The organism is Streptomyces sp. NPDC048473 (genome assembly GCF_043200155.1).
GTDB lineage: Bacteria > Actinomycetota > Actinomycetes > Streptomycetales > Streptomycetaceae > Streptomyces.
On record NZ_JBICXE010000039.1, the window covers coordinates 1 to 55,908 of the forward strand.

Annotated in this window: 54 protein-coding genes, 2 tRNA genes and 1 pseudogene (1 of these 57 only partly in view); 24 read left to right on the forward strand and 33 right to left on the reverse strand. The window is 69.9% G+C overall.

Features of this window, described 5'->3' with window-relative positions:
• The first annotated feature begins 134 nt into the window (after window positions 1-134).
• Window positions 135-836 carry a hypothetical protein gene (locus ACGFU7_RS37755; RefSeq protein ID WP_393702174.1) on the forward strand — a complete coding sequence of 234 codons (702 nt, stop codon included), beginning with the start codon at window positions 135-137 and terminating at the stop codon, window positions 834-836.
• A 65-nt stretch (window positions 837-901) separates the two neighbouring features.
• Here ACGFU7_RS37755 and ACGFU7_RS37760 read toward each other — a convergent pair whose 3' ends face one another.
• Entirely contained in the window at window positions 902-1,411 is a 510-nt protein-coding gene (locus ACGFU7_RS37760) for a hypothetical protein (protein ID WP_393702175.1), read from the reverse strand.
• 205 nt (window positions 1,412-1,616) lie between these two features.
• Between ACGFU7_RS37760 and ACGFU7_RS37765 the strand changes: the two genes are divergently transcribed.
• The gene (locus tag ACGFU7_RS37765) at window positions 1,617-2,621 is read left to right on the forward strand and encodes a hypothetical protein (protein WP_393702177.1); all 1,005 of its coding nucleotides are present in this window, start codon (window positions 1,617-1,619) and stop codon (window positions 2,619-2,621) included.
• A gap of 238 nt (window positions 2,622-2,859) precedes the next feature.
• Here the strand turns inward: ACGFU7_RS37765 and ACGFU7_RS37770 are convergent.
• The 7 genes from ACGFU7_RS37770 to galU form a co-directional block, all read right to left on the reverse strand.
• Window positions 2,860-2,933 (reverse strand) — tRNA-Ala (locus ACGFU7_RS37770).
• 97 nt (window positions 2,934-3,030) lie between these two features.
• Window positions 3,031-4,155, reverse strand: a complete 1,125-nt coding sequence (glpR, locus tag ACGFU7_RS37775) for a gephyrin-like molybdotransferase receptor GlpR (RefSeq protein ID WP_393702179.1) — start codon at window positions 4,153-4,155, stop codon at window positions 3,031-3,033.
• A 158-nt stretch (window positions 4,156-4,313) separates the two neighbouring features.
• Window positions 4,314-4,925: a GNAT family N-acetyltransferase gene (locus tag ACGFU7_RS37780; RefSeq protein ID WP_393702181.1), complete on the reverse strand. Its 612-nt coding sequence runs from the start codon at window positions 4,923-4,925 to the stop codon at window positions 4,314-4,316.
• Window positions 4,926-4,942: 17 nt separating this feature from the next.
• Window positions 4,943-5,509, reverse strand: coding sequence for a molybdenum cofactor biosynthesis protein B (locus ACGFU7_RS37785; protein ID WP_393702183.1), 567 nt, complete (start codon window positions 5,507-5,509; stop codon window positions 4,943-4,945).
• Complete coding sequence (gene moaC, locus ACGFU7_RS37790; RefSeq protein WP_393702185.1) at window positions 5,506-6,006, reverse strand: cyclic pyranopterin monophosphate synthase MoaC; 501 nt, start codon at window positions 6,004-6,006, stop codon at window positions 5,506-5,508. Before moaC ends, ACGFU7_RS37785 begins: the two co-directional genes overlap by 4 nt.
• A gap of 123 nt (window positions 6,007-6,129) precedes the next feature.
• Complete coding sequence (glp, locus tag ACGFU7_RS37795; RefSeq protein WP_393702186.1) at window positions 6,130-7,440, reverse strand: gephyrin-like molybdotransferase Glp; 1,311 nt, start codon at window positions 7,438-7,440, stop codon at window positions 6,130-6,132.
• A 4-nt stretch (window positions 7,441-7,444) separates the two neighbouring features.
• Complete coding sequence (gene galU, locus ACGFU7_RS37800; RefSeq protein WP_393702188.1) at window positions 7,445-8,347, reverse strand: UTP--glucose-1-phosphate uridylyltransferase GalU; 903 nt, start codon at window positions 8,345-8,347, stop codon at window positions 7,445-7,447.
• A gap of 105 nt (window positions 8,348-8,452) precedes the next feature.
• Here galU and ACGFU7_RS37805 point away from each other — a divergent pair, with 105 nt between their 5' ends.
• A complete protein-coding gene (locus ACGFU7_RS37805; protein ID WP_393702289.1) occupies window positions 8,453-9,040 on the forward strand; it encodes a 5-formyltetrahydrofolate cyclo-ligase in 588 nt (195 codons plus the stop codon).
• Here the strand turns inward: ACGFU7_RS37805 and ACGFU7_RS37810 are convergent.
• Window positions 9,030-11,780, reverse strand: a complete 2,751-nt coding sequence (locus ACGFU7_RS37810) for a penicillin acylase family protein (protein WP_393702190.1) — start codon at window positions 11,778-11,780, stop codon at window positions 9,030-9,032. The genes ACGFU7_RS37805 and ACGFU7_RS37810 overlap by 11 nt on opposite strands.
• A gap of 289 nt (window positions 11,781-12,069) precedes the next feature.
• Between ACGFU7_RS37810 and ACGFU7_RS37815 the strand changes: the two genes are divergently transcribed.
• The 6 genes from ACGFU7_RS37815 (at window position 12,070) to ACGFU7_RS37840 (ending at window position 18,054) form a co-directional block, all read left to right on the forward strand.
• A complete protein-coding gene (locus ACGFU7_RS37815) occupies window positions 12,070-13,608 on the forward strand; it encodes a potassium/proton antiporter (RefSeq protein WP_393702291.1) in 1,539 nt (512 codons plus the stop codon).
• Window positions 13,609-13,990: 382 nt separating this feature from the next.
• Window positions 13,991-15,274, forward strand: a complete 1,284-nt coding sequence (locus ACGFU7_RS37820; RefSeq protein WP_393702191.1) for an MFS transporter — start codon at window positions 13,991-13,993, stop codon at window positions 15,272-15,274.
• Window positions 15,275-15,340: 66 nt separating this feature from the next.
• The gene (locus ACGFU7_RS37825) at window positions 15,341-15,685 is read left to right on the forward strand and encodes an FmdB family zinc ribbon protein (protein WP_393702193.1); all 345 of its coding nucleotides are present in this window, start codon (window positions 15,341-15,343) and stop codon (window positions 15,683-15,685) included.
• 85 nt (window positions 15,686-15,770) lie between these two features.
• A complete protein-coding gene (locus ACGFU7_RS37830; RefSeq protein ID WP_393702195.1) occupies window positions 15,771-16,604 on the forward strand; it encodes an S-methyl-5'-thioadenosine phosphorylase in 834 nt (277 codons plus the stop codon).
• Window positions 16,605-16,788: 184 nt separating this feature from the next.
• A complete protein-coding gene (locus tag ACGFU7_RS37835) occupies window positions 16,789-17,418 on the forward strand; it encodes a hypothetical protein (RefSeq protein ID WP_393702197.1) in 630 nt (209 codons plus the stop codon).
• 123 nt (window positions 17,419-17,541) lie between these two features.
• Entirely contained in the window at window positions 17,542-18,054 is a 513-nt protein-coding gene (locus ACGFU7_RS37840; protein ID WP_393702199.1) for an MscL family protein, read from the forward strand.
• Between the two features lie 58 nt (window positions 18,055-18,112).
• Here the strand turns inward: ACGFU7_RS37840 and ACGFU7_RS37845 are convergent, their stop codons facing one another.
• The 3 genes and pseudogenes from ACGFU7_RS37845 to ACGFU7_RS37855 form a co-directional block, all read right to left on the reverse strand.
• On the reverse strand, window positions 18,113-18,322 hold the full coding sequence (locus ACGFU7_RS37845) for a hypothetical protein (RefSeq protein WP_393702200.1): 210 nt from the start codon (window positions 18,320-18,322) through the stop codon (window positions 18,113-18,115).
• Window positions 18,323-18,343: 21 nt separating this feature from the next.
• Complete coding sequence (locus tag ACGFU7_RS37850; RefSeq protein WP_393702202.1) at window positions 18,344-18,730, reverse strand: hypothetical protein; 387 nt, start codon at window positions 18,728-18,730, stop codon at window positions 18,344-18,346.
• Window positions 18,727-18,909: pseudogene (locus ACGFU7_RS37855) on the reverse strand ((2Fe-2S)-binding protein); the annotation flags it as partial. The pseudogene ACGFU7_RS37855 and the gene ACGFU7_RS37850, both read right to left, overlap by 4 nt.
• 160 nt (window positions 18,910-19,069) lie before the next feature.
• Between ACGFU7_RS37855 and ACGFU7_RS37860 the strand changes: the two are divergent.
• From ACGFU7_RS37860 to ACGFU7_RS37870, 3 genes are all read left to right on the forward strand, one after another.
• A complete protein-coding gene (locus tag ACGFU7_RS37860; RefSeq protein ID WP_393702203.1) occupies window positions 19,070-20,218 on the forward strand; it encodes a low temperature requirement protein A in 1,149 nt (382 codons plus the stop codon).
• 130 nt (window positions 20,219-20,348) lie between these two features.
• On the forward strand, window positions 20,349-21,482 hold the full coding sequence (locus ACGFU7_RS37865) for a P1 family peptidase (RefSeq protein ID WP_393702293.1): 1,134 nt from the start codon (window positions 20,349-20,351) through the stop codon (window positions 21,480-21,482).
• 134 nt (window positions 21,483-21,616) lie between these two features.
• Window positions 21,617-22,387 carry a DUF6227 family protein gene (locus ACGFU7_RS37870; RefSeq protein WP_393702205.1) on the forward strand — a complete coding sequence of 257 codons (771 nt, stop codon included), beginning with the start codon at window positions 21,617-21,619 and terminating at the stop codon, window positions 22,385-22,387.
• Between the two features lie 132 nt (window positions 22,388-22,519).
• On the opposite strand, the gene ACGFU7_RS37875 is transcribed toward ACGFU7_RS37870, so the two are convergent.
• Window positions 22,520-24,094, reverse strand: a complete 1,575-nt coding sequence (locus ACGFU7_RS37875) for an MFS transporter (RefSeq protein ID WP_393702206.1) — start codon at window positions 24,092-24,094, stop codon at window positions 22,520-22,522.
• Window positions 24,095-24,186: 92 nt separating this feature from the next.
• Here ACGFU7_RS37875 and ACGFU7_RS37880 point away from each other — a divergent pair, with 92 nt between their 5' ends.
• On the forward strand, window positions 24,187-25,149 hold the full coding sequence (locus ACGFU7_RS37880; protein WP_393702208.1) for a helix-turn-helix transcriptional regulator: 963 nt from the start codon (window positions 24,187-24,189) through the stop codon (window positions 25,147-25,149).
• A gap of 146 nt (window positions 25,150-25,295) precedes the next feature.
• Here ACGFU7_RS37880 and ACGFU7_RS37885 read toward each other — a convergent pair whose 3' ends face one another.
• A complete protein-coding gene (locus ACGFU7_RS37885; RefSeq protein WP_393702210.1) occupies window positions 25,296-26,294 on the reverse strand; it encodes an RNA polymerase sigma factor RpoD/SigA in 999 nt (332 codons plus the stop codon).
• A gap of 148 nt (window positions 26,295-26,442) precedes the next feature.
• Here ACGFU7_RS37885 and ACGFU7_RS37890 point away from each other — a divergent pair, with 148 nt between their 5' ends.
• Window positions 26,443-26,982 carry a GNAT family N-acetyltransferase gene (locus tag ACGFU7_RS37890; RefSeq protein WP_393702212.1) on the forward strand — a complete coding sequence of 180 codons (540 nt, stop codon included), beginning with the start codon at window positions 26,443-26,445 and terminating at the stop codon, window positions 26,980-26,982.
• Window positions 26,983-27,054: 72 nt separating this feature from the next.
• A complete protein-coding gene (locus ACGFU7_RS37895; protein WP_393702214.1) occupies window positions 27,055-28,080 on the forward strand; it encodes a questin oxidase family protein in 1,026 nt (341 codons plus the stop codon).
• 19 nt (window positions 28,081-28,099) lie between these two features.
• On the opposite strand, the gene ACGFU7_RS37900 is transcribed toward ACGFU7_RS37895, so the two are convergent.
• Entirely contained in the window at window positions 28,100-28,882 is a 783-nt protein-coding gene (locus tag ACGFU7_RS37900) for a dioxygenase (protein WP_393702216.1), read from the reverse strand.
• A gap of 152 nt (window positions 28,883-29,034) precedes the next feature.
• On the opposite strand from ACGFU7_RS37900, the gene ACGFU7_RS37905 reads away from it, so the two are divergent.
• The gene (locus tag ACGFU7_RS37905) at window positions 29,035-29,547 is read left to right on the forward strand and encodes a MarR family winged helix-turn-helix transcriptional regulator (RefSeq protein ID WP_393702218.1); all 513 of its coding nucleotides are present in this window, start codon (window positions 29,035-29,037) and stop codon (window positions 29,545-29,547) included.
• 97 nt (window positions 29,548-29,644) lie between these two features.
• On the opposite strand, the gene ACGFU7_RS37910 is transcribed toward ACGFU7_RS37905, so the two are convergent.
• Together ACGFU7_RS37910 and ACGFU7_RS37915 are read right to left on the reverse strand one after the other, a co-directional pair.
• Window positions 29,645-31,177: an MFS transporter gene (locus tag ACGFU7_RS37910; RefSeq protein WP_393702219.1), complete on the reverse strand. Its 1,533-nt coding sequence runs from the start codon at window positions 31,175-31,177 to the stop codon at window positions 29,645-29,647.
• Window positions 31,178-31,365: 188 nt separating this feature from the next.
• Window positions 31,366-32,028 carry a TetR/AcrR family transcriptional regulator gene (locus ACGFU7_RS37915; protein ID WP_393702221.1) on the reverse strand — a complete coding sequence of 221 codons (663 nt, stop codon included), beginning with the start codon at window positions 32,026-32,028 and terminating at the stop codon, window positions 31,366-31,368.
• A 311-nt stretch (window positions 32,029-32,339) separates the two neighbouring features.
• Here ACGFU7_RS37915 and ACGFU7_RS37920 point away from each other — a divergent pair, with 311 nt between their 5' ends.
• Window positions 32,340-33,617, forward strand: coding sequence for a M6 family metalloprotease domain-containing protein (locus tag ACGFU7_RS37920; protein WP_393702222.1), 1,278 nt, complete (start codon window positions 32,340-32,342; stop codon window positions 33,615-33,617).
• 28 nt (window positions 33,618-33,645) lie between these two features.
• On the opposite strand, the gene ACGFU7_RS37925 is transcribed toward ACGFU7_RS37920, so the two are convergent.
• The 4 genes from ACGFU7_RS37925 to ACGFU7_RS37940 form a co-directional block, all read right to left on the reverse strand.
• Window positions 33,646-35,460 carry a class I adenylate-forming enzyme family protein gene (locus tag ACGFU7_RS37925; protein WP_393702224.1) on the reverse strand — a complete coding sequence of 605 codons (1,815 nt, stop codon included), beginning with the start codon at window positions 35,458-35,460 and terminating at the stop codon, window positions 33,646-33,648.
• Between the two features lie 235 nt (window positions 35,461-35,695).
• Entirely contained in the window at window positions 35,696-35,887 is a 192-nt protein-coding gene (locus ACGFU7_RS37930) for a M23 family metallopeptidase (RefSeq protein WP_393702226.1), read from the reverse strand.
• Window positions 35,888-36,245: 358 nt separating this feature from the next.
• Complete coding sequence (locus ACGFU7_RS37935) at window positions 36,246-37,226, reverse strand: GDP-mannose 4,6-dehydratase (RefSeq protein ID WP_393702228.1); 981 nt, start codon at window positions 37,224-37,226, stop codon at window positions 36,246-36,248.
• Complete coding sequence (locus tag ACGFU7_RS37940; RefSeq protein WP_393702294.1) at window positions 37,223-38,335, reverse strand: glycosyltransferase; 1,113 nt, start codon at window positions 38,333-38,335, stop codon at window positions 37,223-37,225. The genes ACGFU7_RS37935 and ACGFU7_RS37940 overlap by 4 nt, the downstream gene beginning before the upstream one ends.
• A 142-nt stretch (window positions 38,336-38,477) precedes the next feature.
• Between ACGFU7_RS37940 and ACGFU7_RS37945 the strand changes: the two genes are divergently transcribed.
• The 4 genes from ACGFU7_RS37945 to ACGFU7_RS37960 all read left to right on the forward strand — a co-directional run bounded on the left by ACGFU7_RS37945 (window position 38,478) and on the right by ACGFU7_RS37960 (window position 41,732).
• Window positions 38,478-39,167: a response regulator transcription factor gene (locus ACGFU7_RS37945; protein ID WP_393702230.1), complete on the forward strand. Its 690-nt coding sequence runs from the start codon at window positions 38,478-38,480 to the stop codon at window positions 39,165-39,167.
• Window positions 39,164-40,585: a sensor histidine kinase gene (locus ACGFU7_RS37950; RefSeq protein WP_393702232.1), complete on the forward strand. Its 1,422-nt coding sequence runs from the start codon at window positions 39,164-39,166 to the stop codon at window positions 40,583-40,585. The genes ACGFU7_RS37945 and ACGFU7_RS37950 overlap by 4 nt, the downstream gene beginning before the upstream one ends.
• An 81-nt stretch (window positions 40,586-40,666) precedes the next feature.
• On the forward strand, window positions 40,667-41,116 hold the full coding sequence (locus ACGFU7_RS37955) for a hypothetical protein (protein WP_393702234.1): 450 nt from the start codon (window positions 40,667-40,669) through the stop codon (window positions 41,114-41,116).
• Between the two features lie 543 nt (window positions 41,117-41,659).
• Window positions 41,660-41,732: transfer RNA gene (locus ACGFU7_RS37960), tRNA-Arg, on the forward strand.
• 307 nt (window positions 41,733-42,039) lie between these two features.
• Here ACGFU7_RS37960 and ACGFU7_RS37965 read toward each other — a convergent pair.
• The 11 genes from ACGFU7_RS37965 to ACGFU7_RS38015 all read right to left on the reverse strand — a co-directional run bounded on the left by ACGFU7_RS37965 (window position 42,040) and on the right by ACGFU7_RS38015 (window position 52,805).
• Entirely contained in the window at window positions 42,040-42,267 is a 228-nt protein-coding gene (locus tag ACGFU7_RS37965) for a PIN domain-containing protein (protein WP_393702236.1), read from the reverse strand.
• A gap of 12 nt (window positions 42,268-42,279) precedes the next feature.
• Window positions 42,280-42,468 carry a hypothetical protein gene (locus tag ACGFU7_RS37970; RefSeq protein ID WP_393702237.1) on the reverse strand — a complete coding sequence of 63 codons (189 nt, stop codon included), beginning with the start codon at window positions 42,466-42,468 and terminating at the stop codon, window positions 42,280-42,282.
• Complete coding sequence (locus tag ACGFU7_RS37975; protein WP_393702238.1) at window positions 42,465-42,740, reverse strand: hypothetical protein; 276 nt, start codon at window positions 42,738-42,740, stop codon at window positions 42,465-42,467. Before ACGFU7_RS37975 ends, ACGFU7_RS37970 begins: the two co-directional genes overlap by 4 nt.
• 1,336 nt (window positions 42,741-44,076) lie before the next feature.
• Window positions 44,077-44,625, reverse strand: coding sequence for a GNAT family N-acetyltransferase (locus tag ACGFU7_RS37980; protein WP_393702240.1), 549 nt, complete (start codon window positions 44,623-44,625; stop codon window positions 44,077-44,079).
• A 148-nt stretch (window positions 44,626-44,773) separates the two neighbouring features.
• Window positions 44,774-45,034 (reverse strand): hypothetical protein, encoded by a 261-nt coding sequence (locus ACGFU7_RS37985; protein WP_393702242.1) that lies wholly within the window; start codon window positions 45,032-45,034, stop codon window positions 44,774-44,776.
• Window positions 45,035-45,427: 393 nt separating this feature from the next.
• The gene (locus ACGFU7_RS37990; RefSeq protein WP_393702244.1) at window positions 45,428-46,225 is read right to left on the reverse strand and encodes an isocitrate lyase/phosphoenolpyruvate mutase family protein; all 798 of its coding nucleotides are present in this window, start codon (window positions 46,223-46,225) and stop codon (window positions 45,428-45,430) included.
• Window positions 46,222-46,848: a hypothetical protein gene (locus ACGFU7_RS37995; RefSeq protein WP_393702245.1), complete on the reverse strand. Its 627-nt coding sequence runs from the start codon at window positions 46,846-46,848 to the stop codon at window positions 46,222-46,224. Before ACGFU7_RS37995 ends, ACGFU7_RS37990 begins: the two co-directional genes overlap by 4 nt.
• 62 nt (window positions 46,849-46,910) lie before the next feature.
• Entirely contained in the window at window positions 46,911-47,192 is a 282-nt protein-coding gene (locus tag ACGFU7_RS38000; protein ID WP_393702247.1) for a hypothetical protein, read from the reverse strand.
• A 102-nt stretch (window positions 47,193-47,294) separates the two neighbouring features.
• Window positions 47,295-48,221, reverse strand: a complete 927-nt coding sequence (locus ACGFU7_RS38005) for an adhesin (RefSeq protein WP_393702248.1) — start codon at window positions 48,219-48,221, stop codon at window positions 47,295-47,297.
• Between the two features lie 135 nt (window positions 48,222-48,356).
• Window positions 48,357-50,213 (reverse strand): MFS transporter, encoded by a 1,857-nt coding sequence (locus ACGFU7_RS38010; protein ID WP_393702250.1) that lies wholly within the window; start codon window positions 50,211-50,213, stop codon window positions 48,357-48,359.
• A 195-nt stretch (window positions 50,214-50,408) separates the two neighbouring features.
• Window positions 50,409-52,805, reverse strand: coding sequence for a D-alanyl-D-alanine carboxypeptidase (locus tag ACGFU7_RS38015; RefSeq protein ID WP_393702252.1), 2,397 nt, complete (start codon window positions 52,803-52,805; stop codon window positions 50,409-50,411).
• A 164-nt stretch (window positions 52,806-52,969) separates the two neighbouring features.
• On the opposite strand from ACGFU7_RS38015, the gene ACGFU7_RS38020 reads away from it, so the two are divergent.
• The 3 genes from ACGFU7_RS38020 to ACGFU7_RS38030 all read left to right on the forward strand — a co-directional run bounded on the left by ACGFU7_RS38020 (window position 52,970) and on the right by ACGFU7_RS38030 (window position 55,226).
• The gene (locus tag ACGFU7_RS38020; RefSeq protein WP_351260712.1) at window positions 52,970-53,692 is read left to right on the forward strand and encodes a GPP34 family phosphoprotein; all 723 of its coding nucleotides are present in this window, start codon (window positions 52,970-52,972) and stop codon (window positions 53,690-53,692) included.
• 233 nt (window positions 53,693-53,925) lie between these two features.
• Window positions 53,926-54,795 (forward strand): helix-turn-helix domain-containing protein, encoded by an 870-nt coding sequence (locus ACGFU7_RS38025; protein WP_393702254.1) that lies wholly within the window; start codon window positions 53,926-53,928, stop codon window positions 54,793-54,795.
• 224 nt (window positions 54,796-55,019) lie between these two features.
• On the forward strand, window positions 55,020-55,226 hold the full coding sequence (locus tag ACGFU7_RS38030) for a DUF397 domain-containing protein (RefSeq protein ID WP_393702256.1): 207 nt from the start codon (window positions 55,020-55,022) through the stop codon (window positions 55,224-55,226).
• 117 nt (window positions 55,227-55,343) lie between these two features.
• Here ACGFU7_RS38030 and ACGFU7_RS38035 read toward each other — a convergent pair whose 3' ends face one another.
• A protein-coding gene (locus ACGFU7_RS38035) for a hypothetical protein (RefSeq protein ID WP_393702258.1) crosses the window boundary here: on the reverse strand, window positions 55,344-55,908 show its 3' portion. It continues 275 nt past the right edge of the window; only the last 565 of its 840 coding nucleotides appear in the window; its start codon lies beyond the right edge, outside the window; its stop codon occupies window positions 55,344-55,346.

Here is a 55,908-nt window from a genome sequence, read left to right on the forward strand (position 1 = left end):
TGCTCTCCCAGGCCCCTTACCGCACAACGGACATGACGCCACGTCACTCACGAGACCGGCGAACCGGACCAATCCCAATCACGCAATGCCCCTGCATTGCCCGCGACCCTCTGGCATGGCTGGCGCCAGAGGTGATGACGCGATACCTGCTCGCACGGACGAAGCTCGAAGGCAGTTCCGTCCAGACGTACCGGAGCATCCTCCTGCGCATCCGCGAGGCTTTGCTGTGGTTGGAGTACGGCCAGCAGCCCACGCCCCGAATGAGCGCCAAGCGCCAACGCGCCACCCCGTACACCCCGCCGGAACTCGCCCGCTACCTGATGTGGGCCCGCACACTGCCCCCTACCTCCACCCTCGGCGGCAGCGCCCTGGCCCTGCTGGCCCTCGGCGCCGGCTGCGGACTGGCACGCCGCGAGGTACTGGCCACCCGCGGCACCGACATCACCGTGCTGCCGTCGGAGGCGGTGGTCGTCGCAGTACCGGGCAGCGATCGGCTGGTGGTCTGCCGAGCAATGTGGGAGGAGGGCATCGCCGCAAGGGCGTGTGCCGCAGGTGACGAATACCCGTTCCTGCCCCAACGCCAAGTCGCCGACCCGAAGAACGGTGTGTCCAACTGGGCCGAGCGGGCGTTGAAGGGTGCATCGGGGCTTCCCGAACTGAAGCTGGCCCGGCTGCGCAGCACCTGGATCGTTGAGCTCCTTCGCCAACGTGTCCCAGAAGATGTCATCGCCAGGGCGGCGGGCATGAAGTCGACCGCCGCCCTGGCCCCCTACCGAGCATCGGTCCCCCCGCTCACCACCGCGGCCACCGCCCGCATGCTGCGCGGCTCGGCATGAGAACGCCCGCCGATGACCCCCGCTATCAACCTGGCAACGGCCGCCCCCGCCGCCCGTACCCGCGCTCACACGAGCCGTCCGAGATGGCTGACAGCACGGTCATGAAGCTTCGGCGCACGCTCCATCAGAGCGGCGTCGTTGAGATGATCGAGGCCCAGTTTGCAGGGCTGCAGGGCCCACCCGGATACACCGTCCGTCTGGTTCTGCTCGGTCTGGTCTGCGCGAGCTACGAGAGAACCAGTGGCAACCTCGACGACGCCTTCGAGATCATGACGTTCGGCACCAGCGAGCGGCTGCGCGCCCACCTCGCCATTCCGACCTGCGACATCGAGGACCAGGACGCGGTCAACGCGCTCTACAACCGCTTCCACCGCGCCTGGACTCGCATGAACCGGCTGCTGGACGCTGCACCGCGCCAGCGCCGCAGCCGGCTTCCCAGGGCAGCAGGCCGCAAAGTGGCCGCTCAGTGGAACGGTGAACACGGACAGCCCGCTCTCCGCCGTCTGGAAGAACTCGCCAACCGGCTGGTCACCGCCCCGGTACGCATCGCCTTCGTGAAAGGTCTGATGCGTCACTGGCGCGGCGACACTGCGATCGACACCACCTGCGTGCCAACTTGCGCCCGTCCCCCACACGCGCAAGCGCTCCGCTCTGGAGGCGAGCGCAAACTGGCATTACAAGGGGGGCGGCGACCGGGAGTTCGGCTACAGCGCCACGCTCGCCATCGCGGCCCACGCCGACCCGGACCGAGCCGGCCGTTACCCACAGCTGATCCTCGGCATGGTGCTGCACACGCCGGAGAAGGACATGGGCCGCCACGCCCACTACGTCAGCGCTGTGCTGGCGCAGATCACCGAACTCCGTGGCTTCACGGCGGCCGACCGCGCCTACACCAAGCTCCTCCCCGAGAACTTCCACCGGCCGATGCGCGCCCTTGGCTACATGCCCGTGCTCGACTTCACTGAGCCCCAGGTCACCTCCGCCAGGGCGGAAGGCCATCACCAGGGCGCGATCACGAAAGTCGGCCGGCTCTTCTGCCCCCTCACGCCACGCCGCTTGCTCGACCTGTACTCGCAGATCCGCAGCGCCAAGAACGAGCGTGAACGCATCCCGCTTCGAGAGCGGCTGCAGGAGATCGAGGCGTACGCACTCACCCGTAAGGACACACTCGACGATCGCGGAACCGAGCGGTTCGCCTGTCCCATCACCAAGCTCAACTGCCCTTGGGCACAGGAGCGTGAGGGCCGCGGCGCACCATCGAAGAAGGGGCCCGTACCGGTCGCCATCAACCTCGATGCCCACAGGGAGCGCACCGCGCACCCCGCCAGCCGGCCCACCGTAGAGCCCCCAACCCTGCCGCTCGCCGAACGCCCCAAATGTTGCCGCCAGTCCTCCGTCACCGTGCAGGCGCACGTCATGCCCCGCACGCGCCAGGAGCTGCCTTGGCAGACGCCCTCCTGGGCCCTGGCCTACCAGACGCTGCGGGCTCACATCGAAGGTGGCAACGGGCGGCTGAAGTCCGTCGACTCCGCCCTGCACGCCCGCGAGAGGCGTCAGCCTCGTGGCCGTGTCGCCCAGACCCTCCTGTCCGCCATCACCGTCATGGTCCACAACATCAAGGAACTCGAGCAGTACCTGGCCGCGAGCAAGCAGAACGCGATCACAGGCCTCGACCTGGAGCCGAACGATGTCCTTCTGCCCTACCCGACGATCATCTTGACGGTCCCGCCCCGCTCCCAGGCGCTGAGCCGTAGCCCCCTGAGCGGGCACGTTCCGGGTAATTGAAGATCGACACGTCGCGAGACCGCAGGAGTCTGCCTCCACGCCTGCGGTCCCCGCGGCATGTCCGCATCCCGACCCCCGGTCCGTTCCGACGCGGGCCGCCGCGCTTCCCGGCGGCCCGGCAGGCTGACTTTCACACAAGCAGGAGCTCAAACGACGAGATCCCGGTCAGACGGTGACCGTCTGACCGGGATCTCGTGAACCGTTCCGGGATGAACCCGTGAACGACCCTGCGGTGCGGTGGACCTGTGGGGATTTGAACCCCAGACCCCCTCGATGCGAACGAGGTGCGCTACCAGACTGCGCCACAGGCCCTTGCAACGAGTGAAACTTTAGCACCCCCACGGGGGTGCTCGGAAATCCGGTCCTTGCTGGTCAGCCGAGTCGGTGCCGCAGTGGGGCCCGAAGGGGCTCACTCGTTGGCGGCACGGGGGCGTTCCCCGTCCTCGTACTGGTCGAAGAGCGGGGTCCGGCCGCGGTCGCGGGTGCGGCGGGACTGGTTGGTGCGCTGGCGCGGCGCCGGGTCGACGGGGGGTACCACGGGGTGCGAGGTGCCCGTCTGGGTGGGTTCGGCGGTGCTGGAGCGGGCCGCGCTCCAGGTCTCCGGGTTGCCGACCTCGACGCCGCCGGTGGCGCGCGGGGCGACCGGCGCGGTGACGTACGTCGGCAGGGGGACCGGGACCGGCTCCCAGCTGTCGCCCTGGCCCCGGCCTCGTTCGCGCTGCTGGTCGACCCATTCCGCATGGTCCGTCTGCTCGACCAGGGCACGGCGGCCGGCCTCCTGCGGGGAGACCGCGGGCGCGGGCTCGGGCTCGGGGCGGCGCGCTTCGGGCTCCTCGTCGGCCTCGGCGGGGGCCGCCGCGGCCGGCTGGTGCCTGCGGGGACGGTTCTCGCGCAGATGCTGCGCCGCCACCTCGGCCCGGCGCCGGTCCATGGTGAAGGCGAACCGGCGTCGCTCCTGTGCGCGCAGATGCACGATGTACGTGCTCAGCAGCACCGCCGGAACCGCGGGCGCCCAGAGGAAGCCGAGGCCGCCGACCGCCGCGACGACCGCACCGAGGGTGAAGGCGAGGAAGAGGACGACAGTGGTACGCCGACGGCGCGCGAGGACCTGGAGGCGCTGGGCACGCCGGACGCGCTCGGCGTCCGCCCCGCCGGGACGCGGGCGCGCGCGCCGCGCGGGACCGGGTTCGGGGCGCTCCCGGTCCGCGCGTACTGGCGTGCGCGCCGGGTCGTGCACTCGGGCTTCGGTATGCGCCGGGGGCGCGGCGAAGGCCCGGACGTCCACGGAATCCATTCGGTCCGTGACGACGTCCGGGTCGGCGTCGGGCCCCGCCTCCTCGGTGGTGCGCTCCCGCAGCTCCTTGGCGTACCGGCGCTCCATGGCCGCCCGTCCGGACAGCAGCCGGATGGCGGTGCTGAAGCGTTCCGTCGGACGGGCTTCATTGAGCTCGTCCTGCCTTCGGAGCCACATCGGCACCAAGTAGGCGGCCCAGGCCCCGACGATGACTGCATAGATGAGGCCGCTGCTGCTCACGTCTCACACCGTAGAGGGGTTTGCGCGGGGGCATCCGCCAATTGGCCCGGTGTGTCGCACGATCCGGCTGATATCAAGGACTTTTTTTGTGATTGTTCAGATCAGCAGTGGGTGTTTGCGCGCTCGTTTGCGGCCATACGCCGATCGATATCGAACACTTATTTTATTTCCCGTGGCGTTCCGGGTCGTGCCTGGTGCCAGCGCCGGAGCAGCCCGTCGGGTACTTCCTCCGCGGTGAGCGCGTAGATCAGATGGTCCCGCCAGGCGCCGTCGATGTGGAGATAGCGCGGACGCAGACCTTCCTCACGGAATCCCAGTTTCTCGACGACCCTTCTGCTGGGCCCGTTCTCCGGCCGAATGCACACCTCGATGCGGTGCAGTCCGACCTTGCGGAAACAGTGGTCGACGGCGAGGGCGACCGCGGTCGGCATCACACCGCGGCCCGCCACGTCCTGGTCGACCCAGTAGCCGATGTGGCCCGAGCACATCGAGCCCCAGGTGATCCCGGCGACCGTCAGCTGGCCGACCAGACGGCCCTCGTACTCGATGGCGAAGGGCAGCATCCGGCCCGCGTTGGCCTCGGAGCGCAGATGACGGACCATCTGGCGGTAGGTGGGGCGCTGGGCCATCGGGCCACCCGGGGCGGGCGGCGGCACGGTCGCCTCCCAGGGGCGCAGCCAGTCACGGTTGCGCCGGTTGACCTCGCGCCACAAGCGCTGGTCGCGCAGCTTTACCGGACGGAGGGTGATCTCGCCGTCGTTGAGGACCACCGGCCAGGTCGGGACGTTCAGCTCGGGCTCCCGGGTCGGGGGTGATCGCCGCCGCGAAGCTGGTCGACGGCGTGCACCAGGAGACGTGCGAGGACGGCGAGGCCGTCGCGCACCCCGCCGGTGGAGCCCGGCAGGTTGACGATGAGTGTGTGGCCGGCGACGCCCGCGAGGCCGCGGGAGAGCGCGGCGGTGGGCACCTTGTCGCGGCCCTCGGCGCGGATCGCCTCGGGGATGCCGGGGATCTCGTGGTCGAGGACGCGGCGGGTGGCGTCGGGGGTGCGGTCGGTGGGCGAGATGCCCGTACCGCCGGTGGTGACGATGACGTCGTACCCGGCGGCGATCCCGTCGCGCAGCGCCTGTTCGACCGGGTCGCCGTCGGGCACGACCTGCGGCCCGTCGACGGCGAAGCCGAGCTGTGTGAGCGCCTCGGAGATCAGGGGGCCGCCCTTGTCGGCGTAGACACCGGCCGAGGCGCGGTTGGAGGCGGTGACAACGAGAGCGGCGTACGGGGCGGTCGGCGCGCCACCGAGCGGAGCCCCGGGCAGTGGGTCGTCGCCGGGCTGCCCGGTTCCGGGCGCCGTCATGCGTCCGCTCCGTCCACCTCGGTGCGCCGGTAGTCGCCGGACTTGCCTCCCGACTTCGACTCGACCCGTACGTCCGTGATGACCGCCGACTTGTCGACCGCCTTGATCATGTCGATCACGGTGAGCGCGGCGACCGAGACGGCGGTCAGGGCCTCCATCTCGACGCCGGTGCGGTCCGTGGTCTTCACCGTGGCGGTGATCTCCACCGCGTCGTCGGCGACGCTCAGGCCGACCTCGACGCCGGAGACGGCGAGCGGGTGGCAGAGCGGGATCAGGTCGGGGGTGCGCTTGGCGCCCATGATCCCGGCGATTCGGGCGGTGGCGAGGGCGTCGCCCTTGGGGACTCCTTCGCCGCGGAGCAGCTCGACGACGCGCGGCGAGACGAGGACCCGGCCGGACGCGCGGGCCACCCTCGCGGTGACATCCTTCTCCGAGACGTCGACCATGCGGGCCGCGCCCGCCTCGTCGATGTGCGTCAGCCTGTTCTGCGTACTCAACTAACTCCGCCTCGCGGTAGGGCGCCGGTTGCCCGCTCGGCCCGCACCGGGGTGCGGGCCGGGGGCCCGGGGGTGTCCCCGGGAAGGCACAGCGGCAGATACCGTACCGCCACCGCCCGCGGATCAGCGGAGCAGGATCACCTCGGTGTCCGCGCCGGGCTCGGCGGAGGTGACGTCCTCGGGCAGCACGATCAGTGCGTCGGCCTGGGCGAGAGCGGCGATCAGATGCGATCCGGAGCCGCCGACGGGGGTGACGGTGCCGGCCTCCGCGTCGTACGTACCGCGCAGGAACTGGCGCCTGCCGGATGGCGAGGACAGCGCCTTGTCGGTGTTCAGCGTGGCCCGGGCGGTGGGGCGGTTCACGTCCTGAAGACCCATCAGGGCACGGATCGCGGGCCGTACGAACAGCTCGAAGGAGACATACGACGAGACGGGGTTGCCCGGGAGCGCCAGCAGCGGCGTGTGCTCGGGGCCGATCGAGCCGAAGCCCTGCGGCTTGCCCGGCTGCATGGCGAGCTTGCGGAAGTCGATGCCGCTGCCGGGCTCGTCCTCGTCGCCCACCGGTGACAGGGCTTCCTTGACGACGTCGTACGCGCCGACGCTGACGCCTCCGGTGGTGACGACGATGTCTGCGCGGATCAGCTGGTCCTCGATCGTGGCGCGGAGCGTGTCGGCGTCGTCGGTGACGGCGCCGACCCGGTAGGCGATCGCTCCGGCGTCCCGGGCGGCGGCCGTCAGCGCGAAGCTGTTCGAGTCGTAGATCCGGCCGCCGGTCAGCTCCTCGCCCGGCTGCACCAGTTCGCTGCCGGTCGAGATGACGACGACGCGCGGCCGGGGCCGTACCTTCACCGTCGAGCGGCCGATCGCGGCGAGCAGCCCGATCTGCGGCGGGCCGATCACCGATCCGGCGCTCAGGGCCAGATCGCCCGGCTTGACGTCGCTGCCGCGGGCCCTGACATGGGCGCGGGCCTCGACGGGGCGGTGGACACGGACCTCGCCGCCCGCGTCCTCGGGGGCGTCCCGGTGGGCGCGCATGGTGTCGGCGGGGCCGCCGCCCGTACCGCCGTCGGTCCACTCGACCGGGATCACGGCCTCGGCGCCGGCCGGCAGCGGGGCACCGGTCATGATGCGGGCGGCCTCGCCCGGGCCCACTCTCCGGTCGCCGGGCAGCCCGTCGCTGCCCGCCGCGACGTCACCGATGACGGTGAGCACCGCGGGGAACTCCTCGTCGGCACCCTCGACATCGGCGACGCGGACCGCGTACCCGTCCATCGAGCTGTTGTCGAAGGGCGGCAGGGCGATCTCCACGATGACGTCCTCGACGAGGACGCAGCCCTGGGCGTCGTGCAGTTGCAGCTCGATGGGTTCGAGCGGTCGCACCGCGCCGAGAATGTCTTTTAGGTGCTCGTCCACCGACCAGATCGTGCTGCTCAAAGTGCTACATCTCCTCGGTGACGTAACTGCGGAGCCAGGCCCTGAAGTCCGGGCCCAGGTCTTCACGTTCGCACGCGAGTCTGACAATGGCACGGAGGTAATCGCCGCGGTCGCCGGTGTCATAGCGGCGTCCCTTGAAGACGACGCCGTGCACGGGGCCGCCGATCTTCTCGTCCTCGGCGAGGAGCTGCAGGGCGTCGGTGAGCTGGATCTCGCCGCCGCGGCCCGGCTCGGTCTTACGCAGTATGTCGAAGACGGCCGGGTCCAGGACATAGCGGCCGATGATGGCGAGGTTGCTGGGTGCGTCGGCCGCGTCGGGCTTCTCGACCAGGCCGGTGACGCGCACCACATCGCCCTCGGCGGTGGGTTCGACGGCCGCGCAGCCATACATGTGGATCTGCTCCGGCGCGACCTCCATCAGCGCGACGACACTGCCGCCCTCGCGCTCCTGGATCTCGACCATACGGGCCAGCAGCGGGTCGCGCGGGTCGATCAGGTCGTCGCCGAGGAGGACCGCGAACGGCTGGTCGCCGACGTGCGGTGCGGCGCACAGCACGGCGTGGCCGAGGCCGCGCGGGTCGCCCTGCCGGACGTAGTGCATGGTGGCCAGGTCGCTCGACTCCTGGACCTTCTGGAGCCGTTCGGCGTCTCCCTTGCGGGTGAGCGCGGACTCCAGTTCGTAATTGCGGTCGAAGTGGTCCTCAAGGGGGCGCTTGTTGCGGCCGGTGATCATCAGGACGTCGGAGAGACCGGCGGTCACCGCTTCCTCGACGACGTACTGGATCGCGGGCTTGTCGACGACAGGCAGCATCTCCTTGGGAGTGGCTTTGGTGGCCGGCAGGAAGCGGGTACCGAGGCCTGCGGCCGGGATGACAGCCTTGCTGATCCTGGTGTGCGACTGAGTCATGCGCAGAACCATATCCGGTGCGAATGGGCGGAAGATGAGGCTCCGGTTAACTTTGTACGCGTATATACACATACAAGAGATCCAAGGTGCCCGTTGAACACCGACATGTCCCAAAAAGCGCTTCTCAGGCGTGAACTGCTGGCCGCGCGGCGCCTTCTGGCCAGGGAAGACGTGGAAAACGCCGCGACGGTTCTGTCCCGGGGCGCATTGAGCCTTCCGGAGTTGTCCGGGGCCCGCACCGTCGCCGCGTATGTCTCGGTGGGGAGCGAGCCGGGCACCCGCACCCTGCTGGACGCGCTGCGTGAGCGGGGCGTACGGGTGCTGCTGCCGGTGCTCCTCGCGGACAACGATCTGGACTGGGCGGCGTACGAAGGAGCCGGCCGTCTGGTCCGGGCCGGGCGCGGGCTGCTGGAGCCGGACGGGGAGCGGCTCGGTCCCGACGCGGTTCTGGACGCCGACGTGGTCCTGCTGCCGGGCCTCGCGGTGGACGCGCGCGGGATGCGGCTCGGTCGTGGCGGCGGCAGTTACGACCGGGTGCTGGCCCGGCTCGCCGCGGCGGGGGCGCATCCGGCGCTGGTCGTCCTGCTGTACGACGACGAGGTGGTCGCGCAGGTCCCTGAGGAACCGCACGACCACCCCGTGGACGTGGTGGTGACACCGGCCGTGATCCGCCGGTCGGACCCTACGGTTTGAGGGTCAGGGTGTCGGTCGTCGACTTGGTGACGGCGTTCCGCCCGAAGGACCAGTCGAGCAGTTCACCGTTGACCCACTTGTCGGTCTGATCGGTGTAGTGCGCGCTGAACGCGTGCCCGGAGGCGCCGGTGAGGTTGATCCAGCGGGACTTGTCCCAGTCCCCCACGTTGACGACCATCCGCATCGACGGAACCCAGACGACGTCGTAGCCGCCCGCCGCGTTCCAGCCGCTGGCGTTCACCGCGGCCTCGCCGCCGCCGAGGTTCCACGGACCGCGGTTGAGGACCCGCTGGAGCAGACCGGGGCCCTCGGTGCCGAGGGTCTGGTTCTTCAGGGTCAGCTGGTGCAGCCGGCCCCAGCTCCAGGTGGTGATGTCCTTGCCGAGCTTGGCGGTCAACTCCCAGCGGGCGTCCTCCATGGCGCGGGCGAAGAGCTCGTCCCGGTTCTCGGTCGCCTCGTCCCGGCCGCTCCTCGGCGACTTCCACCAGTCGCTGTTCGGGCGGTCCATCAGGTCGGCGACCACCTGATACCAGCGGTCACCGCCGTCCGGCTGTGCCGTGTCCGCGTCGCGCCGGCCGCACTCGCGCACCAGCTTGTCCTGCTCGTCGACCGGGCCCGAGGTGTCGGCCCGGGGCACGTTGAGGCACTCGCCCTTGACCCGCAGCTCCTTGGGCAGCTTGTTACCGAAGGACAGCTTGAGGATGTTGCGCCAGACCGCGTTGAAATACGCAGCTGCGGCCGAGTCGGACTCCTGGGTGTAGTCCCAGCCCTCCAGGAGCTTCTGTGCCTCGCGGACGCTCTTGTCCGAGATATTGATCTTCATCAGCTCGGGCACCAGCAGCGCGGCGATCGCGCTGGTGTTGTCCATCTGCATCTTCTGCATGTCTTCGGTCGAGATCTTCCCGCCGCCCTTGATCTTCGACTGGATGAGGTCGTTGATCCGCTGGCTGCGGGCGCCGTAGCCCCAGTCCTCGGTGAGCAGGTGGGGATACTTCTTCTCGTCGATGACGGGCTGGTTGGCGGTGACGATGTAGCCGCGCTTCGGGTCGTACTCGTAGGGCAGCTCGTCGAACGGGACCGGCTTGTCCTTCCAGCCGTACGCCGAGGACCAGCCGGGGCTGGGCATCGTGCCGTTGCCCTGGAGACGGACCGGGATCTTTCCGGGGGCCTGGTAGCCGATGTGACCCTTGGTGTCGGCGTAGATGAGGTTCTGCGAGGGAACCTCGAAGTCCGCGGCCGCCTTGCGGAAGGACGGGAAGTCCTTGGCCCGGTTGAGCTCGAAGACCGCGTCCATGGAGTGGCCGGCGTCCAGCGCGGTCCACTTCAGGGCGACCGCGTAACCATCGGCCCGGTCCGGGGCCGCGTTGGTGACGGGGGCCTTCTGGCCGACCTTCTCCAGTTCGCTGCTGCGGTCGGAGACCAGCGGACCGTTGTTGGTCTCGCGGACGGTGATCTCCCGGCTCTTGCCGCCCGCGACCTTGATGGTCTCCTTGCGGACGGTGAACGGCTTGACCTTGCCGTCGTACAGATAGCCCTCGCCGGAGACCTTCTCCAGGAAGAGGTCGGTGACGTCCGCGCCGAGGTTGGTGAAGCCCCAGGCGATGTCCTGGTTGTGGCCGATTATCACGCCGGGCATGCCGGAGAAGGTGTAGCCGGCAGTGTCGTACTGGCACTTCGCCGTGATCTCGCGGCAGTGCAGGCCCATCTGGTACCAGAGCGAGGGCAGCTGAGGCGCCAGGTGCGGGTCGTTGGCGAGCAGCGGCTTGCCGGTCGTCGTGTACTTGCCGGAGACCACCCAGGAGTTGGATCCGATGCCGCTGCCGTTCGGGCCGAGCAGCGCCGGGATCTGGTCGAGGGTGTCGGAGAGCGAGGAGAGCTGGGTGTTCAGGCCCTCGGTGGCGCCCGCCGCGGTGTTCGAGCCGATGCTCGTCGACGGTGTCGCGTCCGGATCGAACTTCCCGGTGACCGAGGAGATCGCGCCCTGGCTGACGATCGGCTCGTTCGTTTTGTACGGATACTCCGGGTAGAGGTCCTCGATCTGCTTCGTGTCGAGCCTGCTGGTCATCAGCGAGCGGTCGATCTCGTCCTGCATGTTGCCGCGCAGGTCCCAGGCCATGGCCTTGAGCCAGGCGACCGAGTCGACCGGGGTCCACTCGGCCGGCTTGTAGTCGTTGGTGAGGCCGAGGGCGGCGTATTCGACGGAGATGTCCTTGCCGTCGCGCCCCTTGAGGTAGGCGTTCACGCCGTCCGCGTACGCCTGGAGGTTCTTCTTGGTCTCCGGGGACAAGACCTTGTCGTACTCCTCCTGGGCGACCTTGCGCCAGCCGAGCGTGCGCAGGAAGGAGTCCGTCTCGACCTGTCCGGAACCGAACATCTCGGAGAGCCGGCCTGCCGTCATATGACGGCGGACGTCCATCTCCCAGAAGCGGTCCTGCGCCTGCACGAAGCCCTGGGCGCGGAAGAGGTCGGCATCGGAGTCCGCGTACAGCTGCGGGATTCCATAACTGTCGCGCTCGACGTCGACGTTGCCGTCGAGGCCGTCGAGCTTGATCGAGCCGGTTGTCTGCGGGTACGAGGCCCGCACGGTTGATACGGACCAGAACGCGCCGTAACCGATACCCGCGACAAGCGCCAGCACCAGAACGATCACGATCAGGCGGGCACGTCGCCCCTTCTTCCTGCCGGTCTTCCCACCGGCGGAACCGGTGGTGCCGGAAGAGGCGGTTGTGTTGGCGGGCATCGCTGTCCTTCGAGGGGCAGGTGGTCCTGGGAGTGCAGGAGCAACCATAGGCGCAGCGCCTGGGCGGCTCTGACGCGGCATCGGCATGGTTCGAATTGCACAGCGATCGTACGAATGATCGAGCGCGTCAAGAAAACGTTAAAGATTAGGTAAGGTAACGAAGTACTGGCCGTCGATGGCCGATGCCGAGGGTCGATTCGGCAGGCGTTACGCAGGGAAGGAACGGCCACTGACTGTCCACGCGCTCAACGAACTCCTGCTCGCCTGCTCACTCGTCCTGCTCGTCGCCGTGGCGGCGGTGCGCATCTCGTCCCGCAGCGGGCTCCCCAGCCTGCTCCTGTACCTCGGCATCGGGATCGCCATAGGGCAGGACGGCATCTTCGACGTCAAGTTCGACAATGCGGAACTGACCCAGGTGATCGGCTATGCCGCACTTGTCGTGATCCTCGCCGAGGGCGGCCTGGGCACGAAGTGGAAAGAGATCAAACCCGCACTGCCGGCGGCCGCGATGCTCTCGATCGTCGGCGTAGCGGTGAGCGTCGGCGTCACCGCGGCCGGGGCCCACTACCTGGTCGGCCTGGACTGGCGGCAGTCGCTGATCATCGGCGCGGTCGTCTCGTCGACGGACGCCGCCGCGGTCTTCTCCGTGCTGCGCAAGGTGCCGCTGCCCGCCCGGGTCACCGGTGTGCTGGAGGCCGAGTCCGGCTTCAACGACGCCCCCGTCGTGATCCTGGTGGTCGCCTTCTCGACCAAGGGACCGGTGGAGAGCTGGTACGTACTGGTCGGCGAGATAGCCCTGGAGCTCGCGATCGGTGCGGTCGTCGGTCTCGCCGTCGGCTGGCTCGGCTCGTTCGGACTGCGTCATGTGGCGCTGCCCGCGTCCGGTCTGTATCCGATCGCCGTGATGGCGATCGCGGTGTCCGCGTACGCGGCGGGCGCCCTGGCCCACGGCAGTGGCTTCCTCGCCGTCTATCTGGCCGCGATGATCCTCGGCAACGCCAAACTGCCGCACTGGCCCGCCACCCGCGGCTTCGCCGACGGGCTCGGCTGGCTGGCCCAGATCGGCATGTTCGTGCTGCTCGGACTCCTGGTCACCCCGCACGATCTGTACGACGACTTCTGGCCCGCGGTCATCGTGGGACTGGTGCTGACCGTGGTGGCACGCCCACTGGAGGTCTTCATCTCGCTGGCGCCGTTCCGGCTGCCCTGGCAGGAGAAAGCGTTCATGTCCTGGGCGGGGCTGCGCGGCGCCGTACCCATCATCCTGGCGACCATTCCGATGGTGTCCGGAATCGATGGCTCCGCCCGGGTCTTCAACATCGTCTTCGTGCTCGTCGTCGTCTACACCCTCATCCAGGGCCCGACCCTGCCCTGGATGGCAAAGGCCCTGAAGATCACCGACGATCCGGCCGAGGCCGCCGACCTGGGCATCGAGTCGGCGCCGCTGGAGCGGCTGCGCGGCCATCTGCTGTCCGTGGCGATCCCGGGGAAGTCGAAGATGCACGGCGTGGAGGTCGGGGAGCTGCGGCTGCCCGCCGGGGCCGCCGTCACCCTGGTCGTTCGGGACGCAAAGAGCTTCGTACCGGCGCCGTCGACCGTGCTGCGGCGCGGCGACGAACTGCTGGTGGTCGCCACCGACCCGGTACGCGACGCGGCGGAGGAACGGCTGCGCGCGGTCGGCGAGGGCGGCAAGCTCGCGGGCTGGCTGGGGACGAGTGGCAGCGGTGGCGAGAGCCTCGCCGGGCCTCATGTGGCCCATGATGTGGCGCACGCGCTGAAGGCCGTGAAGAGGCTGGGGAAGGCCGACGGGCCGAAAGCGCGCCACTGAGAGGCCCGCCGGGGCTGCGGGCTGTGTACTACGTGCTGCGTGCTGCGTGCTGCGTGCTGTCGATCCGAGGCGGGGGCGGTGGTCCTGCGCACAATCAGAGGTGCGCAAGGACATCCGCCTGTATCATGAAGGAAACCTGATCGACCCCTGCAGTGGGGTCGGCCAACCCGATCGACCAACCTGAACGACCAACTCTGCCTGATGCAGAGCTGGCGCGACCGTATGGCGGTCGTGGCGTCCTCCGCCTCTGCTGAGCGCCCGGCATCTACCGCAGTTCCGCGCGAAGAGGACAGCTCTCGGCAGCACCCGCACGAGCCCGCACCACCTGTGCCGGCCCGGACCTGCGGGGGCTCGGCCACCAGGCGGCAGAAAGGCATGGACCGTGGCGTCCACGGTCTCCGACCGCCCCGGTTACGGGCAGTTGCTGCGCACCCCCGGTGCGTGGACGTTTCTCCTGCCGGGCTTCGCCGCACGGCAGCCCTTCGCGATGCTGACGATCGGCATCGTGCTACTGGTTCAGCACACCACCGGCTCGTACGGCAGCGCGGGCTCCGTCGCCGCCGTGACCGGTGTCTCCATGGCTCTGTTCGCACCGCAGACCGGCAAACTCGCCGACCGTTTCGGCCAGCGCGCCGTGCTGCTGCCCGGTGTCCTGGTGCACACGGCGTCCGTATCGGTGCTGACGGCGCTGGCGCTGGCGGACGCGCCCCTGTGGGCCCTGTTCGCGGCGGCCGTGCCGACCGGTGCGTCCGTTCCGCAGATCGGGCCGATGGTACGGGCCCGCTGGGCGGCCGTCCTGGGCGCGGCACCGGGCCGCAAGGCCTCGCCGCTGATGTCCACCGCGGCCGCCTTCGAATCGGTGACGGACGAGTTCACCTTCGTCATCGGCCCGGTGCTCGCCACCGCACTGTGCACAGGAGTGCACCCGGCGGCCGGTCTGATCACGGAGGCCGGGCTGACCCTGGTCGGCGGGCTGCTCTTCGCCGCGCAGCGCCGCACCCAGCCCGCGGTGCGCAGCACCGCGTCCGGCACCTCCCAGCGGCATGCGTCCGCCCTGTCCATACCGGGTGTACGGGTGCTCGCGGTGGCCTTCCTGGGGATCGGCGCGGTCTTCGGCGGTATGCAGGTCTCGCTGACCGCCTTCGCCGAAGAGATCGGCCGGCCCGGGGCGAACGGTCTGCTGTACGGGGTCTTCGCGGCCGGCAACATGCTGGCCGGGATCGCCTGCGGCGCCATCGCCTGGAAGAGCGGGCCGCGGCGGCGCCTGATCGCCGGGTACGCGGCACTGACCCTGACCGCGTCCGGACTGTGGGCGGTGCACTCCGTGCCCCTGCTGGCCGGGCTCGGACTGCTGGTCGGGCTCTCCATCGCCCCGGCCCTGATCAGCGGCTACACACTGGTCGAGGCGCTGGTGCCGGGGTCCGCGCGGACCGAGGCGTTCACCTGGCTGACGGGCTCGGTCGCCCTCGGCCAGGCGGGTGCGGTGACGGTCGCCGGGCGGCTCGCGGACGCCCACGGCGCGAGCACCGGTTTTGTGGTGCCGCTGGTGGGGACCGTACTGGCGCTGGTCACCCTGCTGGCACTGCGTTCCAGGCTCGCACCGGCCGCTTCGGGACGGACCGTGGCACGTGGTGTCGGTCACCGGGAGCCGGTCACGGTGGACTGATCCAGCGGAATACGTCAGTATGGAGCGTCGTTAGCACTCATTGAGTGAGAGTGCCAGGAGGAGCAAGTGCCGACCTATCAGTACCAGTGCACCGAATGTGGCGAGGGCCTTGAGGCGGTGCAGAAGTTCACCGATGATGCCCTGACCGTGTGCCCGAGCTGCGAAGGACGCCTGAAGAAGGTGTTCTCGGCGGTCGGCATTGTCTTCAAGGGTTCCGGTTTCTACCGGAACGACAGCCGTGGCTCGTCGTCGAGCAGCACGCCGGCGTCGTCCTCGGCGAAGGCGTCCGGTTCCGATTCATCGTCGTCGTCGACGGGGTCGGACACGAAGTCGTCCGCTTCCTCCTCGTCCGCCGCGTCCTCTTCTTCGTCCTCCTCGTCGTCCTCGACGAGTGGTTCGTCGGCCGCCTGAGCCGAACCAACCGCACTTCCCCGGGGACCCCGCCGATCTGTTCGGCGGGGTCCCCGGCGTTTTCCCGCGCCGCTACTGTGATCGCATGGCGAACGCAGAGATCGGTGTCATCGGCGGCTCGGGCTTGTACTCCTTCCTGGAGGACGTCACGGAGGTGCGTGTGGACACCCCGTACGGACAGCCGAGCGACTCCCTCTTCCTGGGCGAAGTCGGCGGCCGCCGGGTCGCTTTCCTGCCCCGCCACGGACGCGGCCACCATCTGCCGCCGCACCGCATCAACTACCGGGCCAACCTGTGGGCGCTGCGCTCCGTCGGTGTACGTCAGGTGCTCGGCCCGTGCGCGGTGGGCGGCCTGCGTCCGGAGTACGGGCCGGGCACCCTGCTCGTGCCCGACCAGCTGGTGGACCGCACCAAGGCCCGGACGCAGACGTACTACGACGGGGAGACCCGGGCGGACGGGGCGGAGCCGAACGTCCTGCATCTGGGCTTCGCCGATCCGTACTGCCCCGATGGGCGCAGGGCCGCGCTGGCGGCGGCTCGCGCGAAGAGCTGGGAACCGGTGGACGGCGGGACGCTGGTGGTCGTCGAGGGGCCGCGCTTCTCGACCCGGGCGGAATCGCGCTGGCATGCGGCGATGGGCTGGTCGGTGGTCGGGATGACCGGGCACCCGGAGGCGGTCCTCGCCCGTGAACTGGGCCTCTGCTACACGACGATGACGCTGGTGACGGACCTCGACGCGGGCGCGGAGGCCGGGGAGGGCGTCTCGCACGGAGAGGTGCTGAAGGTGTTCGCGGCCAATGTGGACCGGCTGCGTGCGGTGCTCTTCGACGTGGTGGGCGCGCTGCCTGCGGAGGCGGACCGCGACTGCCCGTGCTCGCATGCGCTGGACGGGCTCGAGACGGGGATCGAGCTTCCTTAGGGATGCTTCGTCAGCGGGGTGGGCGGGTGACGGTTGCGGGGTGGGCGGGTGACGGTTGCGGCGTGGGTGGGTGACGGGGTTATCCACAACGCCGGGGCTGTCCACAGGCTTCGGCGGGAATCTCGTGGACGGTGGATCGTGAGGGGTGTTCGCCCGAAACTCCTCACGGCAGGTGGTGTTGGCCATGTTCCCGTCGTCCCAGTCGTCTCAGTCCTCCCCGTCACTCCCGTCGTTCCCGTCGTTCCCGTCGTTCCCGTCGTCCCCATGTGTGCCCGCTGAACGTTCCGCTCCGGCCATGGCTCCGGGGCCTCCGGCGTCGGCTCCCCCGCCTTGTGGTGTGCCCGCGTTCGAGCCGTTGCGGGTGCGCGGAGGTGGTGGGCACCGGCTGCGGCGGACCTTGTGGCGGCAGCGCCGCGCCCTGGCCGCCGGACTGGCCCTGACGGCGGCCGCGCTGGCCGCGACCGGGCTGGGCGGGGGCGGCGATGCGGCGCATGGGGCAGGGGGTACGGCCGGGGCGGTGCCGGAGCGGGCGCGGCGGCCGGTTCCATTGGTGTCCGCGCCGGTCCGGATCGCGGATGCCGGGACGGTGCGGTTGTTACGGCCGGGTGACCGCGTCGACGTGATCGCTGCCGAGGGGGCCGGAGCCGATGCCCGGGTGCTGGCGAAGGGCGCGCGGGTGGCAGATGTACCGCAGGCCACGGCCGAAGGCCCCGCGGAGGACGGTGCGCTGATCGTGCTGTCCGTCCCCCGGGGCACGGCCGCATCGCTGGCCGGTGCGGGTATCTCGGCCAGGCTGGCGGTGACCCTGTGCTGATTCGCACTGATGAGCTGTCAAGTCACCTGACAAAAGGCGTGAATTGGGTGGTTTCGTCGCGTACTGCCGCAAGTTGCGGAGGAGTTTGCTCCGCCTACGGCACATGCGAAGGAAGGCTCACCCTTGAGCGAGAAGAAAAAGGTCAGTCTGCTGGAAGGGTTCAAAGCCTTCCAGCTGCGCCGGAATGTGATCGACCTGGCGGTCGCCGTCGTCATCGGCGCCGCGTTCACACAGATCGTGAACGCTGTCGTCAAGGGCGTCATCAACCCGGCGGTCGGTGCGTTCGGCGCCAAGGACCTGGAGAGCTACAGCTCCTGCCTGAAGGGGCCCTGCGTCACGGACCCGAAGACGGGCGAGGCGACCGAGGGAATCCGGATCCTGTGGGGTTCGGTGCTCAGCGCCGCCCTCAGCTTTGTGATCACGGCGGCCGTTGTCTACTTCCTGATGGTGCCGCCCAGGGCGAAGTACCTCGCCAGGCGGGCGGCCATGCAGGCCGCGAAGGAGGGCGTGCGGGAGACGCTGGAGGTCAGCGAGATGGAGGTGCTGAAAGAGATCCGCGACGCCCTCGTCTCGCAGCGCGGCGGCTCAGGGGGCGAGACCCGCGGCCAGGACCCCGGCCGAGGTCACGACCAGTAGCGGGACGCGGGACAGGAGGACCGGCAGCAGCGTCGTCGGACCACCACGGAGCGGGGTCTCAGATGTGGTGGGGCGGCTTCTCGTCGAGAAAGCGCGCCAGATCGGCGGCGCTGCCGCCGGCCGGGGCCCGCTCGCCCCACCCTCGGTCCGTATCGTCCGCGGACTGCTGGTCCAGCGGATCGTCGAAGATCAGAGCCGGTCTGGGTTTCGGCTGTTCCGGCTGGGTCGGCTTCGAATCGCGCGGGCCGGGGGCGGGGGCGGTGCTCATATCTCAAGGGTACGGCCGTGGTCAGCGATCCTTCGGGTCGAGCGCCCACAGTCCGAGGACGACGAGGAACGACAGACAGAGGAAGCCGGCACCCCACCAGGCCGTGCCGGTGTTGCCCTCCATCCACGCGTCGATGCAAACGGTCAGGCCCCAGAGCTGTCCGATGACGACGGTCATCGCCAGGGCCAGCCGGGCCGTCAGTTTCGAGGAGCGCTCGGGTTCCTGGTCGGTGCCGGCCCCCGGGCCGGGACCGGTGTGGCGGACGCGGGGGTCGCCGTAGCCGCTGGTGGAGCGGATCTGCGGATAGCGCTCGTGGACGGGGCGGTTGAGCTCGGGGCGGGCGCTGCCCGGGCGGCACTCCGGGTAGCCGGAGGGCTCCTGGTCACGGGGCTGCCGGGCGTCGGTCATGTCCGCCTGCCGGGGGTCTCGGCCTCGACGGCCTGGGGCGCCTCCGCGCCTACGCCTCTGACCGCGGGGCAGCCGATGCGGGACGCGAGGTCCGGGCGGTCGGTGCTGAGCCGGCGGCACAGGCCGTGCTCGATACTCTCGCCCGAGCGGGTCGTGCCGACCCCCCAGATGCTGCCGTCGGACCCGGTCCGGCACAATGCCGCTGCCCTGTGGTTTCTCCGAGAACTTTGGACCCCCGTTCACTTGTGAATGCATTCGCAAGATTTTCCTGGCCCACGTCCGGGGCGCGTTCCCCGAGCGCTGCCGACCCCGTCTGGTGTGCTGATCCCCATGCCTGGAATGACTGCCCGCAGCCGCGCCGAGAGACATCGCGCGTCGACCCCGCTGGAACTCTTCTTCGACCTCTGCTTCGTCGTCGCCGTGGCGCAGGCGGGCGGGCGGCTGCTGCATGCCGTCGCCGAGGGCCACGCCGCCACCGGAATCGTCAGCTACGCGGCTGTCTTCTTCGCGATCTGGTGGGCCTGGGTCAACTTCACCTGGTTCGCCTCGGCGTACGACACCGACGACCCGCTGTACCGCGTGGTCACATTCGTCCAGATCACCGGTGTGCTCATCTTCGCCGCCGGGGTGCCGCGCGCCTTCGACGCGGGCGACTGGACGGTCGGCATCGTCGGCTATGTCGTGATGCGGCTCGCCCTGACCAGCCAGTGGCTGCGCGCCACGTACCGCGCCCAGGGCGCCGAGCGACGCGTCGCGCTGCGGTACGCCGTCGGGATCACCGTGGTGCAGCTGGGCTGGATCGGCATGCTGCTGCTGACCGACAACACGGGCCCGGCGCGTACCGTCGTCTTCGTCGTGCTCGCGCTCGCGGAGATGTCCGTTCCGGCGATCGCCGAGCGCGACCGCGCGACGAGCTGGCATCCGCACCATATCGGTGAGCGGTACGGCCTGTTCACGATCATCGTGCTGGGCGAGACCATCGCGGCGGCCACGGTCGCGGTCCAGGAAGCGGTGGACGAGCACGAAGCGTTCGGTGAGCTGCTGCCGATCATCGCGGGCGGGCTGCTGATCGTCTTCTCCGCCTGGTGGATCTATTTCGCCGCGCCGATCCAGGACTACCTCCGTGGCAGCAGGGAAGCGTTCATCTGGGGATACGGACACTTTCTGATCTTCGGCTCCGCGGCCGCGATCGGCTCGGGCATCGAGGTCGCGGTGGAGGAGGCCGTGGGCAAGGCCCATGTCTCGGACACGGTGGCCGCCGCCGCGGTAACCGTGCCCTCCGCACTCTTCCTGCTGTCGGTATGGGCGCTGCACGCTCGCCACTTCAAACGCGATCTCGCGGAGCAACTGCCGCTCCCCGTGGCCGCGCTGGCCATCCTGGCCTGTACGTTCGCCGGGGGGTGGGCGGTGTTCGCGGCCGGCCTGGTGGCGGCCGCGACCGTGGCCGTGGGGGTGGCGCTGTCCCGACGGCCCGCTGTGGCGGGGTGAGCACGCGGATGTGGCGGGTGAGCGGACGGACGGCGAGCCGTGAGTCGGGAGTGGTGAATCCAGTGAGGAGCACGCAGTGACGGAAGAACCGCAGAAGCCGACGGCCCCCTCCGCGCAGCGCACATCGCCCATATCGTCCGGGCCGCTCGACGCGCCGGCCGATGCCGCCGGGCCGCTGGACGCGCTGACCGATGTCGCCGGGCTGCGCGTCGGTCATGCGCAGGTCGCGGGCGCGGGCGCGCTGAGCGGCACCACCGTGGTCCTCGCTCCCGAGGGCGGCGCGATCGCGGCCGTCGACGTACGCGGCGGCGGCCCCGGCACCCGGGAGACGGACGCGCTCGATCCGCGCAATCTGGTGCAGCGCATCGATGCCGTCGTCCTGACGGGCGGCAGCGCGTACGGCCTGGATGCGGCGTCCGGCGTGATGGCCTGGCTGGAGGAACAGGGGCGCGGGGTGCAGGTCGGCCCCGATCCGGCGCAAGTGGTGCCGGTGGTCCCGGCCGCGTGCATCTTCGACCTGGGGCGGGGCGGTGACTGGCGGGCCCGTCCAGACGCCTCGACGGGCCGCGCGGCGGTGGAGGACGCGGCGGGTACGGCGCCGGGAGCGCCGGTCGTCGAGGGGAGTGTCGGCGCCGGCACGGGCGCGGTCGCCGGACAGCTCAAGGGCGGGGTGGGCACGGCGAGCGTGCGGCTGACGTCCGGGATCACGGTGGGCGCGCTCGTCGTGGTGAACGCGGCAGGTTCGGTCGTCGATCCGCGTACCGGAGTGCTGTACGGGGAGTACGGCGCCGCCGAACCGCCGGTGCACCCCGCGCCCGAGGTCCACCGGGCGGCGCAGCAGCGCCTGGCCGAGGCACGGGAGGCGAACGCGCGGCCTCCGCTCAACACCACGCTCGCCGTCGTCGCCACGGACGCCGATCTCACCCGGGCCCAGGCGCAGAAGCTCGCGGGTACGGCGCACGACGGGCTGGCGCGCGCCGTCCGCCCCGTACATCTGCTGACCGACGGGGACACCGTTTTCGCGCTGGCCACCGGCGCCCGGCCACTGGATCCGCAGAACCCGATCGCGCTCAACGACCTGCTGACGGCCGGCGCGGACGTCCTGACCCGGGCCATCGTGAAGGCCGTCCGGGCAGCTCAGAACGTCAATGGCCGCACCGGCGGCGGCAGCTGCCCCGCGTACAGCGATCTCTACGGCGCACGCCTGCCCCCCTCACGGCCGTCGCCGCACCGCCCCCCGGACCCCGACTCGCCTGCCGGGTAAGGAAGTTCGGACGAACCGCCAGGAACCATCTGCGTGTGTCATACGTTTTCCTGAACCCCGGTCACGATGTCAGACCCAGGGACTACGTTAAGCACGCACCAAGTAACACGCGGCGACGGCCTGGAGACAGCACCTTGAGCGATCCGTACGAGACAACCGAGCAGCACCTCGAGCGACTCCTGCGACGGGCACTCAACTCTTTCGACCTGCCCGACAGCACGGTCGAGAGACTCGGTACCGCACTCGCCCACAGCAGTTCCCTGCACTCCTCGCACCACAGTTCCGTACTCCACCGCGAGACCTACCGGCACACGTATCTGCTGTCCGACGGCACCCCCTTCACCCTGTGGGAGCTGGTGCACGGCGGTCCGCGGAGCGCAACAAACCCGCGGTCCCGGACGGATCCCGACCTCCGCCACCACGAGCTGTACGACGACGAGGCCGATGTCCATATCGCCGCTGCCCGGCTGACCGGCGGCTTCGGCGAGGTCCCGGTGTTCGGGGACGACGGGCCGCAGGCCGACCTGGAGATACTCACGGTCCTGATGACCGCTCCCCCGGCCCCGCTGCCCCGGATGTACGCCCCGGACAATTCCGCCGACCACGCCCGCCGCGTCCTGCGCCGCGCGGAGAACAGCGACGGCCCCGGCGAGGAGACCGCCCTGCTGCTGCGCGCCGCCTTCGCCCACCACATCACCCAGGTCTTCGGCCGGCAGTGCCAGGTGGACGGGCGGGACGCCGGATTCACTCTGTACGAGCACGCCTTCCTGCTGCTCGACGGCAGCGAGACGAGCCTGTGGGAGGTCGAGCACACGGCCACGCCGGACGGCCGCCACATGTGCGAGGTGTACGGCGACGAGGACGCCGCACGCGGAGCCATGGAGAGCCGTACGCACATCTGCTGACCCGGGGGCCGAGGGTCGGGGGCGCGGGGCCGGGGAGGGCTCACGCCCGCGCCCACGCCCGCGTTCGCGCCCACACACGCAGGTGCCCGCACCACGGAAGGGGTGCGGGCACATGCGTCACGCGTCAGAGCATCACGGCGTCAGCGCGGGCTCCTTGCCGAGCTCGGCCTCGGGCCCGCCCACGGAGTCCACGGGCTCGTCCACGGTGTTCACGCCCTCGTCGTCGCCCTCCACGTGCTGCCGCGGCCGCGCAGGCAGCGCGAACATCACCAGGAAGATCACCGCGAGCACCCCGGCCACCCACCACAGCGAGTGCTGGAACGCCTCCGCGAACGCCGGGCCCACCTGCTGCGGCGTCAGCCGGTCCCCGATCGAGCCGAAGAAGACGACCGAGACCAGTCCGAGCCCGAGCGCATTGCCCATCTGCTGCACGGTGTTGATCAGCCCGGAGGCCGAACCCGAGTGCTCCTTCGGCACCTCGGACAGCACCGCGTCCGTCAGCGGGGCCACGATCAGGCCCATGCCGGTGCCCATGACCACCAGCGGCAGCACCATCTGCCAGGACGTGATGCCCATGCCGTACCGGTCGGACTCCCAGATGTAGAGCAGCAGGCCGACGACCATCAGCAGCGCGCCCGACTGGAGAACCTTGCGGCCGAAGCGGGGCACCAGCTTCTGTACGGAGATCCCGGCGGCGAACGAGACGGCGACCGAGAACGGGATACCGGTCGTGCCGGCCCGCAGCGTGCTCCAGCCGAGGCCCATCTGCATGTAGAGCGTCCAGACCAGGAAGAAGATGCCGAGGCCGATACCGAAGGTCAGCTGCACGGCGATGCCCGCCGCGAAGCTCTTGACCCGGAACAACGACAGCTCGACCAGCGGCGAACCGTCCTTGCGTGCCTTCTCCCGCTCGAACACCACCAGGACCAGGAACACCAGGAGACTGCCGGCCATCGAGACATAGCCCCAGACCGGCCAGCCCAGCTCGCGCCCACGGGTGAGCGGGTAGATCAGCATCAGCAGCCCCAGCGTCACCAGGGCGACACCGATCAGGTCGAGCCGGAGCGCCTTGGGGGCCTTGGACTCGGTGATGAACTTCCGGCCCAGGATCAGGCCCGCAATGCCGACCGGCAGGTTGATCAGGAAGATCGGCCGCCATTCGAGACCGGCGATGTTCCACTCGGTGAGCAGCGCGCCCAGCAGCGGTCCCGAGACGGCACCGAGGCCGACTATCGCGCCGAAGAGGCCGAAGACCTTGCCGCGCTCATGGGCCGGGAAGGTGGCGTGCACGATCGACAGCACCTGCGGAACCATCAGCGCGGCGGTGCCGCCCTGGAGGACGCGGGAGGCGACCAGCATCTCCGGGTTCGCGGCGAAGCCGCAGAGAGCGGAGGCCAGCGTGAAGCCACCGATACCGATGAGGAAGAGCCGCTTGCGGCCGTAGATGTCGCCGAGCCGGCCGCCCGTGATCAGACCGGCCGCGAAGGCCAGGGCGTATCCGGCGGTGATCCACTGGATAGAGCTGAACGAGGCACCGGTGTCGCGCTTGATGCTCGGTATGGCGATGTTGACGATCGTGACGTCGACCAGGTCCATGAAGGCCGCGGTCATCACGATGGCGAGCGCGAACCAGCGTCGCCGGTCCGACGGGTCCGAGGACACCGTGGGCCCGGATGCCGTGGACGGCAGAGATGCGGAAGAAGTCATACGAAGAAGCTAAGCGGCCATTAGGTCAGCTCATGACCCAATGGATGGGCATCCTGGTGAGATGACCGACACCCCGGCACGAGGCTGAGCCCATGACCGACACCCCGGCACGACTGCTGAATCTGCTGTCGCTCCTCCAGACGCCCCGCGAGTGGCCGGGCAGCGAGCTCGCCGAGCGGCTCTACGTCAGCCCGCGCACCATCCGACGCGACATCGACCGGCTCCGTGAGCTCGGCTATCCGGTCGAGGCCTCGCGCGGATCGGTCGGCGGCTACCGCCTCGTCGCGGGCACCGCCATGCCGCCGCTGCTCCTCGACGACGAGGAGGCGGTGGCCATCGCGGTGGGCCTGCGGGCGGGTGCCGGGCATGCCATCGAGGGGGTCGACGAGGCGTCCGTACGGGCCCTGGCGAAGCTGGAGCAGGTGCTGCCGTCGCGGTTGCGGCACCGGGTCTCGACCCTGCAGAACGCGACGATGCCGCTGACCCGCGGCGACGGTTCGACGATCGATCCGCACACGCTGACGGTGATGGCGGCGGCGATCACCGGGCGGGAGCGGCTGCGGTTCGCCTACCGCGCGGGCGACGGCGCCGAGACGAGGCGGCAGGCCGAACCGTACCGGCTGGTGAGCACGGGGTGGCGCTGGTATCTCGTCGCATACGACCTGGGGCGCGAGGACTGGCGTACGTTCCGGGTCGACCGGGTCAGCGAGCCGTTCGCGACCGGAGCCCGGTTCACACCGCGCGAGCTGCCCTCGGGTGATGCGGCGGAGCTTCTCGGCAGTTCCATCGCCCGGCGGCAGCCGGAGCTGGCGGTCGATGTGAGCTTCGCGGCCCCGGCGGACTTCGTGTCCGCGCGACTGCCGGCCTCGATCGGCCCGCTGGAGCGGACCGGTGAGAACAGCTGCCGACTGCGGGCGGTCCTGTCGGACTCGCTGGAGTGGGTGGCGCTGCGACTGGCACTGGTGGACTGCGAGTTCACCGCGCACGAGCCGCCGCAGCTGGTGGACTACCTGAGCGACCTGGGCGCCCGGCTGACCCGCGCGGCAGCACGCTGACGAGTGGCCGCCCGGGAGAAGGCCGGGGGCGGCCGGCCCGCAAAAAGCAAAAAGAATGAGCCCCGGCGCCAGGGGGGGGTGGGCGCCGGGACTCAGCTCAGGGGGTCACACGAAGCGACCTATTTCGGAGGTTACTGGACGAGGGCTCATGCCGCAGCGTCAAAACCCGTGTCGTGGGCCATTCGCTTCAGTTCGAGCAGCGCGTGCTTCTCGATCTGGCGGATCCGCTCACGGGTCAGCCCGTGCTGCTTGCCCACCTCGGTGAGGGTCCGCTCACGGCCGTCCTCGATGCCGTACCGCATACGGATGATCGATGCGGTGCGGTTGTCGAGCTTGCCGATCAGGTCCTCCAGCTCCTCGCTGCGCAGCAGCGTCATCACCGACTGCTCGGGCGACACCGCGGAGGTGTCCTCCAGCAGATCGCCGAACTGCGTATCGCCGTCGTCGTCCACGGACATGTTGAGGCTGACCGGGTCACGGGCCCAGTCCAGGACGTCGCCCACGCGCCCCGGCGTGGAGTCCAGCTCGGCGGCTATCTCCGTGTGGTCCGGCTCGCGCCCGTGCTCACGGTTGAACTCGCGCTGCACCCGGCGGATCCGGCCGAGCTCCTCCACCAGGTGGACGGGGAGCCGGATCGTACGGGACTGGTCGGCTATGGAACGGGTGATGGCCTGACGGATCCACCACGTCGCATACGTGGAGAACTTGAAGCCCTTGGCGTAGTCGAACTTCTCGACCGCGCGCACCAAGCCGGCGTTGCCCTCCTGGATCAGGTCGAGCAGGGGCAGCCCGGCCCGCGGATAGCGGCGGGCGACGGCGACGACCAGCCGGAGGTTGGAACGGATGAATATGTCCTTGGCGCGCTCGCCCTCGGCGACCAGCGCCTCCAGCTCCTCGCGCGTGGCTCCACCGGCTTCGCTCTCCACCGCACCGTCGAGAACCTGCCTCGCGAAAACACCCGCCTCCACGGTCTGCGACAGCTCGACCTCCTTTGCGGCATCGAGCAGCGGCGTACGCGCGATCTCGTCCAGGTACATGCCGACCAGGTCGCGATCGGCGATCTCTCCGCCCGAGGCGCGAACACTGCCTGCCCGGCTGGTCCCGCCGGTGGCGGACGAACGTCGGGCGACGGCACGGGTTGCCATGCGTGCTCCCTTGCTGAGTAGGTCGCGACACCCTCTCGGGTGCCCTGCATCCGATGGAAACAACGACTGGAATCCGGACAGAATTCCCATGCCTGGCATTCATTTTCGCGATCATGCAGTACCCTGTGCCGCCGCGAAGGGAGTGCGCATGCCGAGCATCCAGACAGAAGTGCAGGTCAGGCCGGGCACCGAAGGCGATTTGGTGGCGCTCACGGACATCTACAACCATTACGTACGCGAGACCGCGCTCACCTTCGATACGGCCCCCTTCACACCCGAACAGCGGCTGCCGTGGCTTCGTTCCCACCCTGAAGACGGCCCGCACCGTCTTCTGGTTGCTCAGGATGTCCGCATTGTCGGCCCCGCTTCGGTCCTGGGATACGCCACCAGCAGCGCTTTCCGTCCCAAGGCGGCGTACGCGACCTCGGTCGAGGTGAGCGTGTACTGCGCCCCGTGGGCCACCGGCCGCGGCATCGGCACGCTTCTCTACACGTCCCTGTTCGAGGCACTCACCGGCGAGGACCTGCATCGCGCGTACGCGGGCATCACCCAGCCCAACGACGCCTCGGCCCGGCTGCACGAGCGCTTCGGTTTCCGCCATGTCGGTACGTACGCCGAGGTGGGCCGGAAGTTCGGCACGTACTGGGACGTGGCCTGGTACGAGAAGCAGCTGGGGCCACAGCCCTAGGGCCCGGCCCGGTCGCGGCCTAGGTCCACGGCCCGTTACGCACCACGGGCGCCGCGCCTAGCGTGCTTCCGTATGAATGACACCACAGGCACCCTCGACGGCATCCTCGACGAGGCGCTGGAACGCCTCCACACGGCGGGCCCCGAGCGGAACGGCTGGCTGAGCAATCACGGCCCGATGGCTGTCGAGGCGCTGGTCCGGCACGGTCAGGCACCGGCCGTCCACCGATGGCTCGACCACTACAGCCACAAGCTGGAGGACATGCCGGACACCCTGTCCCGGGTGACCGCGGAGAACTGGCGCGAGGCCCTGGGCGACCCGCGCCGGATCGCGGACTGGACGCTGCACTTCGAGCGGGAGACGGCCGAGCGCCCCTGGCGGGACGTCCTGACCGAGTGGTGGCCGCGGCTGCTGCCCGGCATCGCGGCGGGCGCCACCCACCCCGTGATCCGGGTCGGCCACTCCGTACGCACCCTGCTCACCGGTGAGGCGACCGCGCCCCGGATCACCGAGCTCGCCCACGGCCTCGGCTACTGGGCCGCCCGCCACCAGCCGCTGCCCACGCTGACGCCGCTGGCGCCCGCGCCGAGCGCCGCGGCCGCGCTGGACGCCGTACCGCCGGTGCCCGAGCAGAGCGGCGGCATCCGGGACCGGCTGGCGCAGCTCACCGCGTTCCCGGTGTGGCCGCAGCGGTTCACCGATGCCCCGGACGAGGCGCAGGCCCGGCTGGAGGAGCTGGTGCGGGCCGCGACCCACCGCTATGCCACACACGGGCACGGCGAACCGATCATGCTGGTGCATGCCGCGACCGCGCCCAATGCCGTGCTGCGCACGCTGCCCGCGCTCCCCCGCGCCCTCTGGGTGCCGAGCCTGGAAGCCGCCTGGGCGGCGAGCGCCGCGGTCACCGCCGCGTACGGCCCGGCCGAGCCGGCCCCGTACACACCGGCGACCGCGTCCGCCGAGGAGCTCTTCGCGCGGGCGGCGGCGCACGGCGACGATCACACGATCAAGTTCACGGACACCGCACTGGACATCGGCGATGCGACGGCCCTCGCCGCCGCACTCCGCTCGATCGAACTGAACCCGCCGGCCCTGTGACAGGGGCCTTGGGCAGAGCTCAGCCGAACTGCACCGACCGCTTCGCGAGCCCCATCCAGAACCCGTCGATGACGCTGCGGCCCCGGTCCAGCTCGCCCTCCGAGGCGCCGAGCGTCACGAAGAGCGGCGCGAAGTGCTCGGTGCGCGGGTGGGCCAGCCGGCCGGCCGGGGACTTGTGCTCGAAGTCCAGCAGCGCGTCGATGTCCTGCGCCCGGAGCGCCCGGTTCCCCCAGTCGTCGAACTCCGCCGACCAGCCCGGGGTGCCGCCGCCCGCATGCCGCAGAGCGGCCAGGTTGTGGGTGAAGAAGCCGCTGCCGACGATCAGGACGCCCTCGTCGCGCAGCGGCGCGAGCCTGCGCCCGATGTCCATCAGCTTCTGCGGGTCCAGCGTCGGCATGGAGATCTGGAGTACGGGGATGTCGGCGCCGGGGAACATCTCCACCAGCGGGACGTACGCCCCGTGGTCGAGCCCGCGGTCCGGGATGTCCTGGACCGGCGTACCGGCTGCGCGCAGCAGTTTGCGTACGTTCTCGGCCAGCGCCGGGGCGCCCGGGGCGGCGTACCGCACCTGGTAGTAGTGCTCGGGAAAACCCCAGAAGTCGTGGACGAGCGGGACGGTCTCCGTCGCGCCGAGGGCGAGCGGGGCCTCCTCCCAGTGCGCGGAGACCATCAGGATCGCGCGCGGGCGGGGCAACTCGGCGGACCAGGCGGCGAGCTGGCCGGGCCAGACCGGGTCGTCGGCCAGCGGCGGTGCGCCGTGGGAGAGATAGAGGGCGGGCATGCGCTCCGCGGTGACAGTCATGGCACTCCCCATCCGCTGCTGATCGAGGTAAGTCTTCTACTGGGTCTCTTTGAGAAGGAAGGGTTCTTTAATGAAGGGTTCTTTAATCTTCAAGCTCCTACCTTCCGAGACCTTAGCTCTATCTAGTTAAACTTTCAAGAAAAGGTCGTACAGTGGAGTACATGACCACGGCATCCCCCGGCGAGCCCCGCTGGCTCTCCGACGAAGAGCAGAGCGTCTGGCGTGCGTACCTCCACGCCACCACGCTCATGGAGGACCACCTCGACCGCCAGCTGCAGCGCGATGCCGGCATGCCGCACATCTATTACGGACTGCTCGTCCAGCTCTCCCAGGCACCCCGCCGCCGGAAGCGGATGACCGAGCTCGCCAAGGACGCCAAGATCACCCGCTCCCGGCTCTCGCATGCCGTCGCGCGGCTGGAGAAGAGCGGTTGGGTGCGCCGCGAGGACTGCCCGTCCGACAAGCGCGGCCAGAACGCGGTCCTCACCGACGAGGGCTACGAGATGCTCCGCCGGTCCGCGCCGGGCCATGTCAGCGCCGTACGCCAGGCGATGTTCGACCGCCTCACACCCGAGCAGGTGCGCTCGCTCGGCGAGATCATGCAGGTCGTCGCCACCGGACTGCAGCCGGAAGGCACGGACGCCGACCTGCCCTGGCTGCGCTGAGCCGCTCACCGAACACAGCTCTGCCCCGGTCCCGTCGAGCGGAACCGGGGCAGAGCCGCGTTCACATCACTTCACGTCGCGCGTCACGCAAGCCACGTCAGTGGGCGACGACCGGGACCTTGAACTCGTCCTCGACACCGTCGAAGTCACCCGAACCGGAGGTTCCGGTCACCGCGGTCATCGAGGGACGCCCGGCGTTGATGAAGGTCACCGCGATCGCGGAGGCCACCACCAGGATGCCGACGGCCCACCAGATCGCACCGGTGAAGCCGTGCACCATCGACTGGAGCTTCAGCAGCTCCGGGTCGGTGGCGCCGAGTGCGGCGTGCGAGGTGGCGTACGCCGTCGCCGCCGAAGCGGCGATGGTGTTCAGCAGCGCCGTACCGATCGCGCCGCCCACCTGCTGCGAGGTGTTGACCATCGCGGAGGCGACACCCGAGTCCCTCGGCTCGACACCGTGCGTGGCCAGCGACATGGCCGGCATGAACGCCGTACCCATACCCAGCCCCAGCAGGAGCTGCGCGGGCAGGATGAGCGTGGTGTAGGAGGAGCCGATCTCCAGCTGCGTCAGCAGCAGCATGCCGACGGCGGCGGTCAGGAAGCCCGGACCCATGAGCTTGCGCGCCGGAACCCGGGTCATCAGCCGGGCACCGATCTGCGTCGATCCGGTGATCATGCCCGCGATCATCGGGAGGAAGGCGAAGCCCGTCCTGATCGGCGAGTAGCCCTTCACGACCTGCAGGTAGTACGTCAGGAAGAGGAACAGCCCGAACATCGCGATGATGGCCAGACCCAGCGAGAGGTAGACACCGCCGCGGTTGCGGTCCAGCACGACGCGCAGCGGCAGCAGCGGCGACTTGACCCGGGCCTCGGTCAGGACGAACGACAGGAGCAGCACACCGGACGCGACGAACATGCCGATCGTCAGCGCGTCCGACCAGCCGGCGGACTCGGCGCGGGTGAATCCGTACACCAGAGAGACCAGACCCAGCGCGGACAGGACGACGCCGGGGATGTCGAGCGACGAGCGGTTACGGCTGCCGGCCGGCTCACGGATCACGAAGTACGCGCCCGCAGCCGCGAGGACGGCGAACGGGATATTGACGAAGAACGTCCAGCGCCAGTTCAGCGTCTGGGTGAGGAAGCCACCGAGGATCAGGCCGACGGCGCCACCGCCACCGGCGATCGCACCGTAGATACCGAACGCCTTGGCGCGCTCCTTGGCATCGGTGAACATCACGGCGAGCAGCGACAGGGCCGCCGGGGCGAGCAGCGCACCGAAGACACCCTGAAGTGCGCGGGAGCCGAAGAGCATGCCCTGGTTCTGCGCCGCGCCACCGAGCGCGGAGGCCAGCGCGAAGCCGATCAGGCCGACGACAAAGGTCCGCTTACGGCCCCAGAGGTCGGCGATCCGGCCTCCGAAGAGCAGCAGTCCGCCGAAGGCGAGGGCATAGGCCGTGATGACCCACTGCTTGTTGGCATCGGAGATGTGCAGGGCCGTCTGGGCGTGCGGCAGCGCGATGTTCACGATCGTGGCATCGAGCACGACCATCAGCTGCGCAAGGGCGATGAACGCCAGCGCTTTCCAGCGGCTGGGGTCCGGGAGTCGGATATCAGCTGTTTTTGACATGGAGGTATCCACCTAAGGACGCGCGTGGGCGCGTGAAGTCGTGAACCGAGAGGTCGGTGAACGGGCAGTCGGTCGAGGACGGTCGGCGGGACGACCGTCGGCGAGAGGGAACGCGGTGAAAGGGAAGGGTTGGTCAAAGCGTGGCGGGCGCGCCACCGGGCACCTGGCTCAGGGGCCCGGTGCGGGCGTCATGGCCGGCGCCGCAGGTCCTCCAAGGTCGCCGCCGTTCCGGGCAGTTCGGACCGGGCCGGAGCCTCCAGTCCGTCCAGGAACAGCTGTAGGTGACGGTGGGTGAACCGGTCGATGTCCAGGCATCCGGTGCCGGGCAGTGGCCGGGTGAGCTGGGAGAGGGCGACCAGTACGTCACCGACGGCGATGTCGGTACGCAGACGCCCCGCGGACATGGCGCGCGCCACGAGCCCTTCGACGGCCTCTTCGAGGCGTCGACGCTCGGCGAGCAATTCGGGATGGTCCTTGTCGAAGCCGCCGGACAGCATCGGGCACAGCGCCCCGATCCGTTCGTCGGCCGCCTCGTGCACGAAGCGGCTGAGCGCGGCGAAGGGATCGGCCTCTTCGGCCGTCGCCTCCTCCGCTCGGTCAGTGGTGCGGGAGGTGACCGAGAGCACGACCTCGTGCGTCAGCGCGGCCCGGTCGGGGAAATTCCGGTAGAGCGTGGCATTGCCGACGCCGGCGCGGCGGGCGACCTCGTCGAGCGGCACATCCGGCCCGAACTCGACGAACATCTCGCGCGCGGCCGTCACGATCCGCTCCCGGTTGCGCAGCGCGTCGGCCCGCGGACGGGTCGTCCGGGGCTGCGCTGCTCCCGTGGCGGTGCGGGTGACGGTATCCACGACGGCTGTCCCTACCTTCCGGCTCTTCCGGTCCTCGTCACGACGCTCTTGGTCAGGGCGACGCTCTTCGTCCATCACGGCGACCCCTTCCCGTAACCGGGGACCGCCTCCCCGCTTTCACGGGGACACAGGTTCAAACGGGGAAAGGATCCCCGGTTATTTCCCAGCACACTGTGACCTGAACCACACCCCCGGAACGGGAAAACCAACCGATCGGCGCACCCAACGAGCGGCGCCGCACCACCCGTCACAGGCTGATCCGCAGAGCGCAGTCCGGGCCGGCCGACTGCCGCGGACCCCGAGGCGCCTATATGCAGAAGCCCCGCCACCGGATACGCAGGCGCCGCCACCCGATCGCGCTCGGCTCGGCAACAGTCCTGGTCATCGCCGTAATGGCCACGGCCAGCAGCAATCTCCCGATACCCAGCCGGACCTCGGCGGGCCCGACGGCCGAGGCCCGTGCGGCGGGGATCGCCCCGTGCCGGATACCGGCGACCATGGGCGTACAGATGTCGGAAGGCATGCCGACTCCGACGGGCTACGCCCGCTCCACGGGCAAGGTTCACGCCCTCAACCTGATGATCGACTTCCCGGACGCGCCGGGCCCCGAGCCGGCGATGGACCGGTACGCCGAATTCTTCCCGCAGACCACGATATGGTTCCGGACCGCTTCGTACGGGCGACTCACCTACGTCCCCGACGCCCCCGTGAAGTCCTGGCTGCGGATGCCACTGCCGTACTCGGAGTACGGGGTGGACCGCGGATCACCGTACGAACCGGGCTACCGCCACCTCGTCCAGGACATCGTCGCCGCAGCCGATCCGAAGGTCGACTTCAGTACGTACGACCTGGTCAACATCCTGGTCACACCGAACGCCGGGCCCTCCGCCCTGGACACCGTCCTGTCCGTGACGTTCTCCGGCAACGACGAAGCCCTGCACGCGGACGGTGTCCCGCTCTCCAACATGTCCTTCATCTACAGCCGCCAGGACGACGGCTCGGGGTCGTTCACACAGACCGGATACCGCGTCCTGCCGCACGAGAACGGCCATGTCTTCGGCCTTCCCGACCTCTACACCACGGAGGGCGGCGGCTCGGTCGGGCACTGGGACATCATGTCCGAGGACTGGGGAGTCAATAACGACCTGCTGGGCTGGCACAAGTGGAAGCTCGGCTGGCTGGACAACAAGCAGATCAGCTGCGCCGCCAAGCCCGGCACCAGCGACCACGTCCTGAAACCGCTGGCCACCCGGGGCGGCACGAAGCTGGCGTTCATACCGCTGAGCAGCGAGTCCGGCTACGCGGTGGAGGTGCGGACCCGGGCGGGCAACGACCAGGGGGTCTGCCGGCCCGGCGTGCTGATCTACAAGGTGAGCACGGACGTCGACACCGGTCAGGAACCGGTGTCCGTGGCGGACAGCACCAAGGACAGCAGCGGCTGCACCCGGCTGCCCAATGTGCACGCCGAGCTCTCCGACGCCCCCTACCAGAAGGGCGGGACCTTCACCGACCGGGCCCATGGGATACGCATATCCGTGCTCGACAAGGACGACAAGGGAAACTACCGCGTCCGGATCACTCGCCCCTGACCACCGGCTACCACCCCGCCCACCGTGATCACTCGCCTCCGACCGCCCGCCGCACCTCCGCCTCGACCGGCCCGCGCAGCTCCCGCTTGAGGATCTTCCCGGTCGGATTACGGGGCAGCGGTTCCTCGCGTACGAGCACATGGGCCGGGACCTTGAACGCGGCCAGACTCCGCCCGACGTGCGCCCGCAGCTCCTCGACCGTGACCGTGGCACCGGTCCGCAGCCGGACGACGGCGGCGACCTCCTCGCCCAGGACCGGGTGCGCCACCCCCAGTACCGCCGCGTCCTCGACGTCCGGGTGGTCGTGCAGCACCGCCTCGACCTCCACGCAGTACACGTTCTCCCCGCCGCGGATCACCATGTCCTTGATCCGGTCGACGACGCTGACCCGCCCGTCGTGCACCACCGCGAGATCACCGGTCCGCAGCCAGCCGTCGGTGAACGCCTGAGCGGTCGCCGCCTCGTCGCGCCAGTAGCCGCGGACCAGGGACTGGCCGCGCAGCCACAGCTCGCCGACCTCGCCCTCCGGCAGCGCCTCGCCCGCAGGACCGGCGATCCGCACCTCGGTGGTGGGCGTCGGACGGCCGACACTGCCGGGGTGGAGCCGGTATTCGGCGCCGAAATTCGCCAGGACACCACCACTGGTCTCGGTCAGGCCGTAGCCGTTGCGGGGCTCGATCCGGTCGCCGTGGCCTGCGGTCAGCTGCGCGACGAGGTCGGGCGGGGCGGCGGCCCCGCCGGTGTTCAGCATCTGGAGGCTCTCCAGGCCGTCGCCCGCGTGCTCGGCCGCGGCGAGCAGCTGGAGCGCGGTCGCCGGGACACCGGCGTAGTGCGTGACGCGGTGCTCACGGATCAGCCGGAGCGCCTCCTCGGCGTCCCACTTCCGCATCAGGACGAGGGTGCCGCCCGCCGCCATCGCCGCGTAGAAGCCGGTGAAGGCGGCGACATGGAAGAACGGGAACGTCAGCAGCGACACCGGGGCGGGCCCCTGCCCCGGGATGATCCCGCGCCCGAGCAGGGAGGCGGCCGCGTGGTAGCGCGGGTTGAGTACGGCCCCCACCTGGGCGAGATGGGTGGCGACCGCGCCCTTGGGCCTGCCCGTGGTGCCGGAGGTGTAGATGATCGTCGCGTCGTCCTCCGGCCGGATCTCGACCTCGGGGGGCGCGGCGAGCGGATCGGGCGCGGGCAGGTCCTCGTACCGCTCGACGTCGTCCGGGACCGCCCCCTCCTCGTGGAAGACGACCACGCGCGCCCCGTTCTTCGCCGCCCATCCGGCGACCCTGGGCAGCCGCTCGCCGTCCACCAGGAGCACCCGCGGCCCGGAGTCGTCCAGCGCGTACGTGAACTCGTCCTCGGTCCACCAGGCATTGAGCGGTACGGCGACCAGACCGGCCAGCTGCGCGGCCCAGAAGGCGATCTGCCACTCCGGGTGGTTACGCATCGCGACGACGGCCCGGTCACCCCGGCGGAGCCCGTACTCCCCGGTCATCCGGCACGCCAGCGCGGACGCGGCGGCGAAGAACTCTGTGTACGAGTAGCTGCGCTCCCCCGCGATCAGGAACGGCCGGTCCCCGAAGGCCCAGGTGGCCTCCACGAACTCACGGAGCGTCCTGGGCCCGTCCGCGTACACGAGCGACCCCGCATGCGTCCCGTCCTCCACCCGCACCACGGCGAACGGGGCTCCCGGACCGGTGAGCGCGGCTTCGATACGGGCGACGGCCTCCGCGGCGGCAGCCTCTGCGGCGTCTGTGGCAGCGGCATCCGTGGCAGCGGCATCCGTGGCAGCGGCCGAAGCCCGGGCGTCCGGGTCGGGGGTGGCGGGGGTCGGGTCGGTGTGCGGCACGAACGACCTCTCTAAGCGCTTGCTCAGTACATTCGCGACGCTATGCCCGCACCCGCCCCTCGTCAAGACACCGTCGCGCCCTGCTTCACCACCCCACGGGCAGGTTGCGCGGGGCCCGCGCCTGGCGGACCCAGGACTGCATCCGAACGACATGGGTGGAGTCCTCGGGCACTCCGGTCCGACTCCATCCCGTGGTCGTCGCGGTAGTGCCGTTCGAACGGCAGGCCGTGCGCGGTCATGACATCGGGCCGTCCATGAGCTGAAAGTGCAGGTGCGGCTCGGAGGAGTTGCCGGAATTTCCGCACTCGGCGATCTCCTGACCGGCCGTCACCCGCTTGCCCACGGAGACCTGCAGGGAGCCGCGCCGCAGATGGGCGCAGCCCGCGTACACGCCGTTGCCGAGATCCAAAAGGATGTAGTTCCCCAAGAGGTGGCAGGCCACCCCGGACTGCGAATGAATCCCTCCACGATGAGGTGGGCGAAGCCGGGCAGGGACGGCCGGGACAGATGGTCGCGCTGCCTGCTCGCGGCCGCCACAACCACTCCATCGGCCGGGGCCGGCATCGGCCTGCCGAAGGCGGGATGGAGCCGAGGACGCCGCCCGAACGGCCGGAGCAGACGGAACGGCGGCGCCGCCGGAGACCGGCAGGAAGCCGGCACCGGCCGAAAGGGCGGCGGTCACGCCCGTGAGTGCGGCGGTCGGCTGCCAGAGGGCCGGATCGGCAACCCGCCGGACCCGCCGGATGCAGCGGGCACACCCGGCACACCAAGCGCGGTGGACCGGCTCAGACCTGGTAGCGGTGGGCGGCGAAGAGATGCGGATGATCGGCCACCCACTCCGATGTACGCTTCAGCCCCTCCTCCAGCGGCACCTCGGGCTCCCAGCCCGCCCACTCCCGCGCCCGCCGGTTGTCGGAGAGCAGCCGCTCCACCTCGCTGCCGGAAGGCCGCAGCCGCGCCGGGTCGACGACGATGTCGGCGCTGCGGCCGGAAGCGGCGATGAGCTTTCGGGCCAGTTCCCCGACGGAGATCTCCTGTCCCGTGCCGAGGTTGACGACCTGTCCGAGTGCCTGGTCGCAGTCGGCCATCGCCAGGAATCCGCGGGCGGTGTCCGTGACATAGGTGAAGTCCCGGGTCGGGGTGAGCGAGCCGAGCCTGATCTCCTGTGTGCCCGCGTGCAGCTGGGCGAGGATCGTGGGGATCACGGCCCGTGCGGACTGCCTCGGACCATAGGTGTTGAAGGGCCGGACCACCGTGACCGGCAGTTCGAAGGCATGCCAGTGCGAGAGCGCCATCATGTCCGCGCCGATCTTCGAGGCGGAGTACGGGGACTGCGGCTGGAGGGGGTGGTCCTCCGATATCGGGGCGGTACGGGCCGTGCCGTAGACCTCACTGGTGGACGTGTGCACCAGACGGCGGACCCCGTGCCTGCGGCAGGCTTCCGCGATGTTCTCCGTACCGTTCACATTCGTCTGCACATAGGCGCCGGGGGAGTCGTAGCTGTAGGGGATGCCGATCAGCGCGGCGAGATGGAAGACCGTGTCGCAGCCCGCGACGGCGTCCATGACCCGGCCCTGGTCGCGCACATCGCCGGCGATCATCTCCACCTCCCCCATGTGGTGGGCCAGATACCCCTTCTCCGCGTACGGCTTGTAGTGCACGAACGCGCGGACGCGGGCCCCGCGCTCCACGAGCAGATCGACGAGGGTGGAGCCGATGAAGCCTTCGGCGCCGGTGACGAGGACGGTGCGGTTGTGCCAGTTCATGCGGAGTGCTCCTTGGTGGTCGAGGCGATGTCGAGAACACGGGCGGCCAGCAGGTCGGCGGCGTGGGCGTGCGGTCCCGGGGCTGCGGCCGCGCTCATCGCGGCCAGCCGTGCCGGGTCCGCCAGCAGCGGCCCTGCGAGGGCGGCGAGCCGGTCCGCGGTGGTTTCCGCGTCCGGGAGAAGCAGTCCCGCCCCGGCATCGGTCAGAACCCGGGCGTTGTGTGTCTGGTGGTCGCCGGGTGCATGGGGATAGGGGACGAGGACGGCGGGCACCGCGGTGGTGGCGAGCTCGGCGACGGTCGCCGAACCGGCCCGGCAGACGACGAGGTCGGCAGCGGCATAAGCGAGGTCCATCCGGTCGAGATACGGCACGGCCCGGGCGACGGAACAGTCGCCGAGCCGGCGTGCGGTCTCCTCGAACGCGGCGGGTCCGGTCTTGATCAGCAGATGGACGTCGGTGCGGTCGCGCCACCGGTGCGCGAGCCCGATCGCGGCCTCGGTGAGCCGTGCGGCGCCGAGGCTTCCGCCGTTGACCAGCAGCAGCCGCGCTCCGTCCGGGACGCGAAAGGTGCGGCGCGCTTGTTCGCGCAGTGCGCAGCGGTCCAGCCCGGCGATCGGCGCGGCGATGGGCATGCCGGTGGTCAGGGCGTTCTCGCCGCCCGCGAGGTGCGCGCGGCTGCGGTCGAAGGCGACGGCGAGATGCGGGGTGAGCCGGGCCGCGAACTGGTTGGCCCGCCCGGGTACGGCGTTCGACTCATGGATCAGGCTGGGCAGCCCTGCCAGCCGGGCGCCGAGGATGACGGGAGCGCTGGGGTAGCCGCCCATGCCGACGGCGATGTGTGCGCGCTGGTCGCGCAGGATCGTCCGGCACTGGGCGCCGGACCTGAGCAGGGCGGCGGGCAGCAGATAGCGCCTGGCTCCCAGCGACGGGTCGAAGGGAATCATGTCGACGGTGTGCAGCCGGTGTCCCGCGGCCGGTATCAGCTCGGTCTCCAGGCCGCGGGTCGTGCCGACGAAGGAGATCACCGCCTCGGGTACGGCCCGGCGCAGCGCTTCGGCGAGCGCGAGACCGGGGTAGATGTGGCCGCCGGTGCCACCGGCGCCGATCACGACGGACAGCGGCTCCCCGGCGGTCCACGGACCGGGTACGGGTCGCTCCGCAGGACGGTGAATGGGTGGTGTGCGCATGGCGGCCACGATCGCGAAGTGCTTTAAGAGGGATCTAAGAACGCGGTTTGGCAAGCTCTGTGTCATGGGAGCAGCGAAGGTCCTGGTGGTCGACGACGATCCGGAGGTCCGGTCCGCGGTGGCCGACGGCCTCCGTGTCGAGGGTTACGAGGTCCGGGAGGCGGCGGACGGTCTCGCCGCGCTCTCCGAGGTGGCCGCCTGGCAGCCGGACGCGATCGTGCTCGATGTGATGATGCCGGTCATGGACGGGCTGGCCGTGTGCCGGCGGCTGCGGGCGCTCGACGACCGCACGCCGGTCATCGTGCTCACCGCCCTGGACTCGGTGAGCGAGCGCGTCGACGGGCTGGACGCGGGAGCCGACGACTATCTGGTGAAGCCCTTCGCGCTCGACGAACTGACCGCGCGGGTGAGGGCCCTGCTGCGCAGAACGGCCCCTGACGGTCCTGACGACCCGTCCGAGCTGCGCTTCGCGGATCTGGTGGTGGACCCGGCCGCCCGGACCGGCAGCCGGGGCGGGCGCCCCCTGGAGTTCAGCCGGACCGAGTGCGCCCTGCTGGAGCTGCTGATGCGTCATCCGCGCCAGGTGCTCCCCCGCGAGCTGATCCACGAACGGGTCTGGGGCCGGGACTTCGGCCCCGATTCCAACTCGCTCGCGGTGTACGTGGGTTATCTGCGCCGCAAGCTGGAGGCGGCCGGCGAGTCCCGGCTGGTCCACACGGTGCATGGCGTGGGCTACCGGCTGGACGTGCCATGAGCGCGGGCCGCAGGCTGGGCGCGCGCTGGCGGCGGCGCCGGCCGCTGCGCACCCGGCTCGCCCTCGCCGCGTCCGCCGCGGTCGCACTGGTCGCCATCGGGGTGTGCGCCGCCGCGTTCTTCATTCTGCGCTACGCGCTGTATCACCAACTGGATCTGAATCTGACGCAGTCGGCGACGCGGGTCACCCAGCAGAACCGGGAGGAGGCGCCGGGCGTGCTGGCGGGCGAATGCCGCTTCCTCTCGGCGCCGGCGTGTGCGCAGATCGTTCCGGCCGATCCGGCGGACGATCCCGGGAAGCAGCCGTATCTTCTGCCGGTCTCCACTCCGGTGCGCGAGGTCGCGGCCGGGCGGCGCACTCCGTACTTCACCAACATCACGCTCGACGGCCGCCCTGCCCGGATGCTGACCACCACGTTCGGCAAAGGGAAAGCGCTCCAGGTGGCCCTGCGCGCCGACACGGTGCACAAGGGGGTACGGCAGGCGGCCTGGCTGCTGTCGCTGGCCGGGGGTACGGGCGTGCTGCTGGCCGGGGCACTGGGGTACGGGGTGTCGCGCACCGGCCTGGCTCCGGTGGCCCGGCTCACGGCGACCGCGGAGCGGATCGCGGCAACCCGCGACGCCCGGCACCGTATCGAACTGCCACCGGGTCCGCCGGGCCGTCAGGACGAGGTGACCCGACTCGCCGCCACCTTCAACACCATGCTGGACGAGCTGGAGCAGTCGGTCACCGCACAGCGGCGGCTGGTGGCGGACGCGTCCCACGAGTTGCGCACTCCGCTGACGGCACTGCGCACCAACGCCGAACTGCTCGCCCGCGCCGACCGGCTCACCGACGCCCAGCGCGACCGCGCCTCGTCGGCTCTCGCCCGGCAGCTGCGCGAAGTGACCGGCCTGATCAACGATCTGATCGAGCTGGCGCGGGAGGAGGAGCCGCATCCGCTGCTGGAGACCGTACAGCTGCAGCATCTGACCGAACACGCGGTGGCGGCGGCCCGCGCGCACTGGCCCGGGACGGAGTTCACGCTGTGGACGGACGACCCGGTCGCCGGCCTCACCCTGCCCGGGGTGCCTTCGCGGCTGGCCCGGCTGCTGACCAATCTGCTCGACAACGCGGCGAAGTTCAGCCCACCGGGCGGCCCGGTCGAGGTGACGCTGACGACCGGCGCACTGACGGTCAGGGACCACGGCCCCGGTATCGCCGAGGCGGACCTGCCGTACGTCTTCGACCGCTTCTACCGGGCCAGGACGGCCCGTGCCCTGCCCGGCTCGGGCCTGGGGCTGGCCATGGCCCGCCAGATCGCCCGGGCGCACCACTGCGAGCTGACGGCGGAGAACGCCACGGACGGCGGCGCGCTGTTCCGCATCACCTTCGCGGCGCCCGCTGGTCATCACGGTGGTGGCGACCGGGGGCGGTGAGTCACCGTCGATGCCGGGCCGGCCCTCCGTCCCACCGCGCCTCTTAGGCTGTTCCTTGACCGAACGGAAGGGGCGGGGCGCATGGCGACCTGGGGACTGGTCATCGAGACGACTGTGGGCGTCGGGGAGCGCAAGCACGCGGAGGCATACGTGCTGGCGCACATCGAGGGCACGCGCGAAGAGGCTCTGGTGGAGCTGGAGCGGCGTGCCCGGAGCCATACGCCGGCGCACCCCAGGAGTCCGAAGCGCCGTCGGCTCTTCCGGGAGGGCGACGGCTTCCTTCTGGTGATCGACGGCGCCTGGCAGTCCTTCAGCACTCGGTTCACGGTGGCGGAGCTGCTGCACGACAGCGCCGCACCGGCCGTGCCCCCGGTCGTACCCGCGACTGAACCGAACCCGGCTGCCGCGGCGCCGCCCCCGCCTCCACCGCCGTCGTCGCCGCCGTCGCCCCCGTCGTCGTCGCCGGTGGAACGATATGCGGACGGGGTGCCGGTGCGACCGGTCTGGCTGGGCCGCACCGATGTGCCGTAGCGGCGATGAGGGCGGGTGCCTCCCTTGTCAGCGCCCGGCGTCACACTGCTCGCGCCACCAACCCGTTCACGTCCTGGGCGAGGCAGCCGGACACTGCGTTCGTCGTAGCGGAGGTCGCCGATGAATTCGCGACGGGCGGCGGTATGAGCTCCACAACGCCCTGAGCACGCAGATACGGCAACGACCGGCCGGTTCACCGGCGGGTCGTTTGCCCGCCTCCGGCCGGCCGCAGCATCGCCGCCATGAGACCGGTACCCGCCCCGGCCCATCCACTCACCGCCTCTCTCAAGCATCAGCCCCGGCCTGCAGAAACAGCAGGTCAGAAGCGCCCGGCAGTCATCTCGCACAGCGACCCCGATATGGAAGCCACTCACCGGCACGTATCCGCTACGCTGTCCCTGGTCGGTCGTTGGTACGTCCCGCTGTCTGTCCCGAGCAAGATCGCAGAAAGCACCGCACCACGTCTGCCCAGCGGGCTTGTGAACGTTGACGAAGATCCACTCCCTGGGTTTTCGGCAAGGTTCTCTCCAAGCCCCTGCCTTTGCCTTCGTAGCTCAGGGGATAGAGCACCGCTCTCCTAAAGCGGGTGTCGCAGGTTCGAATCCTGCCGGGGGCACAGCAGAGCAGCAGGCCAGAGGCCCTGTCGTCCTAGCGGGCGGCAGGGCCTCTGCGCTCACAGCACATATACGGCACGAGCTGACCCGGCACCAAGACGACCGGGTGTCGTCTTCTTCTCCTGGCGGAGTCAGCCGGTAGTTCTGTTCCCCGCCCGCTCGCTCCGTGGGCGTTCCGGTGCTTGTCGACGAAACGAAAGCGGATCAGCCTGTCGTCTTCTGGGGAATTTGGCGGCAGCCTTGCGCAGGATCTCGTTGTCCTTCTGCGGTGTCGCCCGTGAGTCAGGAACGCTGACCGCTAGGGCCCACTCACAGTTGCTGTTCCCACGGATTGACGACCAGAGCCCCGGTTCGGGCCATGTGTTTGATGTTGCGGGTGGCGACCGTCCAGCCGTTGGCCAGGGCGGTGGCGGCGATCAGTGCGTCCGGCGGATCGATGCTGGTGCCGGTGGCCTTGAGCGTCTTGTGGATGGCGAGGTAGGCAGCCGCCTCCCGTTCGCCGATCGGCGCGATGCGGTTGCCGTATTCGTGCCGCACCGCGGCAAGGGCTCAGGCGTAACGGGCCTGTCGTACGGGATCCGGGGTGGCGGCCACGCCGACCTCGATCTCAGCGACAGTGGTCACGCTCAGGAAGCGGTTGGGTCTACCCGTGGAGCGGAACCATGCCACGACGCGGGGGTCGGGCTTCGCCCGGGTCGTGAGCTCGGCGACGACATTGGTGTCGAACAGATAGATCACTCGGCGTCCGTCTGCTCGTCGTAGGAGCGGGCACCGAACTCCAGGCCGTCGAAGGGCTGGGAGAGCAGGAACTCCTCGAAGCCGTCGTTGCTCAGTGTCACCCAGCGATGGAGCATCTCGGGCAGCGCCTCGATCTCCGTGTCGGCGAGCTCAGCGTCGAAGTGCTGGCGCTGGTCCTCCGGCAGGGACTCCCGGATGTCACGGATGGTCCGCAGGGGGTGCGACGACGGGGGCGGCGGCGAGTGAGACCCACCGCTGGGGGCTGTGGTCATCCGCATCGCCTCCGCTTGATCATGCCGTCTGCTGCTGGTACCAGGCTACGGGTTCCCGCCTGCCAGCCCCCATCTTTACGACGAGAGCGGGGCGTCCGTCCGCCTGCCAGCCGAGTGGCGCCGGCAGTTCTCGCGGATACGCCCGTCCTCCGTCGATGAGGCTCCGCACCGGGGACCCGTCCCAGCCCGGTGGCCGGCCGGAACGGATCCAGCACACATGAGGCTGGGAACGGCTGAGAACACACGAGAAACGTGGAGGAGTGATTTCGCAGGCCAGACGCCCTGAGGACGACGTTTACGCAGGTCACAGCCGCGCCCCGAGAAAACTCCTAAAGCGGGTGTCGCAGGTTCGAATCCTGCCGGGGGCACCAGGCGAAAGGCCCCCTCGAATTCGCCGTCTCAATGTTCTTCAGCGGGTTGCGTCTTCCTCGTTGGCCCCTGCTGAAACTGGGCGGGATCAAGGCCGTCAAGACATGGTGGGGCGTGGAAGACCTCGCCGGCCCTCAATGGTCCTCGGTCACTGCCGAACACGTCCGGCGACGCTGGTGGTTGCCTTCACGCTTTGGGCTGTCACGTCGCCTCGGCGGTTGGGCTGACCCAGTGCTCTCCTACCAGCCACGATAAGCAATTAACTTCGAGGCACAGCGACTGAGTCACAACTTTCTCTACTGGTTTGAAGACGGCAGGGCCTCTCTCCGCCCCGGCACACGGTGGCCCCGTTCGTGGCTGGCATGCCGCCATGCCACAGCCCACGGGCGCCGTCGCCCCATCGGTCAACCCACCCCCAAGAAAGGGGTGCCAAATCCCTGGCAGTTGGCATGCTTTCCCTCTGACGTATCTGGTGGAGGGTGCAACCGCCTGCCATGATCAGTCTGTGATCGAGCCTTCGAGAGTCGCACGACTGAACAGAGCCCTCGACTGGGCAGGGTTGATCCCGTCCACCCTCCTGCTCGCGACCGGCATCAGGGCTTACCGTGACGGCGGTTCCGTGGGATGGCCAATCGGCGGAGCGCTACTGGTCTTGGTCAGCCTCTGGGTGGTCTGTCGCGGGATGGCTCGTCGGAGCGACAAGACAGCCGCTTCACGGTAGGTGCACAGCAGCTCCGTACCGCAACCCCCGGCAGGACCGGCTCCTCGACGAAGCTCGTGAAACCGCAGACCCCGTCCGGCTGATGCGCCTGTTCGGGATCACATCCTCAACCGCGATCCGCTACGTCCACGCAGCCCACCCCGGGCACTTCACCATCGACCACACACGCATGACAACTGTTCAGGAGGCGACCGCTGCCCGACCCGGTCCAAGACCGTGAACAAGTCATCCGGGGCCGATCGTTCATCACGGCGTGGCCGGCGATTGGATGCGCCAGATCACGTCGATTCCCACCTCACCGGGAGTAACCGGCCCATCAGGCGCCTGCAGGCGCTCGACCTCGGTGAAGCCCAGGCGACGGGGGACGGCCCCACTTGCATGGTTCGCCGCATCGTGATGGATCTCTATTCGATCGATCTCCGCCAACTCGAATCCCTGACGGAGGAGAGCCGCGGCGGACATGGTGGCGAGACCCCGCCCCGTCCACTCGGGATGGAGCCAATAACCGATCTCCAGACCCCCGGGTCCGATCCGTCGCATGAGGCTGCAACTGCCGATCACTGCACCGCCTGAGGTGATCGCGTAGTTATAGGCCTGATCCGACTCCCACTCACCCTCGCTCCGAGTCACATACTCGGCAATCGCGTTGCGGTCGTGACTGGCCGCCCAGGGCATCCACGGCAGCAGGTGAGCGAGCGACTCGGTGACCACGCGGTTCAAGGTCTCGACGTCGCTCACGCGCCACCGACGCAGCTCTACCTGGTCGAAGGTGAGGGTCTCAGCAGGCTGTTCCATGCGCGGGATGCTTCCTCAATCCAGCGCTGATCGGCAACGCAATTACCAGCGGCGTCGTGCGCCTGCTGCTGCGCCTTCCGGCGGAGGAGTCACCTACGCGCCGGCGCGCGAAAAAGGCAGCTGCTGGTTCGATCACGGGGAGGATGCGTCAGGCGCTGAAGGCAGAGACGAGGAGGACCGGGTAGAGCACGCCGAGGGATCCGGTGACCAGGCCGATGGTGCACTGGCCTCGGTTGAGCTTGTTGGCCAGGCCGAGGACGGCGAAGGTGACGGCGAGGCTGCCGGCCAGGAGCGGGATCGCGATTCCGCTGAAGCCGGAGAACACTGCGGCGATCAGGGCGACGGTGCCGAGGAGGAGCGAGACCGGCCCGTAGAGGGTTGCAGGGCTGTCGGTCGCTACGGTGGCCATGTCGGGTTCCTTGCTGTTGGGCGTCGGCGTCGTCCGACACACAGGTAAGGGCATCCTGGAAGCCCCATCATGGCACTTGAAGTCCAAGCGCTGCGAGGGGACTTGTCTTCTGCAGCTCCTTCGTACCGTTGTCGAGGGCCTCGGCGATGTACTCGTCCTCCGGGAACGTCGTGAGCATCACCACCGCGGTCCCCGGCACCACCCGGCGCAACCGCGACGTTCTCCATGTCCCGGGCCCTCCCCGGGATGGCGTCGGACACCGGCCCGCACGAAGGCATCCTCGTCGGCGAGGAGCGCTCATACCCGCTTTGCCGACGGGGCGTCCTGCGGCTCTTCTTCCATGCGGCAAGGCCATGGTGCCGTTCGCTCCCCTCGCCGGGCATCAGCCGGGCATCACAACGCCGGGCCGATGAGGGCCTGTACCTGCGCGTATGCAGGCCCCTCCCCGGCCACCGCGCGGCCCGCCCGGATGTCCGCCGCCGCGCCCGACGCCGCACCGAGCGCCGTCCGGAACAGCAGCGAGCCGAGACTCACCCGGCGCACACCCAGGTCGCCGAGCCGGGGGACGGTGAGGCCGGAGGGGGTGTAGAGGATGTTGAGAGGCGTTTCGAGCCGCTTCACCAGGGCGGCGATCGCTGCGGGATCAGTCAGCCCCGGTACGAACACACCGTCCGCGCCCGCCTGTTCGTACGCCTGGAGCCGGTGCGTCGTCGCGGCCTCCTCCCGGCCGCCCAGCCAGTACGTGTCCGTGCGGGCGTTGACGAAGAGGTCCGGTACGGCGGCCTTCACCGCCGCGATCTTCGCCGCGTGCAGAGCCACCGGAGCGAGGGTGCCGTCGCGGCGGCCGTCCTCCAGGTTGATGCCGACCGCCCCGGCCTCCGCCAGCTCGCGGGCCAGTTCGGCCACCTCCTCGGGGTCGTCGCCGTACCCGGACTCGGCGTCCACGGAGAGCAGATACGGGCCCGGCCCGAGCCGCCTGGCCAGCAGCAACGTCTCCGCCCGGGTCGCTCCCGCGCCATCCGGCAGACCTGCCGCGGCCGCCACTCCGAGGCTGGTCGTGCCGATGGCCGGGAAGCCCTGCGCGGCGAGGGCGGACGCCGAGGCGTGGTCCCAGGCGTTGGGGATCAGGAGCGGCGAGGCGGCCGCCCGGTGCAGGGCGGCGAAGGCCGTTTCCGCGGGGACGGGCGTCATGGCTTCGGGGTCCCGGTCGGCCCGTCCACTCCCAGGTCACCCACGGAGTCCGCGTAGTACGCCGACCCCTCCAGGTGGAAGGCGAGTTGGCGGAAGGTCCACCCCGTTCCGGGCGACTTGTCGAGCTGGTCGGGCGTCAGGGCGTCCAGGCGGTTCGCCCAGATCCTGGCCAGCCGGGTGAGCCGACTGCGCGCCTCGTCGAGGTCGGCCTCGGTGAACGGGGCGAGGTCCGCCTCGGTGGTGGTCGCCGAGGCGTGCCAGTGGTCGGGCTGTGTCTCCTCACCTACGAGCCTGGCCTCCATCTCCGCGAGATGGTCGACCATGTGGTCGGCGACGCGGCGGATCGCCTTGTGCGGGGTGTAGATCCGGTCGCCGGCGGGGATGGGGCGGCCGTCCCAGGCGGTCCAGGTCGCGGCGAGGGCCAGGACGTGGTCGACCATGGCCGTCAGGATCTGCGCGGGGTCGCGGCCGTCGGTCGCCGGGGCGTCGTCGAGGATGTCGGGTACGGCGGGTGCGTCGAATACGGCGGGTGCGTCAGGTACAGCGGGTACGTCGAATACGGCGGGTGCGTCAGGTACAGCGGGTGCGTCGAATACGTCGGGTGCTCGCTTCGTTTCCGTCATGGCTCGACGCTAGATCCGGAACGTTTCGGTACCGGCCGAACTATTCCGGCCCCTTCCCGCGCTCAGGACGACGTGACGTCCTTCGATCGCGGACGCCTGCCCGGTGAGGCGCAGTTCGGGCACCAGTAGCCCTCCTGCTGGATGAATATCCATCCGAGCTCCTCGATGTACGGGGACGCAACGGTCGCACTGTGCAGCACATGGCCGAACAGGTCGGTATCGATGTCCGGCGGTGGCTCCGCGATGACCAGGTCGAACACGGCCCGTGCCCGGCAGCCGCTGCGGTCGCACGCGAGGTAGAACCGCACGGGGCCGGGTGGCTCTCCGTCTGTGGTCAGGCTCATACGTCGACTATGGACGCAGAGTTGGTCCCGCGGTGCCGATTCCCGGCCATCGAGCCGCCGGACCCTGAACCCCGGACCCCCACCCCCGACCCCCGAACCGGATCAGCGGCAGGAGACCTTCAGCTGCGCTGCCGCGTGATGCGCGCCCACCCGCTCCTCGTCGCCCCAGTCCCGCCCCCGGTCGATCAACTGCACGGCAAAGGTGTCGCCCTTGACCGGGTAGCTGCTCACCTCCACCTGACTGCCCCGGTGCGCGCTCTGGCGTACGGCGAAGCCCGTATAGGCGGAGTCCGCGTCGTCGGGGTCGGAGAGCACCCGGTAGAAGGTGGGGTCGCCGGCGACGTCGCGGGCGTGGGCACTGCTCGGTACGAAGACGGTCAGGGCGCACACCCGATAGCCGTCGCCCAGGTGCCAGGACCAGGTGGCGGTGTTGCCCCGGTCCTCGTCCGGGCTGCCGGACATGGGTACGGCGCTGAACCTGCCGTCGCACGAACTGCCGCGGTAGCCGCCCGAGTCGACCGTGTACCAGCCCTCGTCACCGCCCTCATAACGGCCGTGCTCGCGGTACTCGCCCGTTGTGCAGCCGGGGCCCGCCCACGCCGCGTACCGGTATCGGTCGTCCCCCGGCGGCGGCTCGGCAGTTCGGGACGGGCTCGGCCGCGCGGGAGCGGTGGACGGGGACGCCGACGGGGTGGTGGCGGGCGGCGGGTCGGGGGTCTCGGTGCCCGAGGGGCCGATCCGGGTGGGGGCGCCGCCCCTGAGGTCGTCCGGTGCCACGCCGCCGCGGCCCACCGCCTCCGTACGGCTGCCCTCACCACCCGCCGAGGCGAGGAGCGTGACGGCCGCGGCCAGCGAACCGGTCAGCACCACGGCTCCCGCCAGCAGCAGCGCCTTCCGGCTGCGGGGCAGCGTGGATATCCGGCCCGCGAGCGTCTCACGGGCGATCCAGGAACCGCCCGGAACCTCCGGATCACTCGGACCGCCCCGACTGCCCGTCCGGGTCACCGAGCCGCAGTCCGGACAGGCCATTCCCGGCAGCGCACCCCGTTGTTCACCGCCGCACCGTTGGCACCTCATGGCAGCACACCATGCCAGGGCATCGCGCCCGGAGGGAGGGATCGCGCACGATCGGCCCGCACTTCCGCCCTGCGGCAGCGGCCGGGTTCAGCGCAGCTCCTCCGGGCACGGCGTGCCGGGTGACAGCTGGTAGGGCGCGGCCAGCCGGTACACGCCCGGCCGCGGCGCGAGCAGTTCCGTCCACTCGTCGCCGTCCTCGTCCTCCTCGACCTTGATCAGACAGCCGTTGGTGTTGACGAAGGTCCGCGGGCTGCTCTCGTCCTCGCGCTGCTTGGACTCCTCGGTCTCCTGCGGCCGCTCCACGCTCTCGCCCTTGTCGTCGACCAGGGCGAGCCAGCGCGAGTACGGGATACGGATCAGGATCCGGCCGGCCGTCTTCACATGGATGGTCACCTCACCCGCACCGGCCCGGTCCACCGTGGCCGGCGGATCGGCCAGCGGCACCGGGCCGTCGACCTCGAAGAGCCGCCAGTTGGCGTCGGACCAGACCGGTTTCAGATACGGCAGCCCCTGGTCGACCAGCTCCGCCTCCTGCACCGCGCCGTTGGAGTCCGGTGTCCCCTTGGGCAGCACCACGTAGTGCACCGCCCAGCGGTCGAGCCACTGGCGGTAGTTGGCGCTGTCCAGGGTGTCGTCGTAGAAGAGCGGGTTGCGCTCCATGTCCGCCTGCCGGTTCCAGCCACGGGCCAGATTGACGTACGGCGCGAGCGCGGACGCCTCCCGGTGGCTGCTCGCGGGCACGACCTCGACCCTGCCGCGCTCCGCGCCGGCCTCCTGCAGCTCATTGACGAGCGGGGCCAGCTCACGCGTCCAGGAGGCGGCGGGGGCGGTCCGGACGATGTCGTCGACGCCCTTGAAACCGATCCAGAAGTTCAGCCCGACGAACGCCAGAACCAGTGCGTACCAGCGCCGGGAGCGCGGCACCGTGTACGGCAGCGCGGCGAGCAGCACCACACCGGCGAACAGCATCGCCATCCGGGTGACGTTCGAGCCGATCTGCGAGTCGATCACATAGGTCAGCAGCGTCCCGACGCCGTACACGGCGGCTGCGGTACGGACCGTCTTCCAGTCGCGCGGCACGAGGACGAAGACGAGGACCGCGAAGAGGAACGGCAGCGACAGGGTCGCGATCGACATCGGCTGCGTACCGGAGAAGGGGAACAGCCACGCGGACAGCGCCACGACCGCGACCGGGGCCAGCCCCAGCGCGTACGCCCCGGGGCGCCGCTTGTTCAGGAAGAGCGCGGCGGCGACCACACCCAGGAACAGTCCGGCCACGGGGCTGCTCGCCGTCGCGAGCCCGGCGAGCGGGGCGGCGACGGCTGCCTTCGCCCACCGCTTGTACCGCCAGCGGTACGGCCAGCAGAACACCGCGGCCACCGCACCCACCGCGAACATCATGCCGAGCCCGAACGTCACCCGCCCGGACAGCGCGTTGCACAGATACGCGAACACTCCGGCGAGCGAGCAGGCGAGCGGATTGCGGACGGCCCGGACCCGGACCAGGATCAGCGCGGTCAGCGCCGCCGACACGGTCCCGGCGACCATCATCGTCGTACGCACACCGAGTACCGACATCAGATACGGCGACACGACGCTGTACGAGACGGGGTGCATGCCCCCGTACCAGGCGAGGTTGTACGCCGTACCGGGGTGCCGGCCGACGAATTCGGCCCAGGCGTCCTGGGCCGCGAGGTCGCCGCCGCTGTTCGCGAAGAAGAAGAACCAGAGCACGTGGGTGACCGCGGCGGCCGCCGTCGCGATCGTCACCGGGTGCCGAAGCAGTCGCTCGGCGCGGGTCCGCCGGGACGGGGCGGTGCGCGGCTCGGGGGCGTCCGGGGCGGGCGCCGCTGTCCGCGTGTTGCCGCTGCTGCTGCCGCTGTTGCCCCTCATGCCTCTGCTGTCGGCCGCCTCACGGCCGGGCTTCGGCTCCGCGGTGGTCACTACGGCTCTCCCCGTCTCCCCGTACCCGTCGGCTCCGTATCCCGTACCCCGTACACCTGTGAGGACGCCTTCCGGGCATCCTTGAGTTGCTCCGGGACGCTAACACGTACGCAGTCGGGAAGAGGGTGCCGGGATCGGCACCCTCTTCCCTCGACCGGGCCGTTTCGGCCATCGGCCGGCCAGTTGGTCAGCCGGTCAGCCGAGCCGGGTCAGCTTGTCCCCGAACGTCGGCTCCGCCAGATCGCTCTGCAGCGCGACGGCCACCTTCACCTGACTGGTGCCCTCACCCACGGTGAGCGTTCCGACGTGGGTGCCTGCTGCTGCCGAGTGCGGGATCGTCTTCCCGTCGTCGGTCAGTTCGATCTTGACCGTGAGACCGGGCCAGCCGACCGCCGACACGTCCTTGGTCGCGACCACCGGGATGCTGCCGCCCAGTCCGTCGGAGACGGTGCCGACGACATCGCCCTTCTTGACGACCTTGGCACCCTCCAGCAGATCCTGGGTGGCCACCATGACTTCCTTGCTCACCGCGTTGACGGTGTCGATGATGGCGGGCTTGTGCTGGCCCAGCACGGCGCCGACGATCAGCTGGTCGGTGTCGCCGACCATCTTGTGGGCGGCGAAGAGCAGGTTCCCGCCCGCCTTGCTGGTGGAGCCGGTCTTGATGCCGAGCGCACCGTTGTACGGGACGAGGGTGTTGTAGTTCCGCCAGTTCTTGCCCGACGGGTCGGTCCACGACGGCAGCTTGGTGATGGCCATCAGCGCCGGGATCTCCACCAGCTTCTGGCCGAGCTTCACCTGGTCCTCGGCCGAGCTCACCGTGGTCGCGTTGAGGCCGGACGGGTCGGTGTAGGTGGTGTTCGTCATGCCGAGCGACTTGGCGGTGTCGTTCATCTTCTTGACGAACGCCTCCTCGGAACCCGCGTCCCAGCGCGCCAGCAGCCTCGCGATGTTGTTCGCGGAGGGGATCATGATCGCGGAGAGTGCCTCCTGCTCCGTGAGCTCGTCACCGACCTTCACGGTGTTGAGCGTCGACTCGCCCTCCGAGTCCAGCTTGCCGTCCGACTCCGCCTTGGCGTCGATCTTGATGGAAGGGCCCTTCTCGCCCTTCTTCAGCGGGTGGTCCCTGAGCACGATGTACGCGGTCATCGCCTTGGCCACACTGCCGATCGGCACGGCCTTCTGCTCGCCGAACGAGTCCACCTTGCCCAGTCCGGTGGCCGCCATGTAGCCCTGGCCCTCGCTGGGCCACGGCAGGGACGGCTTGCTGCCCTTGAAGGTGTACGTCGGCTTCGCCGACATCTGGAGCTCGGGCTTCGGGAGCGGGCGCACCATCTGCACGATCGCAAAGATGATCAGCAGAAGCAGGGCCAGCGGGGTCCAGATCTTGACCCGCCGGACGGCGGTGCGGACCGGCGTCTGGGCCGGCGGAGGCGTGTTCGTCAGCTCGGCCAGCAGGTCGAGCGGCGGCTTGGGCGGCATCGGCTGCTGCGTGGTCCGCTCGGCTCCGGAGAGCGAGGGGGCGGGGGCCTGAGCCTCGGGCCTGCGGGGTGCGGGTGCCGGTGCCGGTCGTACGTCATCTCCGCGCAGGGGTACGAACTTGCTGGTCCGCTCGGCGGCGGACTCGGGCTTCGACGCGGGGGGCGGGGTGATCTTCAGCGCAGTCGTCGGCTGGTCGACCTCGGCCACGGCGGGTGCCCTGAAGACGGCGGTCGGCTGATCGATTCCGCGCTTGTCCTCAGCGGTGTCGGACTTGTCGGGCTTGTCGGCCTTGCTGTCGGCGTCAGCGGTGTCCTTGGCGTCGGCTTCTGAGGCTTCGACGTCATCGGACGGCTCGTCCGCGGCGTCGGCTTCGTCCGCGGCTTCGGCTTCGTCCGCGGCTTCGGCTTCGGCGTCATTCGACGCGGCCGCCTCGTCCGGGGCTCCGTCGGCCGGAGCAACCGGCTCAGGCGCGTCGTCGTCCTCCGTCACGGCGTCGGCGTCCGCATCCGCATCCGCGTCGGGCGCAGCCTCGTCCTCGGACGTGGCGGCCTTCGCGTCGTCGCCCTTCGGGCCCTCGTCGCTCTGGTCGTCGCCCTCCGCCACCCACGCAGCTACCGCCGCACGCAGCCGCGCGTCGCCCTCCTCGGGCGCAGCGGCCTCGGCGGGCTCGGCGTCTGCCGCGTCCTCCGAGGACTCGGCAACGTCCACGCTCTCCGCGTCCTCCGCGCTCTTCGAGGGCTCGGCGGCCCCGGAGGACTCATCGGAGGACTCAGAGGCCCCCTCCGGGCCCTCAACGGCCTCCCCCGCCCCCTCGGCACTCTCAGCGCCCTCGGTGCTCTCAGCGCCCGAGGAGCCCTCCTGAGCCCCGGAGCCCTCCGGCTGCTCCGAACTCCGGCCGTCCTCACCGTCGCCGGACAGCCCCGGCCCCGTACGGAAAACGGCCGTCGCCGTGTCCGTCCTGCCGCCGGCTTCGGCCTCGGCTGACGGTTCACGGAAGACGGCAAGCCGCGGATCACTCTCGCTCCGAGCCGTCCCCGACGACTTCTGCTGCTTCGACTTGTCGGGGGACTCGCCCGCCACCGATGCCTCCTCCATGCGGCGCGGGGACATCCCCGCGCTGTCCGAACCATCTACCAGTGTCCTGTGTGAACCACCGGCCCGGCTGCTAGACGAGAACGACATACCTACTGGTTCCCGAACAAAGCACCCAGGCGCCCTCGACAGACCAATGTGAGAGGGGTCACCCTGTCATTCATCCACGCGGGGAGGCATGGATGGGCAGGAGCCGCAGAACAATTCCGGAGGAGCTTCTGTTGCTCGCTCTGGACCCGGCCACGGGTACCACAGCGCAGCCGCAGTCGCTCGACCTCGGCCTCGCCGGAGCTCAGCTAGTGGAGCTGGCTCTGGCAGGACGGATAGCCCCTGACGGGGATCGTATCGCCGTGGTGATGCCACGGCCGACAGGAGATCCGACTCTGGACTCCGCACTGGAACTGCTGCGCCGACGCGGCAGCCCGGTTCGGGCGGTCCACTGGATTGGCGGACCCCGGCTGGGGCTGCGCCAGATCTACCTCGCTCATCTGGAGCGATGCGGCATGGTGCATGCCGTGGCGGGCCAGATGTGCGGAGTGCTGCCGACGACTCGCTACCAGGCGACGGACACGGCAATCAGCCGGGACATCAGAACCAGGCTGGACAGTGCGATCCGCACCGGCGTACCGCCGGACCCGCGGACCGCGGCGCTCGCCGCGCTGGCCCACGCGGTCGGACTCGGCAAGCACCTGTATCCCGGGAACGAGGGGCGTTCATCGCGCTCCCGGCTCCGGGACCTGATCAGACACGACCCGATGGGCGGACTCGTGGCGCATGCCGTGATGGACGTCCAGAACGGGGCGGTCGCACAGCCGCGCCGTAACCAGGCGGCCGGAGTGCCGTTGCAACCGCAAGTGCAGTCGCAGTCACGCCGCGGCAGCATGGCGCACACCGCGGCCCACTAGGACCGCACCCGTCGCCACACGCACCGCAGCGCCTCAGCGCCGCAGCACCAACCGAATACCGCCGCACCGTCGTCCCCAAGACCCGGTTCGGGAGCCGCACCAAGCGCGGGGCAGCCACAATCATGGCTGCCCCGCGCGCTTGCGTGTGGCCATTTCCCAGCGCGGCCGGGACAGGGGTGGCAATCTGCTCAGCAGTAGATACGCACAGCTACATAGCCGGAGGTGCCGTTTCCGTGCCGTCCAACGTCAATCCCACCGTCAGGCGACGCCGGTTGGGCCAGGAATTGCGCCGACTGCGCGAACTCAAAGGCATGACGGCCGAGGAGGTGGCGGAGCGGCTGCTGGTCTCGCAGTCGAAGATCAGCCGCCTGGAGAACGGCCGCCGCTCCATCAGCCAGCGCGATGTACGTGATCTCTGCGGGGTGTACGAGGTCGAGGATCACCGGATCGTCGACTCGCTCATGCAGATGGCCAAGGATTCACGCCAGCAGGGCTGGTGGCATGCCTTCGGCGACATCCCGTACAGCGTCTACATCGGCCTGGAAACCGATGCCGAATCGCTGCGGGTGTACGAACCCCAGGTGGTCCCGGGCCTGTTGCAGACCCGGAGTTACGCCGAGGCGCTGATCAACGGCGCGTTGCCGGAGGCCCCGTCGAGCGACATCGAAAAGCGCGTCAACGTCCGGGCCCGCCGCCAGGACCGGATCACCTCCCCGGAGCATCCGCTGCGGCTGTGGGCGGTGATCGACGAGTCCGCGCTGCGCCGGCTGGTCGGCGGCAAGCAAGTGATGATCGAGCAGTTGGAGCAGCTTGTCGAACTGTCGCACCTGCCGCATGTGACCGTGCAGGTGCTGCCGTTCGAGATGGGCGCGCACCCCGGCATCAACGGGCAGTACGCCATCCTGGAATTCCCGGACGCCGCGGACTCCAGCGTCGTCTATATCGAGGGCGTCACCAGCGACCTCTATCTGGAGAAAGCCAACGATGTGCAGCGGTACAGCGTCATGTATGAGCACCTGCGGGCACAAGCACTGAATGTGGAGCAGACCCGGCACTTCATCAGCGACATCGCGAAGGAGTACGCCGGGCGCTCTGGCGCGTAAAACCGGACAGCCCGCAAAGTCCGGTATGCGGGAAATGAAGCAATGTTACGGGAGGGGCGGCGGTAAGGTACACCGCCGCTCGCCTGCAACGGAAGACTTTGATGGTGGTTACCATCCGGTCGAGTGAACGGCCCCTTCACTCACGAGACTTGGCGAGTAGCGTCGATCACGCCAACCAGAACGCTGTTGGTGTCATTCACACGACTCTCTGAACCGGAGTGAACATGGCCATTCGTCAGGGTGCTACGGACAAGTGGACGAAGTCCTCGTATTCCGGGGGCAACGGCGCCTGCGTCGAAGTCAAGTCCCCTCTCGCGCAGGCAATTGCCGTACGCGATTCGAAGGCCCCCGAGGGCCCCTCGATCTCGTTCGTCCCCGCCGCGTGGAACGCTTTCGTACGTGACGTCGGCAAGGGTGCCGTCGACGCCTGACCGGTCCTTTCCACCGTTCGCATCGCAGCATCGATTCCGGTGTTGCCGGTAGCCCTCTCGACTGGTCCGCCGTCCCGGCCGAGGGGGCTTGATGCTTGACCCGGGGATCCGGGGCGCTCAGCGCAGCTGATCGACGTGGAGGTCGGTGCCGGGCACGGTCGGGATGAACGGCGCCACCAGCTCCACCCGCCCCAGGCCGGATTCCGCGACCATCGCGTCGAGCCCGGTGAAATGCCCGTCCCAGCAGTCCCGCGGGTCCTCCTGGAGGAACCACAGCAGGGTCAGCCGGGTGTCGACGCCCTCGACCTGCTTCACATAGGTCATCCGGTCGCCCGGCAGTGGTGTGGGGCGGAAGACGGTCACCATCGCCGCCGGGGAGTCGCCCAGCCGCTTCGGCAGATGCCGCGAGCGCAGCCATTCCAGCAACTCGGCCCGCTGCTCGGCCTCTTCGGCGTCGATCACCTGAAGGACCAGCCCGCGGTAGGGGTGGTCGAGTGCGTGGAAGTCCCGGGGCCCCGCGGCGCCGTCCCGGTAGACCGTCGCCTCGTGGTCCTGGAACGACGTGAACACATGGGTGCGGTCCTGATAGACCCGGCCGTCCCGGTTCAGCCGTTTGTTGATCCCGACGGTCCACTTCATGTGGTCGTCGTAGCGCCCGTCCGTCACCCAGTACGTCGACAGA

Bases quoted from the DNA above. Each gene is read 5' to 3' on its own strand.
- ACGFU7_RS37765 (WP_393702177.1), top strand. From the start codon at position 1,617: ATGGTGCTGCACACGCCGGAGAAGGACATGGGCCGCCACGCCCACTAC.
- ACGFU7_RS37830 (WP_393702195.1), top strand. From the start codon at position 15,771: ATGGCGAACGCAGAGATCGGTGTCATCGGCGGCTCGGGCTTGTACTCC.
- ACGFU7_RS37880 (WP_393702208.1), top strand. From the start codon at position 24,187: ATGACCGACACCCCGGCACGACTGCTGAATCTGCTGTCGCTCCTCCAG.
- galU (WP_393702188.1), bottom strand. From the start codon at position 8,347: ATGACTCAGTCGCACACCAGGATCAGCAAGGCTGTCATCCCGGCCGCA.
- ACGFU7_RS37875 (WP_393702206.1), bottom strand. From the start codon at position 24,094: ATGACTTCTTCCGCATCTCTGCCGTCCACGGCATCCGGGCCCACGGTG.
- ACGFU7_RS37835 (WP_393702197.1), top strand. From the start codon at position 16,789: ATGTTCCCGTCGTCCCAGTCGTCTCAGTCCTCCCCGTCACTCCCGTCG.
- ACGFU7_RS37900 (WP_393702216.1), bottom strand. From the start codon at position 28,882: ATGACTGTCACCGCGGAGCGCATGCCCGCCCTCTATCTCTCCCACGGC.
- ACGFU7_RS37755 (WP_393702174.1), top strand. From the start codon at position 135: ATGACGCGATACCTGCTCGCACGGACGAAGCTCGAAGGCAGTTCCGTC.
- ACGFU7_RS37850 (WP_393702202.1), bottom strand. From the start codon at position 18,730: ATGACCGACGCCCGGCAGCCCCGTGACCAGGAGCCCTCCGGCTACCCG.
- ACGFU7_RS37985 (WP_393702242.1), bottom strand. From the start codon at position 45,034: ATGGCCACCGTAGCGACCGACAGCCCTGCAACCCTCTACGGGCCGGTC.
- ACGFU7_RS37860 (WP_393702203.1), top strand. From the start codon at position 19,070: ATGACTGCCCGCAGCCGCGCCGAGAGACATCGCGCGTCGACCCCGCTG.
- ACGFU7_RS38015 (WP_393702252.1), bottom strand. From the start codon at position 52,805: ATGTCCCCGCGCCGCATGGAGGAGGCATCGGTGGCGGGCGAGTCCCCC.
- ACGFU7_RS37975 (WP_393702238.1), bottom strand. From the start codon at position 42,740: ATGACCACAGCCCCCAGCGGTGGGTCTCACTCGCCGCCGCCCCCGTCG.
- ACGFU7_RS38020 (WP_351260712.1), top strand. From the start codon at position 52,970: ATGGGCAGGAGCCGCAGAACAATTCCGGAGGAGCTTCTGTTGCTCGCT.
- ACGFU7_RS37890 (WP_393702212.1), top strand. From the start codon at position 26,443: ATGCCGAGCATCCAGACAGAAGTGCAGGTCAGGCCGGGCACCGAAGGC.
- ACGFU7_RS37990 (WP_393702244.1), bottom strand. From the start codon at position 46,225: ATGACGCCCGTCCCCGCGGAAACGGCCTTCGCCGCCCTGCACCGGGCG.
- ACGFU7_RS37805 (WP_393702289.1), top strand. From the start codon at position 8,453: ATGTCCCAAAAAGCGCTTCTCAGGCGTGAACTGCTGGCCGCGCGGCGC.
- ACGFU7_RS37980 (WP_393702240.1), bottom strand. From the start codon at position 44,625: ATGGAACAGCCTGCTGAGACCCTCACCTTCGACCAGGTAGAGCTGCGT.
- ACGFU7_RS38030 (WP_393702256.1), top strand. From the start codon at position 55,020: ATGGCCATTCGTCAGGGTGCTACGGACAAGTGGACGAAGTCCTCGTAT.
- ACGFU7_RS37895 (WP_393702214.1), top strand. From the start codon at position 27,055: ATGAATGACACCACAGGCACCCTCGACGGCATCCTCGACGAGGCGCTG.
- ACGFU7_RS37885 (WP_393702210.1), bottom strand. From the start codon at position 26,294: ATGGCAACCCGTGCCGTCGCCCGACGTTCGTCCGCCACCGGCGGGACC.
- ACGFU7_RS38000 (WP_393702247.1), bottom strand. From the start codon at position 47,192: ATGAGCCTGACCACAGACGGAGAGCCACCCGGCCCCGTGCGGTTCTAC.
- ACGFU7_RS37945 (WP_393702230.1), top strand. From the start codon at position 38,478: ATGGGAGCAGCGAAGGTCCTGGTGGTCGACGACGATCCGGAGGTCCGG.
- ACGFU7_RS37785 (WP_393702183.1), bottom strand. From the start codon at position 5,509: ATGACGGCGCCCGGAACCGGGCAGCCCGGCGACGACCCACTGCCCGGG.
- ACGFU7_RS37810 (WP_393702190.1), bottom strand. From the start codon at position 11,780: ATGCCCGCCAACACAACCGCCTCTTCCGGCACCACCGGTTCCGCCGGT.
- ACGFU7_RS37995 (WP_393702245.1), bottom strand. From the start codon at position 46,848: ATGACGGAAACGAAGCGAGCACCCGACGTATTCGACGCACCCGCTGTA.
- ACGFU7_RS37955 (WP_393702234.1), top strand. From the start codon at position 40,667: ATGGCGACCTGGGGACTGGTCATCGAGACGACTGTGGGCGTCGGGGAG.
- ACGFU7_RS37950 (WP_393702232.1), top strand. From the start codon at position 39,164: ATGAGCGCGGGCCGCAGGCTGGGCGCGCGCTGGCGGCGGCGCCGGCCG.
- ACGFU7_RS38005 (WP_393702248.1), bottom strand. From the start codon at position 48,221: ATGGCCTGTCCGGACTGCGGCTCGGTGACCCGGACGGGCAGTCGGGGC.
- ACGFU7_RS37935 (WP_393702228.1), bottom strand. From the start codon at position 37,226: ATGAACTGGCACAACCGCACCGTCCTCGTCACCGGCGCCGAAGGCTTC.
- ACGFU7_RS37910 (WP_393702219.1), bottom strand. From the start codon at position 31,177: ATGTCAAAAACAGCTGATATCCGACTCCCGGACCCCAGCCGCTGGAAA.
- ACGFU7_RS37845 (WP_393702200.1), bottom strand. From the start codon at position 18,322: ATGAGCACCGCCCCCGCCCCCGGCCCGCGCGATTCGAAGCCGACCCAG.
- ACGFU7_RS37920 (WP_393702222.1), top strand. From the start codon at position 32,340: ATGCAGAAGCCCCGCCACCGGATACGCAGGCGCCGCCACCCGATCGCG.